The 57,671-nt window shown below is 74.0% G+C and carries 44 protein-coding genes and 2 riboswitches (2 of these 46 running past the window's edge); of the genes, 25 read left to right on the top strand and 19 right to left on the bottom strand.

Going from position 1 to position 57,671, the window contains the following annotated elements; genetic code table 11:
- The 4 genes from ABH931_RS15400 to ABH931_RS15385 all read left to right on the top strand — a co-directional run.
- A protein-coding gene (locus tag ABH931_RS15400; RefSeq protein WP_370113423.1) for a phosphatidylcholine/phosphatidylserine synthase crosses the window boundary here: on the top strand, window positions 1-860 show its 3' portion. 25 nt of this gene lie to the left of the window's left edge; the window shows 860 of its 885 coding nt (coding positions 26-885); its start codon lies beyond the left edge, outside the window; it ends in the stop codon at window positions 858-860.
- A gap of 57 nt (window positions 861-917) precedes the next feature.
- Window positions 918-1,586, top strand: coding sequence for a leucine-rich repeat domain-containing protein (locus ABH931_RS15395; RefSeq protein WP_370113421.1), 669 nt, complete (start codon window positions 918-920; stop codon window positions 1,584-1,586).
- Window positions 1,587-1,653: 67 nt separating this feature from the next.
- Window positions 1,654-2,265, top strand: coding sequence for an ArsR/SmtB family transcription factor (locus tag ABH931_RS15390; protein WP_370113419.1), 612 nt, complete (start codon window positions 1,654-1,656; stop codon window positions 2,263-2,265).
- Window positions 2,266-2,346: 81 nt separating this feature from the next.
- Complete coding sequence (locus ABH931_RS15385; RefSeq protein ID WP_370113417.1) at window positions 2,347-3,546, top strand: MFS transporter; 1,200 nt, start codon at window positions 2,347-2,349, stop codon at window positions 3,544-3,546.
- 9 nt (window positions 3,547-3,555) lie between these two features.
- Here the strand turns inward: ABH931_RS15385 and ABH931_RS15380 are convergent, their stop codons facing one another.
- The 10 genes from ABH931_RS15380 to ABH931_RS15335 all read right to left on the bottom strand — a co-directional run bounded on the left by ABH931_RS15380 (window position 3,556) and on the right by ABH931_RS15335 (window position 17,067).
- The gene (locus tag ABH931_RS15380; protein ID WP_370113415.1) at window positions 3,556-4,116 is read right to left on the bottom strand and encodes a hypothetical protein; all 561 of its coding nucleotides are present in this window, start codon (window positions 4,114-4,116) and stop codon (window positions 3,556-3,558) included.
- A 127-nt stretch (window positions 4,117-4,243) separates the two neighbouring features.
- Window positions 4,244-6,859, bottom strand: coding sequence for a bifunctional acetaldehyde-CoA/alcohol dehydrogenase (gene adhE / locus ABH931_RS15375; protein WP_370113544.1), 2,616 nt, complete (start codon window positions 6,857-6,859; stop codon window positions 4,244-4,246).
- Window positions 6,860-7,006: 147 nt separating this feature from the next.
- Window positions 7,007-7,501: a MarR family winged helix-turn-helix transcriptional regulator gene (locus ABH931_RS15370; RefSeq protein ID WP_370113413.1), complete on the bottom strand. Its 495-nt coding sequence runs from the start codon at window positions 7,499-7,501 to the stop codon at window positions 7,007-7,009.
- A 56-nt stretch (window positions 7,502-7,557) separates the two neighbouring features.
- Window positions 7,558-7,962: a tRNA (N6-threonylcarbamoyladenosine(37)-N6)-methyltransferase TrmO gene (gene tsaA, locus ABH931_RS15365; RefSeq protein ID WP_370113411.1), complete on the bottom strand. Its 405-nt coding sequence runs from the start codon at window positions 7,960-7,962 to the stop codon at window positions 7,558-7,560.
- Between the two features lie 64 nt (window positions 7,963-8,026).
- On the bottom strand, window positions 8,027-8,374 hold the full coding sequence (locus ABH931_RS15360; RefSeq protein WP_370113409.1) for a 5-carboxymethyl-2-hydroxymuconate Delta-isomerase: 348 nt from the start codon (window positions 8,372-8,374) through the stop codon (window positions 8,027-8,029).
- A 109-nt stretch (window positions 8,375-8,483) separates the two neighbouring features.
- Entirely contained in the window at window positions 8,484-11,087 is a 2,604-nt protein-coding gene (locus tag ABH931_RS15355) for a glycosyl hydrolase (protein ID WP_370113407.1), read from the bottom strand.
- A 177-nt stretch (window positions 11,088-11,264) separates the two neighbouring features.
- Window positions 11,265-12,377, bottom strand: a complete 1,113-nt coding sequence (locus ABH931_RS15350; protein ID WP_370113405.1) for an amidohydrolase family protein — start codon at window positions 12,375-12,377, stop codon at window positions 11,265-11,267.
- Window positions 12,377-13,756, bottom strand: a complete 1,380-nt coding sequence (locus ABH931_RS15345) for a glutamine synthetase (RefSeq protein WP_370113403.1) — start codon at window positions 13,754-13,756, stop codon at window positions 12,377-12,379. The genes ABH931_RS15350 and ABH931_RS15345 overlap by 1 nt, the downstream gene beginning before the upstream one ends.
- Window positions 13,757-13,790: 34 nt before the next feature.
- A complete protein-coding gene (locus ABH931_RS15340; RefSeq protein WP_370113401.1) occupies window positions 13,791-15,128 on the bottom strand; it encodes a hypothetical protein in 1,338 nt (445 codons plus the stop codon).
- 820 nt (window positions 15,129-15,948) lie between these two features.
- Window positions 15,949-17,067: an alpha/beta hydrolase family protein gene (locus ABH931_RS15335; RefSeq protein WP_370113399.1), complete on the bottom strand. Its 1,119-nt coding sequence runs from the start codon at window positions 17,065-17,067 to the stop codon at window positions 15,949-15,951.
- Window positions 17,068-17,295: 228 nt separating this feature from the next.
- On the opposite strand from ABH931_RS15335, the gene ABH931_RS15330 reads away from it, so the two are divergent.
- The 16 genes from ABH931_RS15330 to cobC all read left to right on the top strand — a co-directional run bounded on the left by ABH931_RS15330 (window position 17,296) and on the right by cobC (window position 37,378).
- Window positions 17,296-18,696 (top strand): NAD(P)/FAD-dependent oxidoreductase, encoded by a 1,401-nt coding sequence (locus tag ABH931_RS15330; RefSeq protein ID WP_370113397.1) that lies wholly within the window; start codon window positions 17,296-17,298, stop codon window positions 18,694-18,696.
- Window positions 18,697-18,828: 132 nt separating this feature from the next.
- Complete coding sequence (locus tag ABH931_RS15325; RefSeq protein ID WP_160311070.1) at window positions 18,829-18,984, top strand: hypothetical protein; 156 nt, start codon at window positions 18,829-18,831, stop codon at window positions 18,982-18,984.
- Between the two features lie 26 nt (window positions 18,985-19,010).
- Window positions 19,011-19,204, top strand: a riboswitch (cobalamin riboswitch).
- Window positions 19,205-19,252: 48 nt separating this feature from the next.
- On the top strand, window positions 19,253-20,188 hold the full coding sequence (locus ABH931_RS15320) for a cobalamin biosynthesis protein (RefSeq protein WP_370113394.1): 936 nt from the start codon (window positions 19,253-19,255) through the stop codon (window positions 20,186-20,188).
- Window positions 20,185-21,684 (top strand): cobyric acid synthase, encoded by a 1,500-nt coding sequence (locus ABH931_RS15315; protein WP_370113392.1) that lies wholly within the window; start codon window positions 20,185-20,187, stop codon window positions 21,682-21,684. Before ABH931_RS15320 ends, ABH931_RS15315 begins: the two co-directional genes overlap by 4 nt.
- A 104-nt stretch (window positions 21,685-21,788) precedes the next feature.
- On the top strand, window positions 21,789-25,445 hold the full coding sequence (gene cobN, locus ABH931_RS15310; RefSeq protein WP_370113542.1) for a cobaltochelatase subunit CobN: 3,657 nt from the start codon (window positions 21,789-21,791) through the stop codon (window positions 25,443-25,445).
- 44 nt (window positions 25,446-25,489) lie between these two features.
- Window positions 25,490-27,523, top strand: coding sequence for a putative cobaltochelatase (locus ABH931_RS15305; RefSeq protein WP_370113540.1), 2,034 nt, complete (start codon window positions 25,490-25,492; stop codon window positions 27,521-27,523).
- A gap of 2 nt (window positions 27,524-27,525) precedes the next feature.
- The gene (gene cobO / locus ABH931_RS15300; RefSeq protein WP_370113388.1) at window positions 27,526-28,122 is read left to right on the top strand and encodes a cob(I)yrinic acid a,c-diamide adenosyltransferase; all 597 of its coding nucleotides are present in this window, start codon (window positions 27,526-27,528) and stop codon (window positions 28,120-28,122) included.
- Window positions 28,119-29,507, top strand: a complete 1,389-nt coding sequence (locus ABH931_RS15295) for a cobyrinate a,c-diamide synthase (RefSeq protein ID WP_370113386.1) — start codon at window positions 28,119-28,121, stop codon at window positions 29,505-29,507. Before cobO ends, ABH931_RS15295 begins: the two co-directional genes overlap by 4 nt.
- Window positions 29,508-29,511: 4 nt before the next feature.
- Complete coding sequence (locus ABH931_RS15290; RefSeq protein WP_370113384.1) at window positions 29,512-29,901, top strand: YchJ family protein; 390 nt, start codon at window positions 29,512-29,514, stop codon at window positions 29,899-29,901.
- 72 nt (window positions 29,902-29,973) lie between these two features.
- Window positions 29,974-30,124, top strand: a riboswitch (cobalamin riboswitch).
- A gap of 29 nt (window positions 30,125-30,153) precedes the next feature.
- Window positions 30,154-30,903: a precorrin-2 C(20)-methyltransferase gene (gene cobI / locus ABH931_RS15285; RefSeq protein WP_370113383.1), complete on the top strand. Its 750-nt coding sequence runs from the start codon at window positions 30,154-30,156 to the stop codon at window positions 30,901-30,903.
- Window positions 30,900-31,739, top strand: coding sequence for a precorrin-4 C(11)-methyltransferase (gene cobM / locus ABH931_RS15280; RefSeq protein WP_370113381.1), 840 nt, complete (start codon window positions 30,900-30,902; stop codon window positions 31,737-31,739). Before cobI ends, cobM begins: the two co-directional genes overlap by 4 nt.
- On the top strand, window positions 31,736-32,992 hold the full coding sequence (gene cbiE / locus ABH931_RS15275; protein ID WP_370113380.1) for a precorrin-6y C5,15-methyltransferase (decarboxylating) subunit CbiE: 1,257 nt from the start codon (window positions 31,736-31,738) through the stop codon (window positions 32,990-32,992). Before cobM ends, cbiE begins: the two co-directional genes overlap by 4 nt.
- On the top strand, window positions 32,989-34,719 hold the full coding sequence (cobJ, locus tag ABH931_RS15270) for a precorrin-3B C(17)-methyltransferase (RefSeq protein WP_370113378.1): 1,731 nt from the start codon (window positions 32,989-32,991) through the stop codon (window positions 34,717-34,719). Before cbiE ends, cobJ begins: the two co-directional genes overlap by 4 nt.
- 88 nt (window positions 34,720-34,807) lie before the next feature.
- A complete protein-coding gene (locus tag ABH931_RS15265; protein ID WP_370113377.1) occupies window positions 34,808-35,425 on the top strand; it encodes a precorrin-8X methylmutase in 618 nt (205 codons plus the stop codon).
- On the top strand, window positions 35,422-36,354 hold the full coding sequence (locus ABH931_RS15260) for a sirohydrochlorin chelatase (RefSeq protein ID WP_370113375.1): 933 nt from the start codon (window positions 35,422-35,424) through the stop codon (window positions 36,352-36,354). Before ABH931_RS15265 ends, ABH931_RS15260 begins: the two co-directional genes overlap by 4 nt.
- On the top strand, window positions 36,344-37,378 hold the full coding sequence (gene cobC / locus ABH931_RS15255) for an Rv2231c family pyridoxal phosphate-dependent protein CobC (RefSeq protein ID WP_370113373.1): 1,035 nt from the start codon (window positions 36,344-36,346) through the stop codon (window positions 37,376-37,378). Before ABH931_RS15260 ends, cobC begins: the two co-directional genes overlap by 11 nt.
- 170 nt (window positions 37,379-37,548) lie before the next feature.
- Here the strand turns inward: cobC and ABH931_RS15250 are convergent, their stop codons facing one another.
- Window positions 37,549-38,619, bottom strand: coding sequence for an LAETG motif-containing sortase-dependent surface protein (locus ABH931_RS15250; protein ID WP_370113371.1), 1,071 nt, complete (start codon window positions 38,617-38,619; stop codon window positions 37,549-37,551).
- Window positions 38,620-38,801: 182 nt separating this feature from the next.
- Entirely contained in the window at window positions 38,802-40,067 is a 1,266-nt protein-coding gene (locus ABH931_RS15245; protein WP_370113369.1) for a PucR family transcriptional regulator, read from the bottom strand.
- A 197-nt stretch (window positions 40,068-40,264) separates the two neighbouring features.
- On the opposite strand from ABH931_RS15245, the gene ABH931_RS15240 reads away from it, so the two are divergent.
- A complete protein-coding gene (locus tag ABH931_RS15240; protein ID WP_370113367.1) occupies window positions 40,265-41,035 on the top strand; it encodes an SDR family oxidoreductase in 771 nt (256 codons plus the stop codon).
- 47 nt (window positions 41,036-41,082) lie between these two features.
- Window positions 41,083-42,879 (top strand): acyl-CoA dehydrogenase, encoded by a 1,797-nt coding sequence (locus ABH931_RS15235; protein WP_370113365.1) that lies wholly within the window; start codon window positions 41,083-41,085, stop codon window positions 42,877-42,879.
- A 221-nt stretch (window positions 42,880-43,100) separates the two neighbouring features.
- Here ABH931_RS15235 and ABH931_RS15230 read toward each other — a convergent pair whose 3' ends face one another.
- The 6 genes from ABH931_RS15230 to ABH931_RS15205 all read right to left on the bottom strand — a co-directional run bounded on the left by ABH931_RS15230 (window position 43,101) and on the right by ABH931_RS15205 (window position 53,923).
- The gene (locus tag ABH931_RS15230; protein ID WP_370113363.1) at window positions 43,101-44,204 is read right to left on the bottom strand and encodes a hypothetical protein; all 1,104 of its coding nucleotides are present in this window, start codon (window positions 44,202-44,204) and stop codon (window positions 43,101-43,103) included.
- Window positions 44,205-44,635: 431 nt separating this feature from the next.
- Window positions 44,636-45,313 carry a uracil-DNA glycosylase gene (locus ABH931_RS15225; protein ID WP_370113361.1) on the bottom strand — a complete coding sequence of 226 codons (678 nt, stop codon included), beginning with the start codon at window positions 45,311-45,313 and terminating at the stop codon, window positions 44,636-44,638.
- 70 nt (window positions 45,314-45,383) lie between these two features.
- Window positions 45,384-48,134, bottom strand: coding sequence for an AAA family ATPase (locus ABH931_RS15220; protein WP_370113359.1), 2,751 nt, complete (start codon window positions 48,132-48,134; stop codon window positions 45,384-45,386).
- Window positions 48,135-48,209: 75 nt separating this feature from the next.
- The gene (locus ABH931_RS15215) at window positions 48,210-49,295 is read right to left on the bottom strand and encodes an amidohydrolase family protein (RefSeq protein ID WP_370113357.1); all 1,086 of its coding nucleotides are present in this window, start codon (window positions 49,293-49,295) and stop codon (window positions 48,210-48,212) included.
- Complete coding sequence (gene pepN, locus ABH931_RS15210) at window positions 49,292-51,865, bottom strand: aminopeptidase N (protein ID WP_370113355.1); 2,574 nt, start codon at window positions 51,863-51,865, stop codon at window positions 49,292-49,294. The genes ABH931_RS15215 and pepN overlap by 4 nt, the downstream gene beginning before the upstream one ends.
- Window positions 51,866-52,432: 567 nt before the next feature.
- Entirely contained in the window at window positions 52,433-53,923 is a 1,491-nt protein-coding gene (locus ABH931_RS15205) for an aldehyde dehydrogenase (NADP(+)) (protein WP_370113354.1), read from the bottom strand.
- A gap of 141 nt (window positions 53,924-54,064) precedes the next feature.
- Between ABH931_RS15205 and ABH931_RS15200 the strand changes: the two genes are divergently transcribed.
- Window positions 54,065-54,760 (top strand): hypothetical protein, encoded by a 696-nt coding sequence (locus ABH931_RS15200; protein WP_370113352.1) that lies wholly within the window; start codon window positions 54,065-54,067, stop codon window positions 54,758-54,760.
- An 18-nt stretch (window positions 54,761-54,778) separates the two neighbouring features.
- Here the strand turns inward: ABH931_RS15200 and ABH931_RS15195 are convergent, their stop codons facing one another.
- Window positions 54,779-55,093, bottom strand: a complete 315-nt coding sequence (locus ABH931_RS15195; protein ID WP_370113350.1) for a hypothetical protein — start codon at window positions 55,091-55,093, stop codon at window positions 54,779-54,781.
- Window positions 55,094-55,143: 50 nt separating this feature from the next.
- Between ABH931_RS15195 and ABH931_RS15190 the strand changes: the two genes are divergently transcribed.
- Both ABH931_RS15190 and ABH931_RS15185 read left to right on the top strand, forming a co-directional pair.
- Entirely contained in the window at window positions 55,144-55,344 is a 201-nt protein-coding gene (locus ABH931_RS15190) for a hypothetical protein (RefSeq protein ID WP_370113348.1), read from the top strand.
- A 393-nt stretch (window positions 55,345-55,737) separates the two neighbouring features.
- Window positions 55,738-57,671: the 5' portion of a beta-mannosidase gene (locus ABH931_RS15185; protein ID WP_370113347.1), read on the top strand. The gene runs 925 nt beyond the window's last position; 1,934 of the gene's 2,859 nt are visible here — the first part of the coding sequence; it begins with the start codon at window positions 55,738-55,740; its stop codon lies beyond the right edge, outside the window.

The following is a 57,671-nucleotide window of genomic DNA, read 5'->3' as shown; positions in this document are numbered from 1 at the left end:
ACCGGTCCCACGGGGAGGAGGACGACGAGGAGATCGAGCGCGTCGTCCGCCGGCTGCGCTGGGCCCGCGACCGCGAGCTGCGCCGTCCGCTCTCGCCGCAGCACCTCTCCACGGCGGACCTCTTCACGCTGGGCAACGCCGTCTGCGGCTTCCTCGCGATCTACTGCACCACCACGGGCGTGCTCATCCCGCACCTGACCGGTGTGGCGACGAGCGGGGACCGCCGCAGTGCGGCGGCCGCGGTGACGCTGCTGCTGATCGGCTCCATGTGCGACCTGTTCGACGGCCTGGTGGCGCGCAAGCTCCGCTCGTCCGCGCTGGGCGCGGAGCTGGACAACCTCGCGGACCTGATCAGCTTCGGCATCGCCCCGGCGTACTTCGTCGTGGTCTGGGGCATGACCGCGGGCGGCGCGCACCAGCGCGTCAGCGCGGGCATCGCCATCGTGGTGCTGCTGGCCGTGGTGCTGCGTCTGGCCCGGTTCTCCTGCACGGCCGCCCGGCCTGGTGTGTTCCAGGGCATGCCCTCGCCGATGGGCGCGCTGACGGTGATCTCCATCGTGCTGCTGAACCCGCCGTTCGTGCTGGGCGCGCTCGGGATCGTCGCCGTGGCGGCGCTCATGGTGAGCCAGGTGGAGTACCCGAAGCCGCAGGGCAAGCTGGCCACGGCCACCCTGGTGTGGATCGTCGTCTCGATGGGCTGTCTCACCGCCTGGGCCACGGGCCTGCCGGGCGGCGCGACGCTGCTGCAGATCGGTGCCTCGCTCCAGGTCGCCCTGGCGCTGATGGCCCCGCTCATGGTCATCCGCCGCAAGGTCGGCGACGTCCGCGCCAAGCGCGCCGAGGCGCGCGGCGCGAACTGAGGCTCGCTCGCGAACGCCGGGGCCCCGGGACGGTTTCCGTCCCGGGGCCCCGGCGTTATGGCTCTACCATCGGTGTCCGTGCGCAGGACGATCAACCTCTGGCGGCAGCGACTCGACGAGGTGCCCGCGGAGGTGTGGGCGGATCCCGGGGTCGAGGTGCTGATCCTCGCCGACACCGGGATCGGCTCGCTCCCGTCCCGGATCGGCACGCTGCGCCGGCTGCGGACGCTGGACCTCGGCCACAACGCGTTGACCACCGCCCCCGGGGAGCTGGGCGACCTCGACGCCCTCGACTTCCTGTACCTGCACGACAACCGCCTCACCGCGCTGCCCGACTCCCTCGGCCGCCTCACCGCGCTGCGCTATCTCAACGTCGGCGAGAACCCGCTCCCGGCCCTGCCGGAGGCGATCGGCGGCCTGGCCGCCCTGGTCGAGCTGCGGGCCCAGGGGTGCGGTCTGACCGCCCTGCCCGCGTCACTCGGCCGACTCGCCCGCCTGCGGGAACTGCACCTGCGCGACAACGCCCTCGGCTCCGTCCCGGAGGTGGTGCGGGCACTCCCGCGGCTGCGTCACCTCGACCTGCGCGGCAACCGGATCACCGCGCTGCCCGCGTGGCTGACCGGGCTGCCCGCCCTGGAGAAGCTGGACCTGCGCTGGACGGGGGTCGACCCGGACGCTCCAGCGCTGGCCGAGCTCTCTGCCCGCGGGTGCTTCGTCCTGGCCTGAACCCTGTGGAAAGACTTCTTTCGAAAGAACTCTTTCTATTGCTGCCCCCGCCCGCTACGCTCCTCGCGTGAGCCGAAACGAGCCCGACCACCCCTCCCTCCGCTCCGTCCGCGATCCGCGGAGCCTGCGGGCACTGGCGCATCCGACGCGGATGGCGCTGCTGGAGGCGCTCGCGCTGCACGGGACGCTGACGGCGACGGAGGCCGCAGGCCTCGTCGGCGGGAACGCCTCGAACGCCTCGTACCACCTGCGGACGCTCGCCTCGCACGGGTACGTGACCCAGGCCGAGGGCGGCGCGGGCCGGGAGCGGCCGTGGCGGCTGGACGGCGTCGGGATGACGTTCGAACAGGACGACGAGGATCCGGGCGTCGCCCAGGCGGCGTCCGCGCTCCTGGAGGTGCTCAACGAACGCTGGGCCGAACGCCGGCACCGGTTCCAGCGCGCCCGGGAGCAGTACCCGGAGCCAGTGCGGCGGGCCGCCGGGGAGAGCCAGGCGGTGCTGTTCGTGACACCGGAGGAAATGGAGCAGGTCAAGGACGAGCTGCTGGCCGTCGTCATGCGCTACCACCACCGCATCGAGGACCGGAGCGCACGCCCCGAGGGCTCCGTGCCGTTCGAGGTCGTCCTGAGCGCCGTCCCGTTCACCCTCGGCGAGCCGGGGTCGACCCCGGAGAGCTGAGCCCCACCGCACCACGGCCCTGTCCAGCGACGAGGGTCGGTCTGTCATGCCTATGACTACCACCTGTACATAGGAGATCCCATGCGCACCCTGCTCGCCCAGCACCGCCTGCGCCTGTACTTCCTCGGCACCACCCTCAGCACCGTCGGCGACTACGCCCTCTGGCTCGCCTCCGGCGTCTGGGTCAAGGAGCTCACCGGCTCGACCGCGCAGGCGGGCCTGTGCATGCTCAGCCTGATACTCGGCACGCTGCTCTCCCCCGTCAGCGGCCACCTGGTCGACCGGATGCGCCGCAAGCCGCTGCTGATCGGCGCGAACGCCGTCACGGGACTGCTCATGCTGAGCCTCACGCTCGTGCACGGGGCCGGGCAGGTCTGGCTGGTCTACGCGGTGATGTTCGTCAACGGCCTCGCCCTGTCCGTCACCGGCTCCGCCACGACGGCCCTGCTCCCGGCGATGGTCGAGCCGGAACTGCTCGGCGCCGCCAACGGCCTGACGCAGGCGCTGACGCAGGGCCAGCGGCTGATCACGCCCGCCCTCGGCATCGGCCTGCTCGCCGCCTTCGGCGGCGGCGCGGTGGCCGCCGCCGACGCGGCGTCCTTCGCCGCCGGAATCCTCTGCTGGGCGTTCATCAAGGTCGACGACCCGCGCCCGGAGCCGAGCGCCGTCCACTGGCGGACGGAGACCACGGCCGGGTTCCGCTTCCTACTGCGGACCCCGTCGCTGCGCCAGCTCAGCACCGCGCTCGTCGTCGGGCTGTTCGTGGCGGGCATGTTCGAGACGCTCGCCTTTGCCGTGGTCACCGTCGGCCTGCACCGGGCGCCGACCTGGATGGGCGTGATCGTGACCGTGATGGGCGTCTCCGGCATGCTCGGTGGCCTGCTGGTCGGCGCGCTGGTCAAGCCGCTCGGCGCCGGGCGCCTCACCGCGCTGGGCCTCGCCCTGTGCTGCGGCGGCGCGCTCGCCTTCGCCGTGCCCGCCACGGCCGTCGTGCTGCTCGGCGCCCTGCTGCTGGGCTTCGCCCTGCCCTGCATCATCGTCGGCTCCATGACGGCGATCCAGCTCACCACCCCGAACGAGCTGCTCGGCCGGGTCTCCGGCGCCGACGTCTTCCTCACCACCTCGGGCCAGGCTCTCGGCATGGCCGCCGGTTCCGCGCTGATCACCACCGTCTTCTACCGCGACATCGCCTTCGCCGGCGCGGCGCTGCTCGCGGTGAGCGCCCTCTACCTGGTGACCCGTCGCGAGCAGCGCGTCCCGCAGCCCGCGCTCGCGGCGTAGCCGTCCGGGTCAGGGGCCGCAGTCGGAGTCGTTGCTCTGGACGTGGATGTCGACGCCCAGGCCGTGGTCCTGCGGATCGGTGGAGTCGGGGTACTGGTTCTCCACGATCCACAGTTCCCAGTCGCTCTTGGTGAACCGGGCCTCGCCCTGGTCGCCCGCCGGGGCGGAGGTCCAACCGTCCGCGGCGGCGGCGGCGCGGACGGCCGCGGACAGGCCGTTGTCGTCACGGGCGGCGAACAGGTAGCGGTAGCCGTCGAGGCAGCCGTCGTCGGGCGGGGTGCCGAAGCTCCCCTTGAGCTGGTCCTCACGAGGGATGCCCGCTGTCGCCATGGTGCGGGCCAGCCACGTGTCGATCCGTGCCTCCCCAGCCTTCCGCAGGGCCTGCTCCCTGTCCTGGGCGGCGTGCTCGGCCGCGGCCCCGGCGGAGGCGGAAGCCGCGGCGGCTCGAGCGGATGCGGAGGAGTGGGCGGGCGTCGGGCCCGCGTCGGCTCCGCCGCCGCAAGCCGCGACGAAGGCAAGGGCGGGCAGGGCGATCAGGGCGAACCGGACAGGGCGGGCAAGGCGGTGCATGCCGCTACCCTAAGTGACGCGCGCAGTGGCCCTGACCAGGCCCTTCGCCCGGTCGCGGACGCCGAAGTGCCCCGTCGCGCGGTCGGGTTCGCGGCGGGGCACTCGGGGTCCGGTGGGCGGGCGGCGCTCAGCTGCCGTAGTAGGCCCGGGTCATCAGGCGCTTCATGTCGTCGATCATCGGCATCCGCGGGTTCGCGGGGGCGCACTGGTCGGCGTAGGCGTTGAGGGCCTGCTGCGGGAGCGCGGCCAGGAAGGCCTGCTCGTCGACGCCCTCGGCCTGGAAGGAGCGCGGGATGCCGCAGCGGTCGCGCAGGTCCTCCACCGCCTTCGCGTAGGACTCGACGCCCTCCGCGGTGGTCGCGGCCGGCAGGCCCAGCATCCGGGCGATCTCGGCCAGGCGCTCGGGGGCGCGGTAGGTCTCCGCCTTGGGCCACGGGGTGGCCTTGTGGGTGACCGTGCCGTTGTGGCGGATCACGTGCGGCAGCAGCAGCGCGTTGGTGCGGCCGTGGGCGACGTGGAAGGTGTTGCCCAGGGTGTGCGCCATCGCGTGGACCAGGCCCAGGAAGGAGTTGGCGAAGGCCATGCCCGCGATCGTCGACGCGTTGTGCATCTTCTCCCGCGCCTCGGGGTCCTTGGCGCCGTCGGTGACGCAGCGCTCCAGGTTTTCGAAGATCAGCCGGATCGCCTGGAGGCACTGGCCGTCGGTGAAGTCGCTGGCGTAGGCGGAGACGTAGGCCTCCGTCGCGTGGGTCAGCGCGTCGAAGCCGGAGTCGGCGGTGACGGTCGGCGGCAGGTTCATCGGCAGCGTCGGGTCGACGATGGCGACGGACGGGGTCAGCGCGTAGTCGGCCAGCGGGTACTTCTGGGCCGCGGCCGGGTCGGAGATGACCGCGAACGGGGTGACCTCGGAGCCGGTGCCGGAGGTGGTCGGGATCGCGACCAGCTGCGCCTTCTCGCCCAACTGCGGGAAGGTGTAGGCGCGCTTGCGGATGTCGAAGAACTTCTCCTTGGTGTCCGCGAAGGCCACCTCGGGGTGCTCGTACATCAGCCACATGATCTTCGCGGCGTCCATCGGCGAGCCGCCGCCCAGCGCGATGATGGTGTCCGGCCGGAAGTCACGCATCATCGCGGCGCCCTGGACGACCGTCTCCAGCTCGGGGTTGGGCTCGACGTTGTCGATGACCTGGATGGCGACCGGCTCCTTGCGGGCGTTCAGGATGTCCGTCACCTTCTGCACGAAGCCGATCGCACCCATGGTCTTGTCGGTGACCAGCGAGACGCGGTGGATGCCCGCCATCTCGCCCAGGTAGCGCAGCGAGTTGCGCTCGAAGTAGATCTTCGGCGGGACCTTGTACCACTGCATGTTGGTGTTGCGCCGCCCGATCCGCTTGATGTTGAGCAGGTTGACCGCGGTGACGTTGTTGGACACCGAGTTGTGGCCGTAGGAACCGCAGCCCAGGGTCAGCGAGGGCAGGAACGCGTTGTAGACGTCACCGATGCCGCCGAAGGTGGAGGGCGCGTTGACGATGACGCGGACCGCCTTGACCGCCCTGCCGAACCGCTCGGCCAGCTCCTCGTCCTCGGTGTGGATCGCGGCGGAGTGGCCCAGACCGTCGAACTCGACCATCTGCGCGGCCAGTTCGATGCCGTGCGCGGTGTCGTCGGCGTGCAGCGCGGCCAGGATCGGCGAGAGCTTCTCACGGGTCAGCGGCTCGGCCGGACCGACCTCCGCGCACTCCGCCAGCAGGATCGCGGTGTCCTCGGGGACCTCGAAGCCGGCCTGTTCCGCGATCCACTGCGGGGACTTGCCGACCACGGCGGCGTTCAGCTTCGCGCCACCGCAGTTGGCGCCACCCGCGGTGACACCGAAGACGAACTCCTCCAGCTTGGTCTTCTCGGCGGTGTTCAGCACGTGGGCGCCCAGACGGCGGAACTCGGCGATGCCGGCCTCGTAGATCTCGGCGTCCAGGATGACGGCCTGCTCGGAGGCGCAGATCATGCCGTTGTCGAAGGCCTTGGACAGCGTGATGTCGTGGATCGCGCGAGCCAGCTTGGCGTCCCTGGCGACGTAGGCGGGGACGTTGCCGGCGCCGACGCCGAGGGCGGGCTTGCCGCAGGAGTAGGCGGCGCGGACCATCGCGTTGCCGCCGGTGGCGAGGATGGTGGAGACGCCCTCGTGGTTCATCAGCAGGCCGGTGGCCTCCATCGAGGGCTGCTCGATCCACTGCACGCACCCGGCCGGGGCCCCGGCCTCGATCGCGGCGTCGCGCACGATCCGGGCCGCCTCGGCGGAGCAGCGCTGCGCGGAGGGGTGGAAGGCGAAGACGATCGGGTTGCGGGTCTTCAGCGCGATCAGCGCCTTGAAGACGGTGGTCGAGGTGGGGTTGGTGACCGGGGTCATCGCGCAGACCACGCCGACGGGCTCGGCGATCTCGGTGACGCCGTTCAGCTCGTCACGGCTGATCACGCCGACGGTCGGCAGGTCGCGCATGGAGTTCGTGACGTGCTCGCAGGCGAAGAGGTTCTTGACCGCCTTGTCCTCGAACAGTCCGCGGCCGGTCTCCTCGACGGCCAGCTCGGCGAGGCGGCCGTGCTCGGCGAGGGCGGCCAGCGAGGCCTTCTTGACGATGTGGTCGACCTGCTCCTGGGTGAAGCCCTCGTAGGCGCGCAGGGCGCTCTGGGCCAGGGAGACGAGGGCGTCGACGGCCTCGGAGGTCTGGGTGGGCGGCGTGGTCTGCGGCATGGTGCTCGTCACCTCGGCAGTGGAAGGGAGCCGTTCGGTTCGTTACTTCCACGGTGCTCCGCCGCGCGGCGCGGCAGTACGGGCCTTGGCCGCGTCTCGCTCGGGACCAACGGCCCCTTCCGCACTCACGCCCGTCCTACCCGGCCGCTACCCCAACGGCGGGAGCGCCTCCTGGGCGTGGTGCCCGAGCCGGTCCAAACCCTCGATCGTGGCGGTGAGCTGCTCGGGGCTGAGCACGCGGAAGACGTGCTCGTCGATGCCGCGGGCATGGCGCTGCGCCGCCTCGGCAAGCTTCTCCTCGCCGAGCGCGGTGATGGTGACCACCTGAATCCGGCGGTCGGTTCGGGAGCGCTCGCGCAACACCAGGCCCGCGTCGACCATCCGGTCCACGAGCCGGGTGGCGCCGCCGCTGGTCAGCACCGCGTCGCGGGAGAGATCCCCCATGGTCGCGCCCTCCGGCGCGGCCGCGAGCCGGAGCAGGACCTCGAACATCGCGTGGGAGATCCCGCTCTCGCGCTCCATCGCCGCCCCGAGCAGCCGCTCCAGCCGCGCGGCCGCGGTCAGCAGCACGCCGAACGCCTGCACGCGTTCGTCGGCCACCGCCTCGGCGGCGGACTCGATGCTGATGCCGGCAGCGGTCATCGTGCGCTCCTTCCCCAGGGGATCGGGCCCTCACGTTACCGCCCGTGGGCCGACGGCTACCCTCCGGGGGCGAGGTGGGGCTTGACGTCCAGGATCGGCGTCCCGTCGATCGCCTCCAGGTGACGCACGTGGACCCGCGGGCCGTCCACGGCGAGGATGTGGACGTCGTGCAGGCCGATCGGGTTCGGCCGGTCGGGCGCACGGGTGGCGAAGACGCCGGTGAGCGGGCGGGCCGCGTCGCCGCGCGGGTGCACGGCGAGCGTGTCGCGGTCGGCGCGGTCGAGCCAGGTGAGCAGCAGCACGTCCAGGCCGGGCGCGAGGCCGTCCAGGGCCGGGGCGTAGACGTCGTCGAACACCAGCCAGGCGTCCGGCGCGCCCTCGTCGGGCTGCCGGGGCGCCCCGGACCGGTCGGTCAGCACCGACTCGACCCGGCCGATCGGTCGCAGGGTGTAGGCACTCACGGGTCTTCGGGCTCCTTTCGATCAGGGGTGTTCCGTCGGGGTTCTACCGTCAGGCGGTCGCGCTTCAGGCGGACGCGTGGACCGACCGGTAGGTGGCCCGGTCCAGCTCGGTGACCTCGACGGCGAGCGAGACCGGGGCGGTCACGTGCGCCTCCAGCAGCCCGAGGACGCGGGCGGAGAGCTCGGCCCGCAGTTCGGCGCTGCGGCCGGAGAGAATCTTGATCTCGACCAGGACGACCGGGCGTTCGGGCGATCCGTCGCCGACCAGGTAGTGCGTGGCGGAGCGGAAGACGGTCTTGCAGTCGGAGATCTCGGAGTCGATCACCTTGGAGACGAGCGGGTGCAACTCCCTGGCGAAGGCCGGGCGGTCGAAGGCGAGATCGGCGGAGTGGTCGACGAGGATCTGCGGCACCAGGACCTCCAGGCGTGTGGACGCGACCCCTCGACGCTAGCGGAAGGCGGGGGCCCCCGCCGCTGTTCGCGGCGGGGGCCCGGGCCGTGCGGTGGGGTGCGGGGTGCGATCAGTCGCGGCCGAGGTCGCGCAGTTCGATCGCGTAGATGCCGCGGCCGTGGGTGGCCGCGTAGACGCGTCCGTCCGGGCCGAGCACGATCTGGTCGACCGAGACCGCCGGCAGCTCGCCGATCGCGCGCCACTTGGTGCGGCCCGGGGCGCGGTAGACCGCACCGAGGTCCGTACCGACCAGGAGGCCGCCCTGCGGGGTCAGCGCCAGCGAGTCGACCGGGACGTCCGGCAGGTTCGCGGAGATGTCCGTCCAGGTCGCGCCCGAGTCGTGGGACTCGAAGACGTGGCCGATGCCCGCGCCCGGACCCTCGTTCCAGTCCCGGGAGAAGCCGCTGAACGTCATGTAGACGTGCGAGCTGTCCGACGGGTCGACGGTGAGGTCGCTGATGTAGCGGTTGGGCAGGTCGGCGGGCAGCGTCAGCTGCGACCAGCCGGTGCCGTCCGCGTTGCCGACCGCCACGCCGTGGGTGAAGCCCTGCGAGTTGCACGGACCGCACCAGGCCGCGTAGACCTTGCCGCCGGAGGCCGCGACGGCCGTCGCGACGTGGCCCGCGCCGAGGTCGAACGCGCTGGTCCACTGCGAGGACGAGCGGATGCCGAAGCCCTGGTTCTCGACCCAGACGTGCTGGCCGCCCGCGACCCAGGTGCTCGGGTTCAGCTGGTCGGCCGAGAACGGCGCGATGAACCGCGCCGCGGAGGAGGCGTTGTCCGGGGGCGGCACGTCGTAGGTGGTCGGCGCGCCAAGGCCGTTGTTGGCGGCACAGTTCTGGGTGACGTTGATCTCCAGGTAGACGTACTCCTGGGCCTCGTTGCAGCCGTTCTTCGGGTCGACCAGCGTCATGCCGCCGTCGCCGCCGAAGTTGGAGCCCATCACCGTGTCGACGGCCCTGGAGCCGTAGCCCCGCAGCACCGACTGGCCGTTGTCCTGGAGGCCGCCGGTGACGACGACGCCCTTGCCGGCCGGGTCGCTGCCGACGCCGACCGAGTAGTACTGGAGGGTGTCGATCGTGCCGTCGTTGAGCGAGACCCAGTCGGTGGCGTGACCGAGGGAGTCGGCCTGTCCGTCGACCGGGCGCTTGTACAGGCCGCCGTCGTTGGCCGCGACCACGTAGCTCTGGCCGTTCAGAGAGCCGATGGCGAGGCCGTGCTGGTCCGGGTGGGTGGTCTGCGAGCAGGTGCCGGACTGCGCGTTCGGGTCCAGGCTCCAGCAGGCGAGCGGGAAGTTCCAGTAGATGCCGGGGGTGGTCCAGGTGGCGCCGCCGTCGGTGGTCTGGAAGACCTCCTCCAGGCCCGCGTAGACGTGGTCGTGGTTGTTCGGGTCCACGATCAGCGACTCGTCGTACCAGGACTGGCCGCCGACGTTGTCCAGGGCCGAGCCGGACGCGGCGAGCTTCGCGGCGTCCGCGATCTGCGTCCACGGGCCGAACGGGGAGCCGGACTTGGAGACGTAGACGCCGCCGAAGCCGCCGCCCGCGTTCAGCGAGTTCGGGGACTCGGTGATCGCGTAGTAGCGCTGGTGGTCCGCGGAGGCCGCGAAGGTCACCGCGCCGACGTCGCCCGCGTCCGTCGGCAGGTCGCCGAGGCCGGAGGTGACCAGCTGCCAGGTGCCGCCGGTGTTGGCGTAGTAGCCGTTGTAGTTCGAGCCGTTGGGCAGCGCGCCGGAGCGCCAGCCCACCGCCGCGATCACGTGGTTCGGGTCGGCCGGGTCGAACGCGACGTCGCTGACGATGTTCTCGTAGGCGGCGTTGGGGTCGCTCGCGAGCGAGTGGCCGGGCAGGTAGTCGGGGTTCGGCGCGAACTCCAGTTTCCAGGGGCCGCGCAGGTTGGTGGTCGAGTGCGACCACAGGCCCTCGGTGGTGGCGGCCCAGATCTTGTCGCCGGATATCCGCAGCTCGTGGATGCTGGTGCTCTGCAGCTCATCGCCGCCGACGCGGTCGTGCGGGGAGAAGCGGCTGTGGGCCGGGTCGTCCAGCAGGTAGACACCACTGCCCAGGTAGGCGTCGGCGTTGGTGGTCGCCTCGCCGGTGCCGAGCCAGAGGCGGCCCCTGCCGTCCAGGGCGAGCGCGCCGGTCGCCTGCGCGGGCAGCTGGTCGCTGATGGACGTCCAGTTGCCGCCACCGCTGGTGGAACGCCACACGCCGCCGCCGGCCGCGCCCGCGTAGACGTTGCCGTGGTTGTCCGCGACGACGGCTGACGCGCGGCCGGTCACGTTACCCATACCGGCGGTGGAGTTGGAGTTGTAGTCGCGGTAGCGCGGGTCGTCCGAGTTGTAGGGCAGCTTGGTCACCTGACGCCAGTCCCCGCCGGTGCGCGGCAGGTTCTGCATCGAAGCCCAGGCCGCGCCGTACGCGCCCGGGTTCACGACGCCTGGGGACTGGCGCTCCTCGTTGCGCTGGTCGGCGCCCTCGGCTATCTCGTCCGACTCCTCGCCGCTGCCGTCGTCACCGCCCCCGTTGACCTGGGCGTGGATGCCGCCGCTGGTCATGTGGCGGTGGTGGATCGGCATACCGATCGCGGGCGTGGTGGCCACGAGCCCGCCTGCGGCGGCGATGGCGGTGGACAGCAGGATGATGCGCCTTCTGCCGCGGTGCGGTGTGGTCAACGGGTCCTCCCCGGGTGTGTGGGTGATCCACCGGTTCGTTGCTCGCTGTGCACGGCCTGGCACGTACAGGCCGCGAGCGACTTGACCACACTGGAGAGGGTGACAGCTACGGAAAGGACGGACGGTTTACGCAACCGTTACTGGTACTGATGAGTCACGAAGTCAACTCGTCTCGTCTCATGCCAGTTTGTACAGCCTGCGGGCGTTTCCTCCACCGATGAGCGCGGCCACCCGCGCGGCCTCGTCCGGTACCGGCAGGGCCTCGGCCAACCAGGCGTCCAGGGCGTCCGCGAACGCCGCCGCGCCCACGAGGTAGAGCTCGGGCAGACCGTAGGCATCGGTGGAGAACAACAGCTTGTGGAAGGGGACGAGTTCGAGCGTCTCGGCCAGCACCCGGCGTGCTCCGGTGCCGACATGAGTGAGCGTCAGACCGAGATCGCAGTACACGTGCGGGAAGGCCTGCGCGAGCCAGGCCGCCTGCCGGTGGTAGGGCCAGCCGTGCAGCAGCACCAGCGGCGTCCCGAACGGCTCCACGGCCCGGACGAACTCCGTGAGCAGGGAGGGGTCGGTACGGTGCAGGGTCAGATCCGGATCGCCGAATCCGGTGTGCAGCTGGAGCGGCAGGCCGAGGTCCACCGCCTCCCAGAGCAGGTGCCGCAGCAGCACCGGATGCTCCAGCCGACCGGCGCCCGCCGCCAGGTACTCCAGCGCCGCGTTGGCCACCTCGGCGGGCGAGGGCCGCACCGGGTCGAGGTCGAGTCCGCACCGGTACGCCACCACCGACTTGAGCCCGACCGCGTGCCGCGCGGCGCGGCGCAGGGCGGCGCAGACGGTCTCCGCCCAGGTGTGCGCGGCCACGTCGGGCGTCGTGGCCCGCTCGGCGATCCACTCGATCCGGACGATCTCGTGCACGTCGGCGTGCGCGACCCCGCCGAGCTCCTCGACGGGGAGCAGCGGCACCCCGGCCGCCTCCGTCAGCCCGGTGTCCACCAGACAGGCCGAGAGCCCCGCCGCGCGCAGCAGCCGCCGCGTCGCCTCGGCGACCCCGAGCTCGCGCCGCCGCTCCAGATACGCCTCGACGGGCGCGAACTCCGGCAGGCCCAGCACCGGCGCGCACCACCGTCGCACGGCCAGCCCGAGCGCGGAGTCCCACGGCGACGCCCCGGCGGCGGGCGGCCGGTCGGACTCGGTCAGCAGCGAGGCGAAGGCGGCTGCGCCAAGCTCGCTTCCGACGACGCTGTGGCAGTGCTGGTCGACGAGTCCGGGGCGACCGGCCGGCCCGGACGGCATCAGTAGCGCCAGCGCGTCGCGGCGACGACGGCCTGAGGCGGCAGCGCGCCGTAGGCGGCGTTCTCGGCGGCGCGGACGGCGGCGACGGCCTCGAAGAGGACGTCGCCGAGGGCGTCGCGCAGGATCGTGGAGGCGCGGAAGGCGGTGAGCGTCTGGTCCGGACTCGTCGGCAGGCGCGCGGGCCGCCGCTCCGGCGGCAGCAGCACCGGGTCGCCCTGGACCGGCTCCGGCAGCACCCACTTGGCGTCCAGCCCGGCCAGCCCCGCCGCGATCACGCCGCCCACGGCCAGATACGGGTTGGCGGCCTGGTCGAAGCACTTGACCTCGGCGTTGGCCTGCTCGTCCGTGCCCTGGATCAGCCGCAGCGCGGCCTCGCGGTTCTCCACGCCCCAGCAGTGGAAGCACCCCGCCCAGCGCGAGGGCACCAGCCGCAGGTAGCTCGCGGGGCTCGGGGCGCCCAGCGCCAGCAGCGCCGGGAGCTCGCGCAGCACGCCCGCGAGGAAGGCCTCGCCCTCGCCCGCCGGGGCCTCGCCCGCCAGCAGGTTGCGGCCCTCACGCCAGGCGCTCAGGTGCAGGTGCCCGCCGTTGCCCACACCGTCGGGCTCGAAGGCCGGGGCGAACGACGCCCGCAGTCCGTGCCGGGCCGACACCCCCCGGATCGTGGCCCGGACCAGCACCGCGTCGTCCGCCGCGCCCACCGGGTCCTTCGCCGCCACCGACACCTCGAACTGCCCCGGGGAGTACTCGGGGTGGATCTGCTGCACGGTCAGCCCCTGCGCCTCCAGGGCCAGCAGCACGTCGCGCAGGTAGTCGGAGCAGTCGGTGATCCGGTGCAGCCCGTAGGCGGGCCCGTCCGTCGGGTAGGGGTCGCCGCCGGGCGCCGGCTCCGCCCGCTGGACGATCCACTCCGTCTCGAAGGCGGCGCGGAAGCTGATGCCCCGCTCCGCCGCCTGCTCCACCATCCGCGCGGCGAACCGCCGTTGGCAGGCGGGGTGCGGCAACCCGTCCTGCCGGAACCGCTCGCCGGGCGCGAAGGCCCAGCCGGGCTGGGCCGCCAGCGGCACCGCCCGGTCCAGCACCGGAAAGACTCGCAGATCGCCGTCGGGGCCGCCGAGGTAGCGGCTGGTGGTGGTCGCGTCGTCGACCAGGAAGACGTCGAAGACGGGCGACATGCCGACGCCCTCGACCGCGGCCTCGGGCAGGCGCCGCAACGGGACACCCTTGACGCGGGCGATCCCGGCGTTGTCCACCCAGGTGACGGCGAGGGCGACGACCCCCTCGCCACTGAGCCGGGCGGCGGTCAGCCGCGCCTCCGCACGGGCCTCCTCGCGGCCGTCACGGCCCCCGCGGCCCTCACTGTCCTCGCGTGGCTGGTCCACCGTCCCCGCCCCTCCTGGGTTCGCTGCCGACCGGTCAGGCGCCGCCCTCGTGCACGCTGAAAGCGCTGCGCCGGGCGGCCCGTGCCACTCCAGGATCGGGGTGCGCGGACGCCACGGCCGCCAGGACATGCCCGGCGCGCGGGTGACCCGCCTGGCGCGCGAGAGCGAACAGGCGCCCCGGGTTTCCGTCGGCCGCCCCCTGGACGTGCCGCACCAGCATGCCGGTGTCGCCGTGCTCCAGCACCGCCGCGCCGGTGTCCACCCACAGCCAGGCGGCGTCCTGCTGGCCCAGCACGTCGGCGGGCAGAACACCCTCGTCGCTCTGCTCGGCCAGCCACAGCAGCGCGTAGGGGCGCAGCATCGGCTCGTCCAGCGCGTTCCGCACGGACGGCTCGGCGGGCTGCCCGGCGACCCGCAGCGCCTCGAAGGCCAGGCCGCGCAGCAGCGCGTCCTCGCCGCGCGCGACGTCCAGCAGGTCCGCGACGGCGCGGTCCACCTGACGGGCCGCCAGCCAGGCGCGGTACTCGGCGCGCGCGGGCCCCGGCGAGTAGCCGGCGCAGGCGGCCAGCAGCTCCAGCGCGGACTGCTCGATGTGCCCGGCGGCGGTCTGCGCGACCGTGCAGATCTCCTCCAGCTTGGCGCGCACGGCCCAGTGCCCGAGCGGCGTCAGCTCGAAGCTGTCCTCCTCGCCGGGCTGGGGTCTGTGGACCACCGCACCCACGGCGCGGAACCCGTCGAGCATCCAGCGCAACACCGCGACGATCTCACCCTGCGTCGGCGGCTGCGCCGCGTCCCCGTCCCGCGCGTCCGCGCGCACCGCCGAGACGGCGAGCGCGGCGTGCGGGACCGGCGTCACGGCGGTGGGGTGCAGGCCGGCGTGCCACTGCTCCTCCATGCCGCGGCGCAGCAGCTCCAGCAGCTCGGTCTCGGCGACCGGCCCGTCCACCAGGTGCAGGAAGGAGAGGAGTTGCGGCGCGTGGTCCACCGCCTGGCCGGCGAGCTGGGTCAGCGCGCGGTCCGGCACGGACACCAGCAGCGTCCACGCGTCGAACAGCGCGGCCCAGCCGCGGAGCACGGCCTCGTCGTCGTGGGCCCAGGCATGCAACCGCCAGCCGGGGCCGGCCCCGGCACCGCGCAGCTCGACCAGCCCCGTCAGCCGCGCCCGCTCCCAGGCCGCGCGGGCCTGGTCGACGGTGAGGCCCAACGCGGTGGCCGCGTCCGCGGCGTCGGTCGGCATCAGATCCCCGCGGCGGTCCACGGCCGCGAGCTCGCCCGCCCAGCGGGCGATCCGCACCGCGTCCGCGAGCAGCCGCCGCGCGGGCGGCGCGAGGCTGCCCGGCCCGGGCAGGTCGGCCGGCGGCGTCCGGCGCACGTGCTGCCCTTTGGGGCGGGGCAGCCGGGCCACACGGGCGGCAGGGATATCGGCATCACGGTCACGCGGATTCCGGGACGTCACGCGGTGCAGTCTTCCCCGTCATACGGCAACTTGTCACATTCCCAGGCGTGGCGGGCTCCCGCCTGCGGCGCAGGGGACACAAGTGATGGCACGGGGAGCCAGTTGCACCTCCCAGGAGCGCGGAGCTCCGCCGATTCGCGGCTCCGCCGCGTGGGCGCGACCGGGTCGGCTTCGCTCCCGCCTGTGGTTGCACTACCGCCGGGTCGCGGGGCTCCGCCAAATCGCGGCTCCGCCGCGTGGGCGCGACCGGGTCGGCTTCGCTCCCGCCTGTGGTTGCACTACCGCCGGGTCGCGGGGATCCGACAAATCGCGGCTCCGCCGCGTGGGCGCGACCGGGTCGGCTTCGCTCCTGCCTGTGGTTGCACTACCTCCGGGGCGCGGGGCTCCGCCAAATCGCGGCTCCGCCGCGTGGGCGCGACCGGGTCGGCTTCGCTCCTGCCTGTGGTTGCACTACCGCCGGGGCGCGGGGCTCCGCCAAATCGCGGCTCCGCCGCGTGGGCGCGACCGGGTCGGCTTCGCTCCCGCCTGTGGTTGCACTACCGCCGGGGCGCGGGGCTCCGCCAAATCGCGGCTCCGCCGCGTGGGCGCGACGAGCCACCGGCGAGCAGATGGTCCGGGGCGCGCAGGGCCATCCGCACGCCGGTGGTTGCTCGCGCCCACGCAGGGGGCACCTCCCGGCCGAAGGCTGGGGGAGGAGCCGCATATCGGCAGGGCCCCGCGCCCCTGGGTAGTGCGACTAAAGCAAGGGGGTGACGAACCGCTTGAGGAGGTCCTCGTAGCCGTGGGGGTCGGCGTTCCAGAGTGCCTCGTGCTCGGAGCCCGGGAACTCGCGGAAGAGGACCAGGTCGTCGCGGCGGGCGGCGAGCCGCCGCACCGGTTCGATCGGGGCGATGGTGTCGTCCGGGCTGTGCAGGACCAGGGCCGGGACGTGGAGGCCGTCGCCGGAGGCGAGGTGGGCGAAGGTCGCCGTGTCGACACCGGTGCGGCCCTCCGCGGCGAGCATGCCGAGCTCCGCGAGGGGCTGCGGGACGCCCCGGCGCAGCGCCTGGCGGCGCACCGAGGTGCGGAAGTCCAGGACCGGGGAGTCGAGGACGAGGCCCCGGACGGCTTCCCGCCAGGCGGACCGCTCCGCCGCGTGCAGGGCCATCGTCGCGCCCACGCCCCAGCCGTACAGCAGGACCCGGCTCGCGCCGGAGTCGACGGCCAGGCGGATCGCCGCCTCGACGTCCCGCCACTCCGTCTCCCCGAAGTGGCCGATCCCGTCGGGCGACGCGGGAGCGTCGGGGTCGTTGCGGTAGCTGACGCTCAGCACCGGCAGCTTGAACCGCGCGAACAGCGGCAGCAGCGGCAGGACCTGGGCGCGGTCCGCGCCGGTGCCGTGCACCGCGATCACCCACGGGTCGCGCAGGCCCGGCAGGTACCAGGCCGGCATCGCGCCGAGCTCCGTCGCGACCGCCGTCTCGGAGAAGTCCATGCCCAGCGCGGAGCGCGGATCGCCGCGCAACACCCACGGCGTCAGCACCACCGTCTCGCCGACCCCGGGCAGGCCCGCGCCCGTCGAGAGGACCGCGCGGACGACCGTCTGCGCCGTCGTGGACAGCACGTCGCCGACGACGACGTGACCGTCCGTGCCCCACTCCAGCGCCCAGACGCCGGGGCGCTCGGTCTCCGGGGCGCGGGTGAGCTCGACCCGGTCGGGGGCCACCGCGTGCACCCGCAGGCCGCCCACCGAGGCGGGCGCCGACCGGCCCGCGCGCACCGAGATCTCGGAGACCACCCGCCCTGCCACGAGCGCCACCGCGCCGGCGCCCACGGCGGAGGCCGTCACCACAGCGGCTGCCTTGCCCCAACCCATGTCGCTCTCCCGCTGCCCGCTCGCTCGGATGTTCTCTCCATCCCAGTACCCCGGGGCAGGGTCCGCCACCGGGGCGCACCCGGACGGGGTGGCCGCCCCGGAGGCGTCCAGTCGACGGTTTGTCCGAACAGGCCGCGCCGACCTTGACACCTTGTGCATTGCCGCAGCTCGCGGGCCCGGATAACGTGCCCGGACCGAACCAAAGATGCGCACGGAAGCAGGTCTGAAGTGGCCACGTCCACGACCGTCAACGGCGGTGTCTCCTTCTGGTACTCCGCCATCGGCCTCCCCGAGGCGCGTCCCGCGCTGGAGGGGTCCGTCGAGGTCGACGTCGCCGTCGTGGGCGGCGGCTACACCGGCCTGTGGACGGCCTACTACCTGAAGCAGGCGGAGCCCTCGCTGCGCGTCGCCGTGCTGGAGCAGCGCTTCTGCGGCTACGGCGCCTCCGGGCGCAACGGCGGCTGGCTGTACAACGGCTTCGCGGGGCGCTCGGTCTTCGCCAAGCGCTACGGCAAGGCGCGCGCGATCGCGATGCAGCAGGCCATGAACGGCGCCGTGGACGAGGTGCTGCACGTCTGCGCGACGGAGGACATCGAGGCCGACCAGGTCAAGGGCGGCGTCCTGGAGGTCGCCCGCACGCCCGCGCAGGTCGAGCGCCTGGACGCGTTCGTCGCCGGCGAGCACTCCTACGGCGAGAAGGACGTCCAGCGGCTGACGGCGGCGGAGGCCGCCGAGCGGATCGGCGTCGACGGCGCGCTGGGCGCGAGTTGGACCCCGCACGGCGCGCGGATCCAGCCCGCCAAGCTGGTGCTGGGCCTCGCGGCAGCGGCGGAGCGACTGGGCGTCAAGATCTACGAGCAGACCACGGTCACCGAGATCCACCCCGCGCAGGGCGCGGCCCCCGCCCGCGCGGTCACCACGCACGGCACCGTCTCGGCCACGTTCGTGCTGCGCTGCACCGAGGGCTTCACCGCCAACCTGCAGGGCGAGAAGCGCTCCTGGCTGCCGATGAACTCCTCGATGATCGTCACCGCGCCGCTGCCCGCGTCGTTCTGGGACGCGGTGGGCTGGGACGGCCGCGAGACCCTCGGCGACTTCGCGCACGCGTACATGTACGCGCAGCGCACGGCCGACGACCGGATCGCGCTCGGCGGACGTGGCGTCCCCTACCGCTTCGGCTCGCGCACGGACAACGACGGCTCGACCCAGGCGAAGACGATCGCGCAGCTCACCGAGATCCTCACGGCGTTCTTCCCGGCGGCGCGGGGCGTGGCGATCGACCAGGCCTGGTCGGGCGTGCTGGGCGTGCCGCGCGACTGGTGCTCCACGGTCGCGGTCGACCCCGCGACCGGCCTCGGCTGGGCCGGCGGCTACGTCGGCAGCGGCGTCACCACGACGAACCTCGCGGCGCGGACGCTGCGCGACCTGGTGCTCGGCCAGCACACCGAGCTGACGGCGCTGCCGTGGGTGGACCACAAGGTCCGCAAGTGGGAGCCGGAGCCGTTCCGCTGGATCGGCGTCCACGGGATGTACGCGGCGTACCACTTCGCCGACGCCCAGGAGCGCGGTGGGCGCGCTCACACCTCCCCGGTGGCGAAGGTGGCGGACGTCATCTCCGGTCGGCACTAGGCACTGTCCAGGGGCGCGAGGCTCTGGGGGTTTCCCCCCAACGTGCAGATGTGACCCTTTTGTCGGATTCTGTTGGAGGGACGGATCGGGGTCCGTCCAGGCCGCAGCAGCATTCGACACCTTGGGGTGCCCATGTCTGTCATCTTGTGCCTGCTTGTCGCCCCGCTGGGACTCTTCCTGATCCTCGGTCTCTCCTGGTTCGAGGACCACGTCCTCCGTCCGCCGGCGAGCCCCGCCGACCAGGCCCTGCAGAAGGCCGTCGAACTCCTCAACAAGCCCCGCTCCTGACCCTCTCCGGCGGGGCCGGTTGACGCTGCCTCCGGCGACATGGTGGGATCTTTACGCCAATCGGAGGCAAGGAGAGGAAGCCGGTGCGAATCCGGCGCGGTCCCGCCACTGTCACCGGGGAGCACCTGCGAACAACGGCCACGGCGGCACGACGCTGCTGGAAGGCCCGCCGGTGCGTCGATCCGGAAGCCAGGAGACTCTCGCCTCCGGATCGTCGATCCAGGGCGCGGACCCTGAGTGAGGACACGCACCGGTGCGCATCAGCACCATGCGCGCAAGCGCATTCGCGTTCGGGGCCGTGGTGGGCTACACCGCCGACGCCGTGTTCGGCGACCCTCGACGCGGTCATCCCGTAGCAGGCTTCGGGCGGTTCGCAAGCGCGCTGGAGGGCCGCCTCTACGGCGACCACCGGGGCGCGGGCGCGGCGTTCACCGCCGTCGCCGTCGGCTCCGTCGCCGCCACCGCGCTGCTCGCGCAGCGCGCCTCCCGCCGGTCGGCCGCCGCGCAGGCGGCGCTCGCCGCCGCCGCGACGTGGACCGTGCTCGGCGGCGCGTCCCTGACGCGCGAGGCGCGCGTCATCGCGGGGGCGCTGGAGCGCGGGGACGTGGAGGCGGCGCGCGAGCGCCTGCCGCACCTGTGCGGACGCGACCCGAGCGCCCTCGACGCGCAGCAGCTCGCCCGCGCCGTGGTGGAGTCCGTCGCCGAGAACACCGCCGACGCCGTCGTCAACGCACTGACCTGGGGCGCCCTCGCCGGCGCGCCCGGACTGCTCGCCTTCCGTGCCGTCAACACCCTGGACGCGATGGTCGGGCACCGCAATCCGCGCCTGATCCGCTTCGGCTGGGCGTCGGCGCGGTTGGACGACGTCGCGGGCTGGCCGGGCGCGCGGCTGACCGCGCTGCTGGCCGTCGCGGCGAGCGGCGACAAGGGCCGCACCTGGCGGGTCTGGCGGCGGGACGCCGCCGCGCATCCGAGCCCGAACGCCGGGCACGCCGAGGCGGCCTTCGCGGGCGCGTTGGGCGTCCGCCTCGGGGGCACGCTCCAGTACGGGGAGAGAACGGAGAACCGTCCGGTGCTCGGGGCCGAGCTGCGGCCGGTCGCCGTGGCGGACGTGGAGCGCGCCTGCCGCCTCTCGCGCCGGGTGGGCGCACTGGCACTGGCCGCCACCGTCGCGGTGGCGCTGCTGAGGGGGGCTGTGAAGTGAGCGGGGCGCTGCTGGTCGCCGGGACGACCTCGGACGCGGGCAAGAGCGTGGTCACGGCAGGCATCTGCCGCTGGCTGCGGCGTCAGGGCGTCAAGGTCGCGCCGTTCAAGGCGCAGAACATGTCACTGAACTCCTTCGTCACCCTCGACGGCGCCGAGATCGGCCGCGCGCAGGCGATGCAGGCGGCAGCGGCCGGAGTCGAGCCGGAGGCGGCGATGAACCCGGTCCTGCTCAAGCCCGGCGGGGACGGGCGCAGCCAGGTCGTCGTGCTGGGCAAGCCCGTCGCCGAGGTCGGCGCGCTGGACTACCGCGAGCGCAAGCCCGCGCTGCTGCGGATCGCCCTGGACTGCCTGGCCGACCTGCGCGACCGCCACGACGTGGTGATCTGCGAGGGCGCCGGCTCCCCCGCCGAGATCAACCTGCGGGACGGCGACATCGCCAACATGGGCCTCACCGTCGCCGCCGACCTGCCGGTCGTGGTGGTCGGCGACATCGACCGGGGCGGCGTGTTCGCCGCCATGTTCGGCACGCTGGCGCTGCTCTCGGCCGAGGACCAGGCGCACATCGGCGGCTGGCTGGTGAACAAGTTCCGCGGCGACGCGCGGCTGCTCCAACCTGGTCTGGACATGCTGCGGCAGGTGACGCACCGTCCGGCGCTGGGCGTGCTGCCGATGCTGTCGGGCCTGTGGCTGGACGCCGAGGACTCGCTGGACCTGGCCGGGGTGATGGCGCGCGGCACCTCGGGACCGCCGGTCGGCGCGGACGTGCTGCGGGTCTCCGTCGTGCGGCTGCCCCGGCTGTCGAACTTCACCGACATCGACGCCCTCGCTCAGGAGCCCGGTGTGCTGGTCCGCTGGGCCACGCGGCCCGAGGAGCTGGCCGACGCCGACCTGGTGATCCTGCCCGGCACCCGCGCCACCGTCGCCGACCTGGCCTGGCTGCGCGAGCAGGGCCTGGACCGGGCCGTGGCCGAGCGGGCCGAGCGCGGACTGCCGGTGCTGGGCGTCTGCGGCGGCTACCAGATGCTCGCGCGGACGATCGACGACCGCTTCGAGTCCAAGCAGGGCGAGGTCGACGGCCTCGGGCTGCTGCCCGTGCGGATCGCCTTCGCGCGGGAGAAGACCCTCGCCAGGCCCGTCGGCACCGGCTACGGCGAGACCGTGCACGGGTACGAGATCCACCACGGCGTGGCGAGCGTCGAGGGCGGCGAGAGCTGGCTGGACGGCTGCCGCGCGGGCTCGGTCTGGGGCACCACCTGGCACGGCGCGCTGGAGAACGACGGCTTCCGCCGCGCCTTCCTGCGCGACGTCGCCGCGGCGGCCGGACGCGCCTTCGTCCCCGCGCCCGACACCTGCTTCGAGGCCGCCCGCGAGGAGCGGCTGGACCGGCTCGGCGACCTGATCGCCGAGCACGCCGACACCGACGCGCTGTGGCGGCTGATCGAGGGCGGCGCCCCGCAGGGCCTGCCCTTCGTCCCGCCAGGGGCGCCGTCATGACGCATTCCGCAACCAGCAAGACCAATGAGGGAGTTGACCGGGTGACCCCAACCCAGGAAGCCGGAACCCAGCAGGCCGCGCCGGAGAGCGGGACCACGGTCCTGCTGCTCTCGACCGCCGACACCGACCTGCTCGCGGCCCGCGCCTCCGGTGCCCGCTACCTGATCGGCAATCCGACCAGGACGGACGTCGCCACCGAACTCCCGGCCCTGCTCGCGGACGCGGACCTGGTCGTGGTCCGCCTGCTCGGCGGCCGCCGAGCCTGGGAGGACGGGCTCGCGGCGATCGCCGCCTCCGGCCTGCCCACCGTGCTGCTGGGCGGCGAGGCGGTCCCGGATGCCGAGTTGATGGGCATGTCCTCCGCCCCGGCCGGAGTCGTCGCGGAGGCGCTGCGCTACCTCGTCGAGGGTGGCTCCGCCAACCTCGGCGAGCTGGCCCGCTTCCTGTCCGACACGGTCCTGCTGACCGGCGAGGGGTTCGCCCCGCCGCAGGCCATGCCGCAGTTCGGCGTCCGGGGGGGCGCCGAACCGCGGCCTGGAGCACCCACCGTGGGCGTGCTCTTCTACCGCGCCCACGAGCTGTCCGGGAACACCGCGTTCGTGGACACGCTGGCAGCGGCGATCGAGGCCAGGGGCGGCAACGCCCTGCCGATCTACTGCGGTTCGCTCCGCGGGGCCGACGCGGGGCTGTTCGAGCTGGTGGGCCGGTGCGACGCGCTGGTCACGACGGTGCTGGCGGCCGGTGGCACCGTGGCCGCCGACGCCTCGGCGGGCGGCGACGGCGAGGAGAGCTGGGACATCGGGCAGCTCGCCGAGCTGGACATCCCCGTCATCCAGGGCCTCTGCCTCACCTCCTCCCGGGCAGTCTGGGACGAGTCCGACGCGGCGCTGTCGCCGATGGACGCGGCCATGCAGGTCGCCATCCCCGAGTTCGACGGACGCCTGATCTCCGTGCCGTTCTCGTTCAAGGAGACCGGCGCCGACGGCATCCCCGTCTACGTCGCCGACGAGGAGCGCGCCGCCCGGGTGGCGGGCATCGCGCTGCGGCACGCCGCGCTGCGCCACAAGCCGAACGCCGAGAAGAAGCTGGCGATCGTCTTCACCGCCTACCCGACCAAGCACTCCCGGGTCGGCAACGCCGTCGGCCTGGACACCCCGGCCTCGGCCGTGCGGCTGCTCGACTCGCTGCGCGGCGCGGGCTACACCGTCGACGGCTATCCGGCGGGCGGTGACGAGCTGATCCACACGCTCATCGCCGCCGGTGGCCACGACGTCGAGTGGCTGACGGAGGAGCAGCTGCGGGCCGCGCCCGCGCGCGTGCCGCTCAAGGACTACCAGCAGTGGTTCGACGCGCTGGACGAGGAACTGCGCGAAGGCGTGCTGGAGCACTGGGGCGAGGCCCCCGGGCAGCTCTACGTCGACGGGGACGAGATCGTGCTCGCCTCGCTGGCCTTCGGCAACGTCGTGCTGATGATCCAGCCGCCGCGCGGCTTCGGCGAGAACCCGATCGCGATCTACCACGACCCGGACCTGCCGCCGTCGCACCACTACCTGGCCGCCTACCGCTGGCTGGAGGCTGCGACATCGTCGGGTGGCTTCGGTGCCGACGCCGTGGTCCACCTGGGCAAGCACGGCACCATGGAGTGGCTGCCCGGCAAGGGCCTCGGCCTCTCCCGCGGCTGCGCGCCGGACGCGGTGCTGGGCGAGCTGCCGCTGATCTACCCGTTCATCGTCAACGACCCCGGCGAGGGGACCCAGGCCAAGCGCCGCGGCCACGCCACCATCGTCGACCACCTGGTGCCGCCGATGGCCCGCGCCGACACCTACGGCGACCTGGCCAAGCTGGAGCAGCTGCTCGACGAGTACGCACTCGTCAGCGACCTGGACCCGGCCAAGGCCCCGGCCGTGCGCGCGCAGATCTGGACCCTCGTCAAGGCCGCCGAGCTCCACCACGACCTGCACGTGGACGAGCAGCCGGACGACGAGGAGTTCGACTCCTTCGTCATGCACATCGACGGCTACCTGTGCGAGATCAAGGACGTGCAGATCCGTGACGGCCTGCACATCCTGGGCGGCGGCCCGGTGGCCGAGGCGCGGGTCAACCTGGTGCTGGCGGTGCTGCGTTCGGCGCAGATCTGGGGCGGGCGCGCCGACGCGCTGCCCGGTCTGCGAGCCGCGCTGGCCGCCCACTTCGGGCTGGTGGAGAAGGAGTTGCTGGCCGAGCCGGGTGCAGCCGTGACCGTGCCGGACGCGCTCCGCGCGCTCGTGGACGGCCCGGCGCGGACCGGCGCGGACGCGCTGGACCTGCTGGAGCAGCTGTGCCGGCGGCTCGCCGAGGGCATGGAGGCGCGCGGGTGGGCCGTCGAGGCCGCGCCCGCCCTGGTGCTGGAGGTGCTGGGCGGGCCGCTCGACACCGCCGTCGCGGCGCTGGAGTTCGCGGCCGAGGAGGTCGTGCCCCGACTGGCGCGCACCACGGACGAGTTGGACCACATCCTGCGCGCGCTGCGCGGCGGCTACGTGCCGGCCGGCCCGTCCGGTTCGCCGACGCGCGGCCTGGTCAACGTGCTGCCGACCGGCCGGAACTTCTACTCGGTCGACCCCAAGGCCATCCCGTCCCGCCTGAGCTGGGAGGTCGGGCAGGCGCTCGCCGACTCGCTCGTCGCCCGCTACCTCCAGGACACCGGCGCCTACCCCAAGTCGGTGGGCCTCACGGTCTGGGGCACGTCCTGCATGCGCACCCAGGGCGACGACATCGCCGAGATCCTGGCGCTGCTCGGCTGCCGCCCGGTCTGGGACGACGCCTCGCGCCGCGTGACCGGCTTCGAGGTCGTGCCGCCCGACGAGCTCGGCCGTCCGCGCATCGACGTGACCGTCCGCATCTCCGGTTTCTTCCGTGACGCGTTCCCGCACGTCGTCGCGCTGCTGGACGACGCGGTGCGGGCCGTGGCCGAGCTGGACGAGCCGGCCGACGCCAACTACGTGCGCGCCCACGTCGACGAGGACACGCACGAGCACGGCGACCGCCGCCGCGCGACCGCCCGCATCTTCGGCTCCAAGCCCGGCGCCTACGGCGCGGGCCTGCTGCCGCTGATCGACGCCCGCAACTGGCGCTCCGACGCCGACCTGGCCGAGGTCTACGCCGTCTGGGGCGGCTACGCCTACGGCCGCGGCCTCGACGGGCGAGCAGCCCGCGGGGACATGGAGCAGGCGTTCCGCCGCATCTCCGTGGCCGCGAAGAACGTCGACACCCGCGAGCACGACCTCGTCGACGCGGACGACTACTTCCAGTACCACGGCGGCATGGTGGCCATGGTCCGCCACCTGACCGGCGACTCCCCCGCCGCCTACGTCGGCGACAGCGCCACGCCCAGCCAGGTCAAGACCCGCACGCTGGGCGAGGAGACGCACCGCGTCTTCCGCGCCCGCGTGGTCAACCCGCGCTGGATGGCGGCCATGCGCCGCCACGGCTACAAGGGCGCGTTCGAGATGGCCGCGACCGTCGACTACCTCTTCGGCTACGACGCCACGGCGGGCGTGGTCGACGACTGGATGTACGAGAAGCTGGCGGCCGAGTACGTCTTCGACCCCACCAACCAGGAGTTCATGCGCAAGTCCAACCCCTGGGCGCTGCGCGGCATCACCGAGCGGTTGCTGGAGGCGGCGGAGCGCAAGCTGTGGGCCGAGCCCGACCAGGAGACGCTGGACCAGCTCCGCGCGACCTACCTCGAGCTCGAGGGCGACCTGGAAGGGGACTCCGAGTGAGTGACGTGACCGAGGCCCGTTACCCCTTCACCGCTGTCGTCGGCATGGACGACCTGCGGCTCGCGCTGCTGCTGAACGCCGTCTCGCCGCAGGTCGGCGGCGTTCTGGTGCGCGGCGAGAAGGGCACCGCCAAGTCCACCATGGTCCGCGCGCTGGCCGGGCTGCTGCCCTCGATCGGCGTCGTGGCCGGATGCCGCTTCGCCTGCGACCCCGCCTCGCCCGACGCGCAGTGCCCGGACGGGCCGCACCACGTCTCCTCCGTGAGCGAGCGCCCGACCTCCCTGGTCGAGCTGCCCGTCGGCGTCAGCGAGGACCGCATCGTCGGCTCGCTGGACCTGGAGCGCGCCCTCGCCGAGGGTGTCAAGGCCTACGAGCCCGGCCTGCTCGCGGCGGCCCACCGGGGCGTGCTCTACATCGACGAGGTCAACCTGCTCCACGACCACCTCGTCGACCTGCTGCTCGACGCGGCCGCCATGGGCCGGTCCTATGTCGAGCGCGAGGGCGTGTCGGTGCGGCACGCCTCCCGCTTCCTGCTGGTCGGGACGATGAACCCCGAAGAGGGCGAGCTGCGGCCGCAGCTGCTGGACCGCTTCGGGCTCACCGTCGAGATCGCCGCGACGCGCGAGCCCGAGCAGCGGGCCGAGGTCGTCCGCCGACGCCTCGGCTACGACGCCGACCCCGACGGCTTCGCCGCCCGCTGGCTGGAGGAGGAGCGGGCGCTGGCCCAGCGCATCGTCGCGGCGCGGGAGCTGCTGCCGCAGGTGGTACTCGGTGACGCGGCACTGCGGCAGATCACGGCCGTCTGCGCGGCGTTCGAGGTGGACGGGCTGCGCGCGGACATCGTGATGGCGCGCACGGCCGTGGCACTGGCCGCCTGGTCCGGGCGCACGCAGGTGCTGGCGGAGGACGTGCGCGTCGCCGCACAGCTCGCACTGCCGCACCGGCGCCGCCGCAACCCGTTCGACGCGCCGGGATTGGACGAGGAGAAGCTGGACGAGACGCTCCAGCAGTTCGCGGGCCAGGAACCCGAGGCCGACCCCGACGGCGACCTGGACGGCGACCCGGACGGCGACGGCCCGGACGGTCCCGACAACGGCGGGGGCGGTGGAGGCGGCGGTCAGGACGCGCCCAGCGGGCCGGAGCTGGAGTCGTCCGCCCCGCAGAGCCCGGCCGAGGCCACGCCCGACAACGCGGCGGACCAGCCGCAACAGTCCGCCGCCGCAGGTGCGCCCGCGCCGCGCGAGGCGGCGCCCGTCGCGGCCGACCAGCCGTACAGGACGCGGCTGTTCAAGGTCCCGGGCACCGGTCAGGGCGTCCAGGGCCGCCGCTCCCGCGCCGAGACGGACGGCGGGCACACCATCCGCGCCGCGCGCCCGTCCGGCGCGCTCCAGCGTCTGCACCTGGCCGCCACCCTCCAGGCCGCCGCGCCGCACCAGTTGGCGCGCGGGCGCGACGGGCGGGCGCTGGTCCTGCGCCGCGACGACTTCCGCCAGCAGGTGCGCGAGGGCCGTGAGGGCAACCTCGTCCTGTTCGTCGTCGACGCCTCCGGCTCGATGGCCGCCCGGCAGCGGATGTCCGCGGTCAAGGGCGCGGTGCTGTCGCTGCTGATGGACGCCTACCAGCGGCGCGACAAGATCGGGATGATCTCCTTCCGCGGCGCCTCGGCCGAGCTGGTGCTGCCGCCCACCTCGTCCGTCGAGGCGGGCGCGGCGCGGCTGGAGCTGCTGCCGACCGGAGGGAAGACCCCACTGGCGGCCGGGCTGCTGCGCGCGCACGAGACGCTGCGCGTCGAGCGGCTGCGCGACCCGCTGCGGCGTCCGCTCGTCGTCCTGGTCACGGACGGCCGCGCGACCGGCGCCCGTTCCGCGCTGGACGACGCGCGGCGCGCCGCCGGGCTGCTGGCCGCGTCCGGCGCCGCGAGCGTCGTGGTGGACTGTGAGAGCGGCCCGGTGCGGCTCGGCCTGGCCGGCGAGCTGGCCGGGCTCCTCCAGGCCCCGGCGGTCCGGCTCGACGAGCTGCGCGCGGACAGCATGACCGCGCTCGTACAGACGATGACGATGCAGAAGAAGGCGGCCTAGCGATGCCCCAGGGACAGCCCACCAGCGTGCCCGACGACGGCCTGACCACACGTCAGCGCCGCACCCTGCCCGTGCTGGCCGTCCACACCGGGCCCGGCAAGGGCAAGTCCACCGCCGCGTTCGGCATGGCGCTGCGCGCCTGGAACCAGGGCTGGCCGATCGGGGTGTTCCAGTTCGTCAAGTCCGCCAAGTGGAAGGTGGGCGAGGAGCACGCGCTCAAGGTGCTGGGCGCGAGCGGCGAGGGCGGCACGGTCGCCTGGCACAAGATGGGCGAGGGCTGGTCCTGGGTCCAGCGGGAGATCGCCGAGTCCGAGGACGCGGCGCGCGAGGGCTGGGAGCAGGTCAAGCGCGACCTGGCGGCCGAGACCTACCGGTTCTACGTCCTGGACGAGTTCACCTACCCCCTGCACTGGGGCTGGATCGACGTGGACGAGGTGCTGGAGGTGCTGGCGAACCGTCCCGGCTCGCAGCACGTGGTGATCACCGGCCGCTACGCGCCCGAGAAGCTGGTGGCCGCGTCCGACCTGGTGACGGAGATGACCAAGGTCAAGCACCCGATGGACGCGGGCCGCAAGGGGCAGCGGGGCATCGAGTGGTGACGGCCGTGCCGCGCGTCGTCCTGGCCGCGCCCGCCTCGGGCACGGGCAAGACGACCGTGGCGACCGGCCTGATGGCCGCGCTCACGGCGCGGGGCCTGTCCGTCTCGCCGCACAAGGTGGGGCCGGACTACATCGACCCCGGCTACCACGCGCTGGCGACGGGGCGTCCGGGCCGCAACCTGGACGCCTTCCTGAGCGGCCCGGAGCGTGTCGCGCCGCTGTTCCTGCACGGGGCGGTGGGCGCGGACGTGGCGGTCGTCGAGGGCGTCATGGGGCTGTTCGACGGCGCCGGCGGGCGGGGCGAGCTGGCCTCGACGGCGCATGTCGCGAAGCTGCTGCGGGCGCCGGTGGTGCTGGTCGTGGACGGCTCCTCGCAGAGCCGGTCGGTGGCGGCGCTGGTGCACGGCTTCGCCTCGTGGGACCCGCAGGTGCGGCTCGGCGGGGTGATCCTGAACCGGGTGGCCTCGGACCGGCACGAGGCGCTGCTGCGGGAGGCGCTGGAGGAGGGCGGCGGCGTGCCGGTGCTGGGCGCGCTGCGGCGTTCCGGGGCGGTGGCGACGCCGTCGCGGCACCTGGGGCTGGTGCCGGCGGTGGAGCGGGACGCGGCGGCGCTCGACGCCGTCCGCGCGATGGGCGAGCTGGTGGCCGCCGGGGTGGACCTGGACGCGCTGCTGGCGCTGGCCCGCAGCGCGCCCGCCCTGCCGGACCTGCCGTGGGATCCGTTGGAGGAGATCGGTGCTCTCGATCCTGAGCACGCGTCACAGCCGCGTCCCGTGATCGCGTTGGCGGGCGGTGCTGCCTTCTCCTTCTCCTACGCCGAGAACGCGGAGCTGCTCACCGCCGCCGGGGCGGAGGTGGTCTCCTTCGACCCGTTGCACGACGAGAAGCTGCCCGAGCGCGCGTCCGCGCTGGTCATCGGCGGCGGCTTCCCCGAGGTCTACGCCTCCGAGCTCTCCGCCAACCAGGCGCTCCGCGACGAGATCACCGCTCTCGCGGCGTCCGGAGCACCGATCGCGGCGGAGTGCGCCGGCCTGCTCTACCTCTGCCGCACCCTCGACGGCCGCCCGATGTGCGGCGTCGTCGACGCCGAGGCGGAGATGTCGCCACGACTGACCCTCGGCTACCGCGAGGCCGTGGCCCTCTCCGACAGCCCGCTCGCCCCGGCGGGCCTGCGTCTGCCGGGCCACGAGTTCCACCGCACCCGCACCACTCCTGGTGCGGGACCGGCCCCCGCCTGGGGCTGGCGCGGCCACGACGGCACCCTCACCACCGAGGGCTTCACCTCGCCCACCCTCCACGCCTCCTACCTCCACCTGCACTGGACCGCCGCACCCTCCGTCGCCCTCCGCCTCGTGCGGCAGGCCCGTGCCCACGCGGCAGAATGACCTCATGACCCGCACCGCCCTCTGCCCCTGCGGCACCGGCCGCCCGTACGCCTTCTGCTGCGCCCCCTTCCACGCGGGCAACGCCCAGGCCCCGACCGCCGAGGCCCTGATGCGTTCCCGCTTCTCGGCCTTCGCCGAGCGGAACGTCCCCTACCTGCTGCGCACCTGGGCCCCCGAGACGCGCCCGCCGGCGATCGACCTGGAGCCCGAGCTCCGCTGGGAGCGCCTGGAGATCGTGACCACGACCGAGGGCGGCCCGTTCCACCAGCAGGGCACGGTCGAGTTCCGCGCGCACTTCCGCGAGGGCCGCGCGAGCGGCGTCCTCCACGAGAACAGCCGCTTCCGCCGCGAGGACGGCGCCTGGGTCTACGTGGACGGCGACCTCCGCGACTGAGCGTCACGGGACGTGGTTCAGCCCACAAGTGGTCCGGTTGACTGCCATACGCGCAGCATGGTGGGATTTCACGACCCAAGAAGAACGGGCGGTGCCCGTTTGATTCAACGGCGGCAATGACGAGGAAGTCCGGTGCGATTCCGGCGCGGTCCCGCCACTGTCAGCGGGAACGGCGAGGCCGTCCCGTGAGCCAGGAACTCTGGCCGCCGTCACCACGAGCCGGGGCGCGGACCCCGAGTGAGGACTGCTGCCGTGCGCGAACGCGCGTCTGGCCCACGCCTGGTCGGCGTGGGCATGGGCCCGGGTGATCCGGAACTCGTCACCGTCAAAGCCGTACGCGTGCTCCGCGAGGCGGACGCCGTGGTCGTCCCGGTCATGGACACCGGCGAGCTCGGGCGCGCCGAGGCCACCGTCCGGCACCACGCCGACTCCGCGAAGATCGTGCGGGTGGTGTTCGCCCTGAACGAGCGCGAGGACCGGGCCCGGCGCGAGGCCGCGTGGGACGCGGCCGGCGCGCGGGTCGCCGAGCTGCTGCGCGAGCGCGACGGAGGGACGGTCGCCTTCGCGACGATCGGCGACCCGAACGTGTACTCCACCTTCACCTACCTCGCGCACACGCTGCGGGAGCTGGTCGAGGACCTGACGGTCGAGACGGTCCCGGGGATCACCGCGATGCAGGACCTCGCCTCCCGAAGCGGCACGGTCCTCGCCGAGGGCACCGAGCCGCTGACCCTGGTGCCCGTCACCGCCGGCGCCGAGGTGCTGAAGGAGGCCCTGGCCGGCCCCGGCACGGTCGTCGCCTACAAGTTCGGCCGATTCGCCGAGCAGGTCGCCGCCGCGCTGCGCGACTCCGGCCGGGAGGCCGACGCCGTGTGGGGCGCCGCGCTGGGCCTGACGGACGAGCAGGTCAGCGCCGCCGGGACCCCGCTGCCCGCCGAACTGCCGTATCTGTCCACGCTGATCGCACCGGTGCGCCGCGAAGGCCGAGGGGGAAAGCTGTGAGCGACACGAGTCTCGAGAGCCGCGGCAGGGTCACCTTCGTCGGCGCCGGTCCGGGCGCCGCCGATCTGCTCACCTTCCGCGCCGCCCGCGCCATCGCCGAGGCGGACGTGGTGATCTGGGCAGCCAGCCTGGTCCAGGAGGAGGTGCTCCAGCACGCCCGCGAGGGTGCGGAGATCCTCGACTCCTCGCTGATCCCGATGGAGGCCGTGCTCGACGTCTACGGGCGGGCCGCGCAGGACGGCACGAAGGTGGCCAGGATCCACTCCGGCGACCCGTCGCTGTGGGGCGCCGTGCAGGAGCAGCTGGACCGCTGCCGCGAGCTCGGTCTGGACACCGAGATCGTTCCCGGTGTCTCCTCGTTCGCGGCCGTCGCCGCGATCGCGCAGCGGGAGCTGACGATCCCGGAGGTCGCGCAGAGCGTGATCCTGACCCGCCTGGGCGGTGGCAAGACGCCGATGCCGCCCGGCGAGGAGGTGCGCGAGTTCGCGCGCCACGGCACCACGATGGCGATCTTCCTCTCGGCGGCCCGCAGCAAGCAGCTGGTCGAGGAGCTGCTGGAGGGCGGCTACGTGCCCGAGACGCCGGTCGTGGTCGCGTACCAGGCGACCTGGCCGGAGGAGCTGCTGCTGACCTGCACCATCGCCACGCTGGAGGCGACGGTCAAGGAGCACCGGCTGTGGAAGCACACGCTCTTCCTGGTCGGCCCCGCGCTGGGCGCCCACGGCACCCGCTCGCACCTCTACCACCCGGGGCACTTCCACACCTTCCGCAAGGCGGACCGTGCGGCGCGCCGGCAGCTGCGGACGGCGGGGGCGAACGAGCCCGGCTCGCAGTGATCAGCGTCCTCAGTGCGTCGCTCACTGATGAGATCAGTGCTCTCGTCGGTGAGGCCGACCTGGTGCTCGGCGCCCGTCGCCACCTCGACGCGGCACACGTGCCCGCGGACCGGGCGCTGGCGCTCGGTCCGCTCGCGCCCGCGCTCGACGCCGTCACCGGCCTCCGGACGAAGGACCCGGAGGCCCGGGTCCTCGTCCTCGCCTCCGGTGACCCCGGGTTCTTCGGCATCGTCCGCGCCCTCGCCGAACGCTTCGGCGCCGACGCGCTCGACGTGCGCCCCGGCGTGAGCAGCATCGCCCACGCCTTCGCGCGCCTCGGCGTGCCCTGGGACGACGCCGTCGTCGTCAGCGCCCACGGCCGCGACCCGCGGCCCACGTTCAACATCTGCCGCTCGCAGCGGAAGGTCGCGGTCCTCACCGCGCCCGGTGCCGGACCCGCCGAGCTCGGCGCGGCACTCGCGGCCATGCCGGGCCTGCGTCGACGCCTCGTCGTCGCCGCCGACCTCGGCGGACCGGCCGAGAGCGTGGTCGAGCTGACTCCCGCCGAGGCCGCCGCCCGCGACTGGCCCGCCGTCAACGTCGTGCTGAGCCTCGCCGACACCGCGCCGCCCGTCGCGGCGGTCATGCGCACCGTCGCCGGGTACCAGGGCGCTCCCGAGGGCGGCTGGGCGCTGCCGGAGGAGGCCTTCGCCCACCGCGACGCGATGCTGACCAAGGCGGAGGTCCGCGCCCTCGCCCTGGCCCGGCTCGGCCCGCGCCCGGGCGAGCTGGTCTGGGACGTGGGCGCGGGCAGCGGTTCCGTCGCCGTCGAGTGCGCCCGCCTCGGCGCGGCCGTCGTCGCGGTCGAACGCGACGCGGACGGGGTGGAGCGCATCCGCGCGAACGCCGCCGCCCACGGCGTCGCCCACGCGGTCGCCGTCGTCCACGGCCGCGCACCCGGGGCGCTCGCCGAACTGCCGGACCCGGACGCCGTCTTCGTCGGCGGCGGCGGAGCGGACCTGGCCGCCGTCGTCGCCCTGGCCGCCGCCCGGGCCCGCCGCACGGTCGTCGTCACCCTGGCCGCCCTCGACCGGGTGCCGGAGGCGCGCCGCGCCCTGCGCGAGGCCGGGCTGGCCGTCGAGGGCGTCCAGTTGCAGGCCAACCGGCTGGCCCCGCTGCCGGGCGAGGTCACCCGCCTCGCCGCCACCAACCCCGTCTTCGTCCTCTGGGGCACCCGCCCCGCCACCACCGCACCGCAGGGAGTAGCGAAGTGATCGGCCTGATCGCCGCCACCGCCGCAGGCCGCCGGGCCGCCACCGAGCTGGCCGAGGCCCTCGGGCCCGACGACTGCCGCCTGTACCAGGGGCCCGTGGGCGAGTCCGTCCGCACGGCCTTCGCCGAGTGCACGCAGCTGGTCTGCTTCCTCGCCACCGGCGCGACCGTCCGCCTGCTCGCGCCGCTGCTGGCCGCCGAGAGCTCCGACAAGCACACCGACCCGGGCGTCGTCTGCGTCGACGAGTCCCGCCGCTTCGCCGTGGCCCTCCTCGGCGGCCACGAGGGCGGCGCCAACGAGCTGGCGGCGCGGGTCGCGGCGGCGCTCGACGCGCGGCCCGTGATCACCACGGCCACCGACGCGACCGCTGTCCCGGGCCTGGACACGCTCGGACTGCCCGTCAGCGGCGACCTCGCGGCGGTCAGCCGCGCCCTGCTGGACGGCGATCCGGTCCGCCTGGTCGGCGCGGAGCTCTTCCCGCTCCCGGCCCTCCCGGCGAACGTCACGCCGGACGCCCCGGCCGACGCCCCGACGATCGTCGTCGGCGACAGCCTCGTGCCCGAGGGCGACGTGCCCACGGTGCGGCTGTTCACGCCCAGCCTGGTCGTCGGGGTCGGTGCCAGCAAGGGCGCCCCGGCCGAGGAAATCCTCGGGCTGGTGCACGCCGCCCTCACCGACGCGGGCCTCGACCCGCGCTCCCTGCACAGTCTGGCGAGCGCCGACGCCAAGGCCGAGGAGCCCGGCCTGCTCGCAGCTGCCGCCGAACTCGGCGTCCCGGTGCGGTTCTTCACCGCCGACGAGCTCGCCACCGTCGCCGTGCCGAACCCCTCCGACGCGCCGCTTGCGGCCCTCGGCACGCCCAGCGTCGCCGAGGCCGCCGCGCTGCTCGCCGCCGACGCCGCCGGGACCGCCGAACTCCTGGTGCCCAAGCGGAAGTCGGCGCCGGAGGGCCGCGCCGCGATGGCCACCGTCGCCGTCGCCCGCCGGGCGGTCCGCGGCCGGCTCGCGATCGTCGGGCTCGGCCCCGGCGCCCGCGACCTGCTGACCGACCGTGCCCGCACCGAACTGCGCCGCGCCTCCGTCGTCGTGGGCCTGGACCAGTACGTGGACCAGATCCGCGACCTGCTCCGCCCCGGTGTCCGGATCGAGGCCACCGGCCTCGGCGCGGAGGAGGAGCGGGCCCGCAGCGCGGTGCGGCTGGCCCAGCAGGGCCTCGCCGTCGCGCTGATCGGCAGCGGCGACGCGGGCGTCTACGCCATGGCCTCCCCGGCACTGGCCGAGGCGGGCGCGGACATCGACGTGGTCGGCGTCCCGGGCGTGACCGCCGCGATGGCCGCGGCCTCGCTGCTGGGCGCCCCGCTCGGCCACGACCACGTCTCGATCAGCCTCTCGGACCTGCACACCCCGTGGGAGGTCATCGAGCGCCGGGTGCGCGCCGCCGCGGAGGCGGATCTCGTCGTCACCTTCTACAACCCCCGCAGCCGCGCCCGTGACTGGCAGCTGCCCAAGGCGCTCGCGATCCTCGCGGAGCACCGCGACGCGCCGGCGACGCCGGTCGGCATCGCCCGCAGCGTCTCCCGCCCGGACGAGTGGCACCGGGTGACGACGCTGGCGGCGCTGGATCCGGCCGAGGTGGACATGTTCACCGTGGTGACCGTCGGCAACACGGCCTCGCGCGAGGTCGCCGGACGGTTCGTCACCCCGCGCGGCTACCGGTGGCAGGCGTGAGCCGGGCGCGGCGCACCGCCGCCCACCTGACTGCCGGCTCGTCCCGCGCCTCCGTCGCGCCCGTCGCGTCCCCCCAGGAGCCCGTCTCATGACCCGCCGTCAGGTCCACCCCATCGAGCTGGAGTCCTACCGGCGCCTGCGCGCCCGCCACGACACCGACCGTCTGCCGCCGCTGACGCGCGCGGTGGCGGAGCGGATCGTCCACGCCAGCGCGGACCTCGAGTACTTCGACGACCTGGTCATCGCCGACGAGTCGGTGCTGCGCGCCGCCGCGGCGGCCCTCGCGGCCGGCGCGCCGATCGTCGCGGACGTCGAGATGGTCGCGGCCGGCATCACCGCGCGCGAGTCGGTCTGCCGGGTGCGGCAGGCCAAGGCCGATCCGGCCGCCGGGCTGACCCGCTCGGCCGCGGCGGTGCGGATGGCCCTGGCGGAGGTCGGCCCGGGGGCCGTCTGGGTGATCGGCTGCGCGCCCACCGCCCTGGAGGAGCTGCTCGTACTCGATGCCCGTCCGGCGCTGGTGATCGGCCTGCCGGTGGGCTTCGTCGGCGCCGCCGAGTCCAAAGCGGCGCTGCGCGCGTCGGGGCTGCCCGGCGTGAGCAACATCTCCGAGAAGGGCGGCTCGGCCGTCGCCGCCGCGGCCGTCAACGCCCTGCTCTACCCCGACCTGTACGACACGCTCGACCCGACCCCCGAGGAGAACCTGTGACCTCCCCCGCGCTGCTGCTCGTCGGCCACGGCACCCGCGACGACGACGGCGCGGAGGCCTTCCGCGCGTTCGTCGAGATCCTGAGGACCCGCCTGCCGCAGACGCCCGTCGGGGGCGGATTCATCGAGCTGTCCCCGCCGCCGCTGGCCGACGCCGTCGCCGAGCTGGTTGGCCAGGGTGCCCGGAGCTTCGCCGCCGTGCCGCTGGTCCTGGTCTCCGCCGGGCACGCCAAGGGCGACATCCCGGCCGCGCTGGTGCGCGAGCGCGAGCGCCACCCGGGCACCAGCTTCCGGTACGGTCGCCCGCTCGGCCCGCACCCGTCCCTGCTGACGGTGCTGGAGCGACGCCTGGACGAGGTGATCACCCCCGAGGAGCGCGCCGGGACCACCGTGCTGCTCGTCGGCCGCGGCTCGACCGACCCCGACGCGAACGCCGAAGTGGCCAAGGTGACACGGCTGTTCTGGGAGGGCCGCGGGCTCGCGGGCGTGGAGACGGCCTTCGTCTCGCTCGCCGCGCCGAGCGTCCCCGACGGCCTGACGCGCTGCCGGCTGCTGGGCGCCGAGCGGATCGTGGTGCTGCCGTACTTCCTGTTCACCGGCATCCTGCCGGACCGCGTCGCCGAGCAGGCGAGCGCGTGGGCCGCGGCCCACCCGGACGTGGACGTGCGGCAGGCTGGCGTGCTCGGCGCGACCGAGGAACTGGCCGAGCTGGTGCTGGAGCGGTACCGCGAGACCCAGCAGGGTGATCTGCGGATGAACTGCGACACCTGCGTCTACCGCATCGCCATGCCCGGCTTCGAGGCGAAGGTGGGCGCCCCGCAGCGCCCGCACCACCACCCCGACGACCCGTCGCACGACCACGGTCACGGCCACCACCACGGTCATGGCGACCACGGTCACCACAGCCACGACCACAGCCATGCCCACTGACGACGGCGACCTGCTCCGCCACCACGGCGACCGCGAGGTCGGCGGCGGTCTCGTCGACCTCGCGGTCAACGTGCGCACGGGCACGCCCCCGGCGTGGCTGCGCGCGGTCCTCGCCGAGAGCCTCGGCGACCTGGCCGCCTATCCCGACGGCACCGCCGCGCGCGCGGCGGTGGCCGCGCGGCACGGCCGCCCGCCCGAGGAGGTCCTGCTCACCTCGGGCGCGGCGGAGGCCTTCGTGCTGCTCGCACGCGCGCTGAGCCCTCGCCGCGCCGTGGTGGTGCACCCCCAGTTCACTGAGCCCGAGGCCGCGTTGCGCGACGCCGGGCACCCGGTGGACCGGCTGCTCCTCGCCCCGGAGGCGGGGTTCCGACTCGACCCCTCGGCGCTCCCCTCCGATGCCGATCTGGTCGTGGTCGGCAACCCCACCAACCCCACCTCCGTGGTGCACCCGGCCTCGTCGCTGGCCGGGTGCGCCCGCCCGGGCCGGGTCCTGGTCGTGGACGAGGCCTTCGCGGACACCGTCCCCGGCGAGCCTGAGAGCGTCGCCTCCCGCCGTGACCTACCGGGGCTGGTCGTGTTGCGCAGCCTCACCAAGACCTGGGGCCTGGCGGGCCTGCGCATCGGTTACGTACTCGGTCCCGCCGATCTCGTCGCCCGGCTGGAGGCGGCACAGCCGCTGTGGCCGGTCTCCTCCCCCGCGCTGGCCGCGGCGATCGCCACCTGCGCTCCGGCCGCACTGGCGGAGGCGGAGGCGGCTGCCACCGCGACGGCGGCCGACCGGGAGTACCTGCTGTCCCGCTTGGCGGCGTTCCCGCACATCCGGGTCCACGGCACCCCGGCGAGCTCGTTCGTGCTGATCGAGCTCCGTGACGCGGACAAGATCCGGCTGCGCCTGCGGGAGTCCGGCTTCGCGGTCAGGCGCGGCGACACCTTCCCGGGCCTCGGCCCGGACTGGCTCCGCATCGCGGTCCGCGACCGCGCCACGACGGACGCGTTCTGCGCGGCACTCGGACAAGCCCTGTAGGGGCGCGGGCTCTGCTGATGTGCGGCTCCGCCGCGTCGGCGCGACAATCCCCCAGCCTTCGGCCGGGAGGTGCCCCTGAGGCCCCTGAGGTGCCCCTCCCACGCGGGTGGAACACCGAACGAGCAGGGCCGTCCGCACACCGGTGGTTGCTCACGCCCACGGCGGAGCCCCTAGCGCCGCCGGCGGCGCCGGGTCAGGGCGACGGCGCCGCCGCCTGCGGCCACCAGGGCCACGGCGACCCCGCCGATCACCGGCGTGGCGCTGCTCGCGCCCGTCATCGCCAGGTGCGTGGTGCCGGAACCGCCGTCGCCGCTCGCGCTGCCGCCGGACGCCGCGGGCGGGGTGGAGACCGACGCGACCGGGCTCGCGGAGGTGCCTCCGGAGCCGCCCGTGCCGCCACCCGACGCGCCCGTGTCGCCGCTCCCCCCGCCGCTGACGCCCTGCGAGGGCCCGCCCGAGGGCACCCCGCCGCCGTCTCCACCGCCGGACCCGCCACTGGAGCCGCCGTTGGCCCCGCCACCGGAGTCCGACCCGCCGCCGGAACCCCTGGTGCAGGAGACGTCCGCCAGGACGATCTTCCCGCTCACGGCGGCGACGTTCAGCGCCAGCGGGTTCACCTCGACGTCCAGCTCCAGCGCCGTCGCCGCCGCCGAGTCGGAGGTCGTGCCGTGCTGGGAGAGCTTCAGGTCCACCTCGCCGAGCGCCGGCACCGGGACCTTCGTCACCCCGTCGACGCTCAGGTGGACGTGCACGCCCAGGACCGTCACCTCGCCCGCCAGTTCCGCGCTCGCGGTCGGCATGCCGTGGGCCGGGCAGTCGGCCTCGGCGGACACCGCGTGGACCCCGAGCAGGTCGGTCAGCGGCAGGCCGGGCAGGTGCAGGTGCGCGTCGACGAGGTTGACGGCGGCGTGGGCGCCGTGGGCGCCGACCGTGGCGTCGGTCTGACCGACCTGGGCCGTCAACAGGTTGACCGGACGCCCGGCCTCGACCCCGCTGCCGACGACGGCGGTCAGCGCGGCGCCGCTGCGTGACGCGGGGGCGGTCAGTTTGTTGAGGGACACGTCGACGGGGATGTCGACGGCGTTCAGCAGCTTCACGTCCAGGGCGACCTCGGCCGTGGTGGCGGCCGCAGTGCCCGGACCGGTCGTCGCCCGCGCGGGTTCGGCCACCCCCAGCAGCGAGACCGCGGCGAGCGCGCCGGAGACGGCGAAGGGCATGGCGAAGCGACGACGGGACAACACGGAACAACCCCCACCTGGGAACGAACGTGCCCACCGGGAACGGACGGGCGAGGCACGGTGTCGGACGCCGCTTATTCTTGCGAACCGTCCGTCACCGGGTCAGCACACGCGGTCAGTTCACTCATACGGGTGATGCATCCCCAGAATCACCACGCGTCACTGCAGCTCAGCTGCAACCACGGTCAAGCGGGCTCCAGCCAGCGCAGCAGCTCCAGCGCCAACCCGACCGAGGGAACCCGCCCGGCAAGCGGTCTCGGCAGCAGCCGCTCCGCCCGGGCCACCCGCCCCCGAACGGTGTTGCGATGGGTGTACAGGAGCTCCGCCGTGCGTCCCGCATGCGACTCCGCCTGCAGGTAGACCCGCAGCGTCTCGGCGAGTTCGGGCGCGGCCGAGGCCAGGGGGCCGAGCGTGTCGGCGACGAACTGCCGCGCCTGCTCCTCGTCCTGCAGGGCCAGCGCGACGACCTGGACCTCCTCGTACGCGGTCAGCAGCGGCGGCCGGGCGAGCCTGCCGACCAGCCGTTGCGTGGTCAGCGCCTGCTGGTGGCCGAGCCGGAACCCGCCGGCGCCCGGCGCAGGCCCGCCCACCGCGACGAACGGGCGGTGCGCCCCGTCCGGCAGCGTCTGTCGCAGCGCCTCCCGGAGCACCGGCGGATCAGGGGTCTCGGGGACCCCGATCCACGCCCACAGCACGGAGAGCCCGGACGGCACGGCCAGCGGTGGCCGGGCGCCGAGGAGCTCCGCGACGCGGTCCGCCGCCGCTTCCAGATCGCCCTGCCCGGCGCCGCCGCGCGGCTGCCAGAGCACCAGGGCGAGATGCCGCTGCCGCAGGTCGCAGCCGAGCCGGGCGCTCGCCCGGTCCTCGGGGATCGGCGCGCCCTCCAGCAGCAGCGTGACGGTCTCCAGCCGACGCGCCGGCACACCGCCGACCAACTGCCGCCGCTCCTCGTCGATCCGTCGCTGCACCGCGTTCAGGGTCCGCTCGACGAACCGGGTCATGGACCGGGCCGAGCGGTCGAGCGAGTCGGCGAGCAGCCCCGGCGGGCAGGGGACGGCCGTCAGCGCGACCGCCATCCACTCGCGCCACAGCAAGGTCTGCGCCCGCCAGTAGCCCCACACCAGGAACCGGTCGTCCACCCCGCGCCGCACCAGGTCCCTGGCCACGTCCAGGTTCTCGGGCGTGAGCTCGGTGGTCACCGGGCGGCCGGGGTGCAGCTCGTTGGCGTGGAGCCAGCGGCCGACGTTGTCGCGGGTGCTGGCGGCGATCTTCTCGGCCATGACGGGGTCGTCGAGCGACTCCGGGGTCTCCTGCGCGATCTGCCGGCCGACGGCCTCCAGGATCTCCCCGCCGTGGCGCAGCAGGTGCCCCGCCGTCGCCCGGATGTGCGCGGCGACCTCGGGATCCGGCTCCCCGCCTCCCAGCGGCTGCGATCCGACGGGCTGCGGCATGACGGAGCGGCTCCCCTCGCGGTGGCACGGTTGGGCACTTTGCACATCCCGGGCCATGATCGATGTGCAGACGCCTATGGTCGCACGCGTCCCCGGCCCCTAGCGTGGGCTCGGCGGCCCGTGTCCGCGCGGTTCCCGCGCCCGCGGGCCCAGGCGACGACGCAGGTCAGGACCCACGAGAGCTTCCGGGAGCAGTTGTGAACGATCTCTTCTCCGTCTCCGGCAGGACCGCCCTGGTCACCGGCGGCACCAGGGGCATCGGGCTGATGATCGCCCGCGGCCTGCTGCAGGCGGGCGCGAAGGTCTACGTCAGCTCACGCAAGGCGGAGGCCTGCGAGGCGGCGGTGGCCGAGCTGAAGCTCTTCGGCGAGGCCGTGGCGCTCCCGGCGGACCTGTCCGAGGAGTCCGAGATCGCCCGCGTCGCCGAGGAGCTCGCCGCCCGCGAGGAGAAGCTGGACATCCTGGTCAACAACGCGGGCGCCACCTGGGGCGCGCCGCTGGACACCTTCCCGGTCAGCGGCTGGGACAAGGTGATGGACCTCAACCTGCGCAGCCCGTTCCTGCTCACCCAGGCCCTGCTGCCGCTGCTGCGCGCCGCCGGGACGGCCGACCACCCCGCCCGGGTCATCAACGTCGGCTCGATCGACGGTCTGCACGTGAGCCCGCTGCCCACCTACTCCTACGCGGCCAGCAAGGCGGGCCTGCACCACCTGACCCGGGTGCTGGCCAAGGAGCTCGGACCGCAGCACATCACGGTCAACGCGATCGCGCCCGGCCCGTTCGAGTCGAGGATGATGGCCGCCACCCTGGAGGCGGTCGGCGACCAGATCGCGGCGGGAGCCCCGCTGCGCCGCATCGGCCGCCCCGACGACATGGCGGGCGTCGCCGTCTACCTCTCCAGCCGCGCGGGCTCCTACGTCACCGGCGCCGTGATCCCCGTCGACGGCGGCATCGGCACCACCGTCTGACGTCCCCCGCTCCCCGTCTCCCCCGACGCCTCCCTCGAACGGACGCCATGAACTCGCTCCTGCTCTCCCGGCGCGACCTCGACTTCCTGCTGCACGACTGGCTGGACGTCACCGCGCTCACCCGCCGCCCGCGCTTCGCCGAGCACGACCGGGAGACCTTCGACGCCGTCCTCGACCTGAGCGAGGCCATCGCCACCCGGCACTTCGCCCCGCACAACAAGCGCGGCGACAGCGAGGAGCCGTGGTTCGACGGCGAGAAGGTGCACATCATCCCCGAGGTCAAGGCGGCGCTGGAGGTCTTCGCCGAGTCGGGTCTGACGGGTGCGGCGATGGACCACGAGATCGGTGGCCAGCAGCTGCCGACGGTGGTCGCCAACGCGTGCATGGCCTGGTTCCAGGCGGCGAACGTCGGCACCTCGGCGTACCCGTTCCTGACCGTCGCCAACGCCAACCTGCTGCTGGCACACGGCAGCGAGGAGCAGATCGACCGCTACGTGCGGCCGATGGTGGCGGGGCGCTTCTTCGGCACCATGTGCCTGTCCGAGCCGCAGGCCGGCTCGTCCCTGGCGGACGTGCGCACCCGGGCGGAGGAGCAGCCGGACGGCGGCTACCGGCTGTTCGGCCACAAGATGTGGATCTCGGGTGGCGACCACGAGCTGAGCGAGAACATCGTGCACCTGGTGCTGGCCCGCACGCCCGGCGCCCCGGCCGGGGTCAAGGGCCTGTCGCTCTTCGTGGTGCCCAAGTTCCTGCTCGCCGAAGACGGTTCGCCCGGCGAGCGGAACGACGTGGTGCTGGCCGGGCTCAACCACAAGATGGGCTACCGCGGCACCACCAACACCCTGCTCAACTTCGGTGAGGGCGTGCACCGTCCGGGCGGTGCGCCCGGTGCCGTCGGCCATCTGGTGGGCGAGCGCCACCGCGGCCTAGCCTACATGTTCCACATGATGAACGAGGCCCGCACCGGCGTCGGCCTCGGCGCCACCGCACTCGGCTACACCGGCTACCTGCACTCGCTGGACTACGCCCGCACCCGCCCGCAGGGCCGCCCCCTCGCCGGGCGCGATCCGGGGGCCCCGCAGGTACCGATCATCGAGCACGCGGACGTCAGGCGCATGCTGCTGGCCCAGAAGTCTTACGTCGAGGGCGCGTTGGCGCTGAGCCTGTACTGCAGCCGGCTCATCGACGAGGAGCGAACCGCCCCGGAGGAGACCGCGCGCACGCGGGCCCGACTGCTGCTGGAGGTGCTGACGCCGATCGCGAAGAGCTGGCCCTCGCAGTGGTGCCTGGCCGCGAACGACCTGGCGATCCAGATCCACGGCGGCTACGGCTACACCCGCGAGTACAACGTCGAGCAGCAGTACCGCGACAACCGCCTCAACCCGATCCACGAGGGCACCCATGGCATCCAGGGGCTGGACCTGCTGGGCCGCAAGGTCGTCATGGACGGCGGCGCCGGGCTCCGGCTCCTGCTGGACACCGTCACCGCCACGGCCGACCGCGCCCGTGGCGCCGGCGGCGAGGCCGCCGACCTCGCCGAGTCCCTTACCCGCTCCACCGCGCGCGTCGCCCGCACCACGGCCCGCCTCTGGTCCACCGGCGACCCGGCCACGGCCCTGGCGAACTCCTCGGCCTACCTCGAAGCCGTCGGCCACGTCGTCCTGGCCTGGATCTGGCTGGAGCAGTACCTCGCCACCGGCACGCGCACCGACCCCTTCCACGAGGGCAAGCGCCAGGCCGCACGCTACTTCTACCGCATCGAACTGCCCAGGACCGGCCCCCAGTTCGACCTCCTCGACACCCTGGACCGTACAGCCGCGGACACCGACCCCGACTGGTTCTGAGCAGGACTTGCCACGTCGGGAGGCGGTTATCGGTACGGACAGCCGGCTGATCCTCCGGGGTGCCCCCGGCGCGCGCCGGCGTGAGGTGCCGGCAGATCACGCCCGCCGCCCGCCGCGCGCCGGGCCCGCGGACCCGTCCGCGGCGGAAGGGCTGACGCCGGATCCCGGCGCCGCGGGGGGCGGCGCCGGGATCCGGGTGAGGGGGCCGAGGGGAGCTGGGGTCAGCCGACCGTCGGGTGGGTCAGGGCGCAGGCGTTGGTGTCGTTGGACCAGCTGCCCTGGAGGGTGTAGGTGCCGTTGCCCATGGTGACGCTGCCCGCGGCGCCGGTGCCGGTCTTGAGCCAGGCGCACTCGTCGGCGTTCTCCTGGCCGTTGGAGGCGTTGGTCCAGCCGCCCGCCGGGAACTGGTCGGTCATCATCTCCGAGTACTCGTGGCCCAGGGTCATCGTCCAGCCGTCGAGGGTGCCCGCGGTCCCGGAGTTGATGAAGTTGACGCCGCAGCTGGCGCCCAGGTCCATGTTGTACGGCTGGTTCGAGAAGGCGAAGTTGCCCACGTCGGAGGTGACGGCGCCGCCGGTCAGGGTGGTGTCGCCGTTGTAGTCGTGCCAGGCGCAGAACCCGGTGGTGGTGCTCTGGTAGTTGTCCGGGTTGGTGCCGTGGGGCGACAGGATGATGTAGTACGCGCCGCGGTTGGCCGCCGACGTGGTGTTGCCGAAGTGGTGGGCCGCGGCGAGGGCCTCGGCACCGAGCTGGTGGCCGGTGGTCTGGGCCGGGGAGGCCGCGGAGTTGTCGTACCAGACGCCCGCGTAGACGCCGTTGCTCGGGTAGGGGACGTGGGCGGCGGTCGACGGGCAGGTGGTCGCGCCCTTGGCGACGCCCTCGCAGTACTGCGTGAGGGTGCCGGACCACTGCTCGCCGCCGGTGCCGATGCCCTTGAACAGGTTCTGCGCGACCGGAGCGGCGTTGTACGGGTCGTTGCTGAAGGTCAGGTTGCCGTTGGCGTCGGTGCCCTGGGTGCCCCACTGGTTACCGTAGAAGACCAGGTAGACCTTGGGCTGGACACTCATCACGCCGACGCCGGCGGTACCGCCGCCGTAGGTCAGCGTGCCGGACGCGTGACGGGCGCCCTTCTGGGCGGACTTCCAGTCGGCCAGCTCGGGCATGTAGCCGTGACCGCGGTTGGTGAAGGCGTGGGAGCCGCTGTTGTCGGCGGTGGTCGCGGCGGAGGCGGTGCCGGCCGATATCGCGGCGCTGGCGGCCACCAGAGCGGCCGCGCCCAGGATCGCCGCACCGGTGCGGTGGCGCGACAGGAGTCCGTGCGTCATGTGCTGCCTCTCGAATCGAGGGGGGTGCCACCGCTCGTGCTAGCGGTGGCACGGTCGAGGGGTCGGTGCACCGGACCGCGGCCGGGCGGGATCACCGCAGGACGCGAACCGGCTTCCGTAGTGCAGGAGTTGAGCTGACGTACGTGCGGCTCACGACCGGTCGGCCGGCCAAGATCCGCTGCCTTGCGATGCCAGAAGTTAGCAACCACTGGGAGGGGGGTCAACGGTTCGGCAACATCCCGGTGAACTCGGACTTGCACGAACCGGAACGACGGCCACCGCCCGCAGGGTCGGCATGGATCTATTCCGGGGCGCGCCGATATCCCATGTGCAGGGTGAAGCAAAGGACATGACGGAGCATCGGCTCGACGTCACGGCCGCAACATGCGGAATGGTTCAGTCCATTCCGCATGCGGATATTCGTCCCACCGTCAGGGCAGTCGCCAGTCCACGGGCCGCGCGCCCTGGCGCGCGAGCGCGTCGTTGGCGCGGCTGAACGGGCGGGAGCCGAAGAAGCCACGGTCCGCCGACTTCGGTGACGGGTGGGTGGACGTGATCGCGGGGTAGTCGCCCAGCAGCGGGCGCAGCTCCTTGGCGTCCTTGCCCCACAGGATCGACACCAGCGGCTTGCCCCGGGCGGCGAGCGCACGGATGGCCTGCTCGGTGACCGCCTCCCAGCCCTTGCCACGGTGCGAGCCCGGATTGCGCGGCTGGACCGTGAGCACCCTGTTGAGCAGCAGCACCCCCTGCCGGCTCCAGGGCTGCAGGTCCCCGTTGGCGGGCTTGGGCAGGCCGAGGTCCTGGTGGAGCTCCCAGAAGATGTTCGCAAGGCTCCCGGGCAGGTTCCGCACCTGCGGGTCGACCGCGAAGCTGAGCCCTATCGGCATCCCCGGGGAGGGGTAGGGGTCCTGCCCGACGAGCAGGACCCGCACATCCTCGAAGGGCTGCTGGAAGGCCCGGAGGATGTGCGCGCCGGCCGGAAGGTACGTCCGCCCCGCGGCAACCTCCGCGCGCAGGAACTCGCCCATCGCGGCGATCTGGCCCGCGACGGGAGCGAGGGCCTCGGCCCAGCCTGGTTCGACGATCTCATGCAAAGGACGTGCTGCCACGCCGAGAAGCTTAACCAGGCCCGCCGACACCGCGGAGCCACCCCCCGGGCGGTGCGGCCGCCCTGGAGGACTACAGGTGCTCTCTCGCCTCGCGCGCCAGCCCGTCCGCGCTGCAGGCGTCGGCGGCCGTGGCGGCCCGGCGGAAGGCGTCGGCCGTCGCCGCGGCGTCCTGCCCGGCGGCCACCCGGGCCAGGGCCAAGTCGTAGAGGCCGCGTGCGCGTTCGTACGGGGCGGGGGCCTGCTCCAGGATCTGGGCAGCCTCCTCCAGGCGCGTCACCCGCACCCGCGGATCCGGCTCCAGCTCGCCCGCCGCGCGCATCGCCGCGCCGATCGCGGAGAGCGCGCCGTAGTGCTCGGCGCGCTGGAGCTGGTCGGCGGCCGCCTCCCGCGCGCGGTCGAGGTCACCGAGGCCCGCACAGGCCGCCGCGAGGCCCCGCTGCCAGCCGCACCAGCCGGGGTTGCGCATGCCCCGCGCGTCCAGGCGGGCGCCGGCCTGGGAGAGTTCCGCCTCGGCGTCGACGAACTCGCCGAGCCCCAGCAGCAGTCCGCCGCGGACGGTCTGCGAGTCGGGGAAGACGACGGCATTGGAGTACGGCGCGGCGAACTCGTAGCGGTCGGCCAGCCCCCGCGCCTCCTGGGTCGCTCCGCGCGCCGTCAGCACCGCGATCAAGGTGCCCACCGCGTACCAGTGGACGGGCGTGCCGACGCCCACACGGTTGGCCAGCTCCAGCCCGTACCGGGCCTCCTTCTCGGCCTCCGCCAGATCCCCGGTGCGGTAGTGGACGTAGCCCAGGATGGTGTGCCCGAACGAGAGGTGCGCCCCGCGCCAGCCGGCCTCCTCGTACTCCTTGATGCCCTTGACGAAGAGGTCGAGCGCGCGCTGCGGGCGGTCCCCGTACATGTGGACGAGGGCGGTCAGCACCGGCACCTCGAAGCCCCACTCCGGGTGCGCCCAGCGCAGTTCGCCCTCCAGGGCGCGGTCGCTGTAGTAGAGGGCCACGTCGACGGGCTCGCCGCGCACGGTCGCGTCCCAGGCGCGCAGACCCAGCACGTAGCGGGCGGCGATGGACCGGTCGCCGTCGGCGTCGAGGCGCTCGGCCAGCTCCGCCAGCCGCTTGGAGCGCTCCTCCGATCCCTCCTCCCAGGCGTCGAAGGCGCCCCACATGAACTGCCACACCTGCATCTTGAGCCGCACCGCCGGGTCCTCGGCGCGTTGCGCCTCCTCGGCCATGATGCCGGCCGCCTCGGCGAGGCTGTTGCTGTGGGCGAGCGACTGGGCGAGCCGGACGCTGACCTCCTCGCGCAGCGGCGTCGGAATCACGGGCTGGTCGAGCGCCATGCGCAGCTGGTCGGCCGTGGCCGCGGGGTCGTAGAGCAGGGTGGAGCAGCCGAGTTCAAAGAGCACGTGCGCCCGCTCGGCCACCGGCGGCGGCTCCTCCACGGCCCGCGCGAGGCAGCGCTGGGCCGTCTCGGGCGCTCCGGACTGCATGAACAGCTGTGCCGCCTCCCGTAGTTGGCCCACCACCTGAGCGTCGCCGCGCGGCGGCACCTCCAGCCAGTGCCGGGCCGCGACCATGGGGCTGCGTCCGGCGTCCAGCACGCGCCGCGCGGCCCGGTCGTGGAGGTCGGTGCGCTCCTCCTCCGGAATGCTGCGGTACACCGAGGTGGCGATCAACGGGTGGACGAACTCCAGGATCTGCCGTCCCGTCAGGACACGCTCGTGCCGCAGTCGCTCGGCCGCGGAGTCCGCCTCGGCCGGGCCGAGACAGGCGACGTCGGCGGCCTGCTCGACCGGGGTGGCGATCCCCAGGACCGCGACGGCGCGGGCGAGCCGCACCGGTCCCGAACCGAGCCGCCGCAGCCGGGAGATCAGGCCGCTGCCGGTGTTCTCCGCGGCCAGCTCCCGCAGGCGGATCCAGGAACCGTCGCTCGGGACGATGCCGCGCACCCGGGCCTTGGCCACCAACTCGACCGTCTCGAAGGGATTGCCCCCGGTGAGCGCCCAGACGTCGCGGGCGAACGCGCCGACGAGGTCGGCGTCGTCCGGGCCGAGGTCCGGGTCAAAGTCGCGCTCCGCGTCGATGCCGCCGATGCCGTCGATGTCCGTTGCCGTTGCCGCGGGTTCGGCCGCGGGCTCCCCGAACTCGCCGGCGCCGTCGTCGTCATCGGCGTAGATCCGGCGCACCAGGGCGTCCACCGCCTCCGGTGTGAGCGCGGAGAGTCCGAGGGGCGTGACGCCGTTGTCCCCCGCCATGCCGCGGAACGCGTCCGCCCAGTCCGGCAGTTCGTCCGGCCGGTACGCCACGATCAGCAGCACCGGCAGGTTCGCCACGCGGCCGGCGAAACCGGCCAGCCAGGACAGGGATTCGGCGTCCGCCCAGTGCGCGTCGTCGACGACCAGCACCAACGGCCCGCGCTGGTAGGCGAGGTTGGTGACGACCCAGTCCAGCCCGTCCCGCACACCCTGCGGGTCCGGCGCGGCGCCACGGCTGGGCGCCACGCCCAGCGCCGCACCGACGATGGCGTTCCAGCCGCCCAGCAGCGCGTCCCGCTCGTCGTCGCCGACACTCTCCAGCAGCGGCCGCAGCAGGCCGCGGACGACGGTGAAGGCCGAGCCCTGCTCCTGCTCGCCGCCTCGGGAGGCGAGCACGAGCAGCCCCTGGGCACGCGCGGACTCCCGGACGGAGGCGAGCACACTGGTCTTGCCCAGCCCCGCCGCACCCGTCACCACGACCAGCGCGCCCGAACGCTCGTCCCGCAGGGCCGTGACGGCGGCACGGACAGCGTCGAGTTCGTGTTCGCGTTCGAGCAGACCGTCCACGCCGACCTCCTGGTTTTCGTGTTCGAGCGTAGCCCTGTCACGTGCGCCGCGACCCGCACTTGCCCGATCCAGGGGCTACGCCCGCAGGGCGCGGCCGTTCAGCACGATCTGCGCGGGGGCCGCCAGGACCCGGACGTCGGCGCGCGGATCCTCGTCGTACACGACGAAGTCGGCCCGCTCGCCCTCCGCAAGACCCGGCCGGCCCAGCCAGGCACGCGCGCCCCAGGTTGTCGCGGAGAGCGCGGCCAGCGGCGGAAGGCCCGCCCGGACGAGCTCCTCGACCTCCTGGGCGATCAACCCGTGCGGGAGCGAGCCGCCCGCGTCCGTGCCGGTGTAGATGGGGACACCCGCGTCGTACGCCGCCGCGACGGTCTCGTAGCGGCGCGCGTGCAGCGCGCGCATGTGGCGCGCGTACGCGGGGTACTTCGCCTCGCCCGCAGCCGCGTGCTCGGGGAAGCCGGCGATGTTGACCAGCGTCGGGACGATCGCCACCCCGCGCTCCGCGAACAGCGGGATGGTGTCCTCGGTCAGGCCGGTGGCGTGTTCGACGCAGTCGATGCCCGCCTCGACGAGGTCGCGCAGCGAGTCCTCGCCGAAGACGTGCGCGGTGACCCGCGCGCCCTCCTCGTGGGCGGCCGCCATCGCGGCGGCCAGGACCTCGCGCGGCCAGCAGGCGCCGAGGTCGCCGAGGTCGCGGTCGATCCAGTCGCCGACGAGCTTGACCCAGCCGTCGCCGCGCCGCGCCTCCTCGCGCACGTACCCGGCGAGCTGGTCCGGCTCGATCTCGTGGGCGTAGTTGCGGATGTAGCGGCGGGTGCGCGCGATGTGGCGACCCGCCCGGACGATCCGCGGCAGGTCCTCTCGCTCGTCGGCCCAGCGGGTGTCCGCCGGGGAGCCGGCGTCACGGAGCAGCAGCGCGCCCGCGTCACGGTCGGCCAGCGCCTGCTTCTCGCTGGTCGCCCGGTCGACGGCGCCGTGCCCGTCCAGGCCGACGTGGCAGTGGGCGTCGGTGAGACCAGGCAGCACCCAGCCCCGGACCGTCCGCACCTCGCCACCGGCGGGCGCGGTGAAGCTGATCCGGCCGTCGACCACCCACAGCTCGTCCCGGACGTCCTCCGGGCCCACCAGGACCCGACCGGTCACGTGCAGCACCGCGCTCATCGCTCCCCCTCCTCCGCGTCCAAGTCCGCGTCCAAGTCCGCGTCCGAGTCCGACCCGACCAGGGTCCGGCCGCGCACCGCGCGGCGCAGGTCGTCCAGACGGTCCGTCAGGCCGCGTCGCAGCGCGACGCTCAGGCCGTCCCGGCCGAGCTCCCGCTCCCCCGCCGCCAGCACCTCGGGCGTCGCCGCGTACGACGGGAAGCCGCCCGCCGTGGTCAGCAACCGCGCCACCGCCGCGCCACGCCGCTCCGCGACGGCGGCCGCGTCGGTGAAGTAGCGCTTCGGCAGTTCCAGTTCGTCGAGCAGCTGGTGCTGCTCGGGCTGCCAGACACCGTCGATCGTCGCGGCCAGCAGGTAGTTGGAGAGCTCTCCGGTGAACACCGCCTGCCAGGCGCTGAGCTTGGCGTCCCGGTCGGGCCGCGCCGCACGGCAGCGGGCGGCGCCCTCGGCACTGGTCGCGCTCGGGTCACGCTCCGCCTCGGCGGCGATCTCGGCCTCACCGGCCGCGCCCAGCACGCACAGGCGCAGCAGCAGCTGCCAGCGCAGCGCCGGGTCGAGCTCCGGTCCGCCCGGCACGGCCCCCTCCGCCAGCCACTCCCGCAGCTCGGCCTGCTCGACCGGGGTAGCGGCGGCGTCGATCAGGCCGCGGACCGCCACCAGCCGCAGGCCGGCCGCCGAGGCGTCGCCCTCGGTGCGGCGCAGCAGCGCCCGGCAGACCCCGCCGAGGCGGGCCAGCGCCCCGGGGCGCTGCTCCGGCGGCAGGTACTGGTCGGTGGCGACCTGGCGTGCGAAGGCCAGCACGTCCTGCACCAGGTGGACGGAGGTCTCCCCGCGCAGGTGGTCGGCGACCAGCTCCAGGTAGGCCGCGGCGGGCAGTTCACCGTCACGCACCTGGTCCCGGGCGCTGTTCCAGAGCACCACCCGGGCCAGCGCCTCCGGCACCCGGCCCAGCGATTCCCTGACGACGCTCCAGGACCGCTCGTCCAGGCGGATCTTGGCGAAGGCGAGGTCGGTGTCGTCCGGCAGCAGCAGCTCGCCGCGCGGCTCGGGCAGCGGCACCTCCTTGCCGTCGGCCAGCTCGACCCCGACGCGCTGGCGCAGGACCAGCGTGCCGTCGGGGAGGCCGTCGTAGCTGCCGAGCGTGATCCGGTGCGGGCGCAGCACGCCGTCCGCCGAGGTCTGGCGCAGCGCGTCACCGGTCACCTGCAGGGTGTCCGGGCCGGTGGTGCGCAGCCACAGCTCCGCCCAGCCGTGCACGTCGCGCTCGCTGGCCGCGGCCAGGGCCTGCAGCAGGTCGTCCAGGGTGGCGTTGCCGTAAGCGTGGGCGTCGAAGTGGCGGTTGACCCCGTCGAAGAACGCCTCGTCACCGAGCCACGCGACGAGTTGCCGCAGCGCGGCGGCGCCCTTCGCGTAGGAGATGCCGTCGAAGTTCTGCAGCGCGGCGGCGGTGTCGGTGACGGCCTCCGGCGCGACGGGGTGGGTGGACGGCCGCTGGTCGGCGTCGCGCCCCCACGCCTTGGTGGACGCGAAGCCCGTCCAGGCGCCGGAGAACCGGGTCGCCCCGGCGATCACCCGGAAACCCAGGTACTCGGCGAAGGACTCGTTCAGCCACAGGTCGTCCCACCAGCGCATGGTGACCAGGTCGCCGAACCACATGTGCGCCATCTCGTGCGCGACGACCATCGCCCGGTGCTCGCGCTCGGTGTCCGGCACGGCGGAACGGAACAGGAAGGTGTCGCGCAGCGTGACGCAGCCGGGGTTCTCCATCGCGCCGACGTTGAACTCCGGCACGAAGCACTGGTCGTAGCCGGCGAACGGGTACCGCTGACGGAACAGCGCGTGGTAGGCGTCGAAGCACTGCCGGGTGACGGTGAGCAGCTCCTCCGCGTCCGCGTCCAGGTAGGGCGCGAGGGAGCGGCGGCAGTGCAGGCCGAGCGGGATGCCGTCGTGCTCGGAGCGCACCGAGTGCAGCGGCCCCGCCACCACGCAGACGAGGTAGCTGCTGATCGGCGCGGTCGGCGCGAACCGGGTCCGGACGGCGTCCCGGCGCCCCTCCCGCTCCTGCGCCGCCTCCCGCTCGCCCACGGCGTCCGCGTTCGCGACGACGGTCCACTCGGCGGGCGCGGTGACGGCGACCTCGTAGGGCGCCTTCAGATCGGGCTGGTCGAAGGCCGCGAAGATGCGCGGGCCCTCGTCGAGGAAGGCCTGGGTGTAGACGTAGACCTCGCCGTCGGCGGGGTCCACGTAGCGGTGCATGCCCTCGCCGGTGCGGGAGTAGGCCATGTCGGCCTCGACCAGCAGCGTGTTGTCGCTGGCGAGGGCCTCCAGCGGGAACCGCCCGTCGGCGAGCGCGCCCGGGTCCAGCTCCCGCCCGTTCAGCACCACGCGATGCAGCCGGTCGGGCTTGACGTCGAGGAACGTCCCCGCCCCGGGCGTCCGGCACCCGAACGAGATCACCGTGACCGAGCGGAACACCTCGGCTCCGACGGTCAGATCGAGGTCCACGGACACGCAGCGGACGTCGAGCAGTCGTCGACGCCCCTCCGCTTCGGCGCGAGTGAGGGCTGGCATGGGGATCATGCTATTCCCGGCGGGCCCGCACGGGGACTCCCGGCACGGGCCCCGCCCGAGCCACCCGCGCCGGCACAGCGGCCCCGGCGGGCCGGCCGGGCGCGACGCGGCGCGGCGGAACGGCGCGGCGGAACGGCGCGGCCTGGCACGTCGTGGCGCGGGCATCGCCTGGCGCGGGCGGAGCCCGGCAAGCCGGCGGGCCGGCCGGGCGCGACGCGGCGGAACGGCGCGGCCTGGCACGTCGTGGCGCGGCGGAACCCGGCGCGGGCGTCGCCTGGCGCGGGCGGAACCCGGCGCGGGCGTCGCCTGGCGCGGGCGGAGCCCGGCGCGGGCGTCGCCTGGCGCGGGCGGAACCCGGCGCGGGCGTCGCCTGGCGCGGGCGGAGCCCGGCGAGCGACAGGCCGGCGAAGCCCGGCGCAGAGCGGGCCCAGCCCGAGTCACCCGCGCCGGGCGAAGCGGCGTCGGTCGGGCGAGCGCGACGCGGGCCCAGCTGTTCCACGCCCCGCTCGACGCACGTCCCGCCCGGCCCGGCGCGGCCCGGCGCGGCGGGGCCTCCGACGCTCGGCGTCAGCGCGGCAGCAGGGCCTCCGGGACGGTCTGGAAGGAGACCGGGCGGAGCCAGCGGTCGACCGCGGTGGCGCCGACGGAGGTGGCGGTGGAGGTGGAAGCCGGGTACGGGCCGCCGTGGTGCATGGCGTCCGCGACGGCGACACCCGTGGGCCAGCCGCCGAAGAGAACGCGCCCGGCGAAGCGGGCCAGGGCCGCGAGATGGGCCGGGGCGTCGGGGTCGGTGGCGGGGGTGTGCAGGGTCGCCGTCAGGCAGCCGTCGAGGCGGGAGAGGATCGCGTCCGCCTCGACGGGGTCGGCGTAGCGGACGAGGACCGTGGCCGGGCCGAAGCACTCCTCCAGCAGCGCCTCGTGCGAGCCGCGCAGCGCGCTCGCCGCGGGCACGCTCAGGACGCCGGGGCGGACGGCGAGCGGCGCCTCGGGGCCGGGCGCCGGTCCAGCAGGAGCAAGGGTCCGCACCTCGGCGAGACCGGCACGGACGGCGAAGCCGTCCAGGAAGGCCTCGCGCATGCGCGGGTCCAGCAGGACCCCGGCCGGCACCTGCGCGGCCGCGTCGGCGAGGGCCTTCTCGAAGGCGTCCCCCGCCTCGCCCGCGGGCAGCAGCACCAGGCCCGGCTTGGTGCAGAACTGACCCATGCCCAGGGTGAACGACCCGGCCAGCGCGCCCGCCAGCTGCTCCGCCGAGCCGGGCCCGGCCAGCGCGGCCGCGGTGACCAGGACGGGGTTGACGCTCCCCAGCTCGCCGTGGAACGGGATCGGACGCGGGCGCGCCGCCGCCACGTCGAACAGCGCCCGGCCACCGCGCGGGGAGCCGGTGAAGCCGACGCCGGTCAGCAGCGGATGCCGGACCAGCTCCGGCCCGGCCTCGAACCCGTGGAGCAGACCGATCGTCCCCGCCGGGAGTCCGACCTCGACGGCGGCCGCCCGCAGGGCTGTGGCCACCCGCTCGGAGGTCTCCGGGTGGTCCGGGTGCGCCTTGACGACCACGGGGCATCCGGCGGCGAGGGCGCTCGCCGTGTCGCCCCCGGGCACGCTGAACGCGAACGGGAAGTTGCTGGCGGCGAAGACGCCGACGACGCCCAGCGGCACCTTGACCCGGTACAGCTCGGGCCGGGGCGGGGTCAACGTCGGGTCCGCGCCGTCGCGACGGACGTCGAGGAAGCCGCCGGGCTCGGCGGCGGCGTCGACCAGGTCGGCGAAGTAGCGCAGCTGGAAGGTGGTCCGGGCGAGCTCGCCGGTGAGCCGGGCCGTGCCGAGCGCGGTCTCGGCGTCTGCGGCGGCGATCAGCGCGGGGCCCTCGGCGTGCAGGCGCTCGGCAGCGGCGCGAAGGAGCGCAGCCCGGCGCGCGCGATCCGCGAGCGCCGGCAGCGCCGCGTGGGCGGCCCGGACCGCCGCGTCCACCGCGGCCGCCCCGGACGCCACGGCGACCGCGCCGTCCCCACGCCGCTCACCCGTTCGCGGGTCCACGCTCCACACCGACTCAGCGCCCACCGTCGTGCCTCCTTGCCACTCCTCGTGCAATGTCACATAACTCTATCGGCCGGAGCGCGCGCTGTCAGTGGGGCCCGCTAGACCGGATCGCACAGGCCCCGCGCGGGCCCGTACCCGCACCCGCACCACCCGGGAGTCGCCATGAACGCACACCCGCTGCCCGCCGCCGACACCGCAGCCGCCGCCGACACCGACACCGACACCGACACCACGGTCGCGCCCCGGGCGAGGCACCTTTCCCTGGCCGGCCTCCGGCACCGGGGCTGGACGCCGAGCATGGTCGCCAAACTGCTCGGGCCGCCCGATCTGACCGTGCGCAACCCGCACTTCCGCGGCGCGGCGCCGTCCCGCCTGTACGCCGTGGCGCGCGTCGAGGCAGCGGAGACCACCGACGCCTTCACGGCCCTGGCCGGCGCCGCGTCCCGCCGGGCGGCCTGCTCCCGCGCCGCGTCGGAGCGGCGGCGGCGTCTGGTCCTCACCGAGATCGGGGGCGTGCAGATCCACGTCCCGCGCCTGACCCCCGAGTGCCTGAGCCGCCGCGCGCTCGCCCACCGCAACCAGCGCGACGCCCAGCGCGCCTGCCGCCGCGAGGACCACCACGCCCTCCCGGCCCGCATCGACGCCGCCGAGCCCGGCGCGCTGCGCCGCTGGCAGGTCAACTACCTGCGCCACGCGCTCACCGACTACGACGCGCTGCTCGACGGCCTGCACGGCGCAACCGGCCGCGCGGAGGCGGAACGTCTGCTGCGCCGCCGCGTCTACGAGGCGATCGGCGCGGCCTATCCACAGCTGGCGGCGGAGTGCCGACGCCAGCTGAGCGAACGCCAGCGCACCTGAAGGCGCCCGCCCCGCCCGTCAGCCCCCGAGGTGCGTCCACAGCTCCGGGCGCAGCCCGAGGTCGCACAGCCAGCCGTGCACCCGTGGCGTGATCTCCTCGCTGCGCCGCAGCAGCTCCGGCAGCAGCTCCCCCTCACCGGCCACCCCGAGCGCGGCCACCAGGGCGGGCACCTGCCCGGCAGGCAGCGTCACGACGTACTCGTACTCGGGCATCCCCGGCCGCAGCAGCTGCCCCTCGACCACGAGCGCGCCGTCCGCGCGCAGGGCGGCGTGCACGTGGACACCCTCGGCCGCCCGCAGCGAAACGTGCCGCTCGTCACTTCCACCGCCCATGCGCCAATTCTCGCAGGCGCGTTGTCAGTCCCACCCGATAGGTTTCCCTCATGCTGAACGCGCACGTCATCACGCCGCTCTCACGCTCGGAGCTGGCCAACTCCCGCATCCGCGCCCTGGTCTCGGGCGCCCGCGGTCGCGCGCTCACGCCCTCCGAGCGCGAGCGCTACGCGCTGCTGCTGGACGAGTACCACACCGCCCGCCGGATCGAGGGTCGAGCGCGCGTCCGGGAGATAGCCGTCGCCGCCTGACCGGTGACGCTTCCTCAGTCCTGTTGCGGACGCCACCGGGCGGCGCCGCCGGAGCCGTCGATCAGCTCCCCGCTCTCATCCCGACGATTGTTCAGATCGCCCACGTCGTCGGCCCGGCCGAACTTCCCACGGCCCTGCACGCCGCGTCCGCCAGGACGGCCATCTCCGGTGCGTCGCTGATCAGTTGAACCTGGAAGGGCGCCTGCTGCGCAGCCGTGCGCAGGTCGGACGAACAGCGGCGGATAGCGACCTCGCCTCCAGCCGCTCCTGCCGCAGGCGTTGGGTCCGAGCGCCCGACTCGGCAGTCACAAGCCACCAGGCAATCACGACGTCTTGCCCTCTCAGCGGCTTCAAATTAAGTTACTTAACTTAACAAGAGAGGAGCACAGCATCATGGCCTTAGCCCGTGCCCCACGCACAGGAGTTCTTGTCGCCGCGGTCTGCCTCGCCGCCGTCTCCCTCACCACCCCCACCACCACAGCCACCCCCGTACCGGCAGCCGCGGCAGCCCCGGCCGCCTTCGCCGACCCCGCCACCGGATCCACCGCCGTCAGCAACCTCGGTGCCACCGGCGGATGGAAAGTGCTGACCTCCGCCACCGCCACCCAGGGCGGGGCCGCCATCTCCACACCCGGCTTCAGCACCTCTGGCTGGCTCTCCGTCACGAACGACGGTGGCGGCGCCCCCGGGACGGAGGTGGGTGCCCTGCTGCAGAACGGCAGCTGCCCGAGCGTCTTCGTCTCCACGAACATGAAGACCTGCTTCGGCCAGATGACCAAGGTCGGCGCGGAGAGCATCGCCCAGTTCTCCGCGCCCTGGTGGTACCGCACCGACTTCCCCGCACCACCGGCCGGACAGGACGCCAAGCTGATCCTGAACGGCGTGGTCGGCCAGGCGGATGTCTGGGTCGACGGCACCGAGGTCGCCACCTCCGCCACCATCAGCGGCGACTACGCCCGCAACGCCCTCGATGTGACGAGCCTGCTCCGCGCCGGCACCAACTCCGTCGCCATCGAGGTCTATCCGAACAACCCGACCACCATGCTCACCCTCGACAACGTCGACTGGACCCAGATCCCCCCGGACAACAACACCGGCATCCAGTTCCCGGTCCAGCTCCAGAGCGCCGGAGCCCTCGTCGTCGGTGACGCGCACGTCGACCAGAACACCGCCGCCGACCTGTCCAGCTCCGCCCTCACCGTCAAGGCCGCCGTCACCAACACCACCACCGCCGCGCAGACGGGCACGGTGACGGCCACGGTCACCCCGCCCGGCACCGGCACGCCCGTCACCGTCAGCCAGAGCGTCACCGTCCCCGCGGGCACCACGCAGACCGTCAGCTTCGCGCCCGCCGCCTACCCCACGCTGACCCTCGCCTCCCCGCAGATCTGGTGGCCGTACCAGCTCGGCGCGCAGCCGCTCTACACGCTCGCGACCTCCGTCGCACAGAGCGGCACCACGCTGAACTCGACCAGCGAGACCTTCGGCATCCGCACCGTCACCTCCTACCTCACCGGCGCCGGGAGCATGGCGCCCAGCGGTGTCCGCGCGTTCAGAGTCAACAACGTGCCACTGGTGATCCGCGGCGGCGGTTGGGATCCGGATCTCTTCCTGCGCTACGACCCGGCCGACACGGCGAAGCAGATCGGCCTGTTCAAGGCGATGGGCGTCAACACCATCCGCCTGGAGGGCCACCTGATGCCCGCCGACTGGTACCAGCAGATGGACGCGGCCGGCATCCTCGTCAACGCCGGCTACCAGTGCTGCGACTTCTGGGAGAACACCAGCTACACCTCCGCCCAGCAGGCCGACTACCAGCTCACCGCGCAGTCGGTGGGCCAGGTGCTGCGCAACCACCCCTCCGTCTTCAGCTTCCAGTGGAGCGACAACGCGCCCACCGCGACGCAGGAGACCCTCGCCCTGAACGGCTTCGCCGCCGCCGACTACCCGGGGCCGTTCATCTCCTCCGCCGAGTACAACTCCAGTCCGCAGCTCGGTGCATCCGGCGAGAAGGAGGGCCCGTACGACTGGGTTCCGCCCAGCTACTGGTACGACACCACGCACTACCCGAGCAGTGACTCCACCCTCACCAACGCGGGCGGCAGTTGGGGCTACGACAGCGAGCAGAGCGCGGGCGACACCATCCCCACCCTCGACTCGATCAACCGCTTCCTGTCCGCGTCCGACCAGACCGCACTGTGGCAGAGCCCGAGCGCCAACCAGTACCACGACAACTACGAGGGCACCAAGCACACCGGCTACCACTTCGGCACCAACGACAACCTCGACACCGCCATCACCGACCGCTACGGCGCACCCACCAGCCT

The organism is Streptacidiphilus sp. MAP12-33, from assembly GCF_041261265.1.
Classification (GTDB): Bacteria; Actinomycetota; Actinomycetes; order Streptomycetales; family Streptomycetaceae; genus Streptacidiphilus.
Note: the sequence above shows the minus strand (reverse complement) of the source record. Positions and strands in the feature narration are given on the sequence as shown.

Bases quoted from the DNA above. Each gene is read 5' to 3' on its own strand.
- ABH931_RS15305 (WP_370113540.1), top strand. From the start codon at position 25,490: ATGGACGACCTGCGGCTCGCGCTGCTGCTGAACGCCGTCTCGCCGCAG.
- ABH931_RS15335 (WP_370113399.1), bottom strand. From the start codon at position 17,067: ATGGGTTGGGGCAAGGCAGCCGCTGTGGTGACGGCCTCCGCCGTGGGC.
- ABH931_RS15290 (WP_370113384.1), top strand. From the start codon at position 29,512: ATGACCCGCACCGCCCTCTGCCCCTGCGGCACCGGCCGCCCGTACGCC.
- cobO (WP_370113388.1), top strand. From the start codon at position 27,526: ATGCCCCAGGGACAGCCCACCAGCGTGCCCGACGACGGCCTGACCACA.
- ABH931_RS15195 (WP_370113350.1), bottom strand. From the start codon at position 55,093: ATGGGCGGTGGAAGTGACGAGCGGCACGTTTCGCTGCGGGCGGCCGAG.
- pepN (WP_370113355.1), bottom strand. From the start codon at position 51,865: ATGCCAGCCCTCACTCGCGCCGAAGCGGAGGGGCGTCGACGACTGCTC.
- adhE (WP_370113544.1), bottom strand. From the start codon at position 6,859: ATGCCGCAGACCACGCCGCCCACCCAGACCTCCGAGGCCGTCGACGCC.
- ABH931_RS15245 (WP_370113369.1), bottom strand. From the start codon at position 40,067: ATGCCGCAGCCCGTCGGATCGCAGCCGCTGGGAGGCGGGGAGCCGGAT.
- ABH931_RS15235 (WP_370113365.1), top strand. From the start codon at position 41,083: ATGAACTCGCTCCTGCTCTCCCGGCGCGACCTCGACTTCCTGCTGCAC.
- ABH931_RS15380 (WP_370113415.1), bottom strand. From the start codon at position 4,116: ATGCACCGCCTTGCCCGCCCTGTCCGGTTCGCCCTGATCGCCCTGCCC.
- ABH931_RS15350 (WP_370113405.1), bottom strand. From the start codon at position 12,377: ATGCCGTCCGGGCCGGCCGGTCGCCCCGGACTCGTCGACCAGCACTGC.
- ABH931_RS15385 (WP_370113417.1), top strand. From the start codon at position 2,347: ATGCGCACCCTGCTCGCCCAGCACCGCCTGCGCCTGTACTTCCTCGGC.
- ABH931_RS15320 (WP_370113394.1), top strand. From the start codon at position 19,253: ATGCGCGCAAGCGCATTCGCGTTCGGGGCCGTGGTGGGCTACACCGCC.
- ABH931_RS15325 (WP_160311070.1), top strand. From the start codon at position 18,829: ATGTCTGTCATCTTGTGCCTGCTTGTCGCCCCGCTGGGACTCTTCCTG.
- ABH931_RS15215 (WP_370113357.1), bottom strand. From the start codon at position 49,295: ATGAGCGCGGTGCTGCACGTGACCGGTCGGGTCCTGGTGGGCCCGGAG.
- ABH931_RS15265 (WP_370113377.1), top strand. From the start codon at position 34,808: ATGACCCGCCGTCAGGTCCACCCCATCGAGCTGGAGTCCTACCGGCGC.
- cobC (WP_370113373.1), top strand. From the start codon at position 36,344: ATGCCCACTGACGACGGCGACCTGCTCCGCCACCACGGCGACCGCGAG.
- ABH931_RS15230 (WP_370113363.1), bottom strand. From the start codon at position 44,204: ATGACGCACGGACTCCTGTCGCGCCACCGCACCGGTGCGGCGATCCTG.
- ABH931_RS15395 (WP_370113421.1), top strand. From the start codon at position 918: ATGGCTCTACCATCGGTGTCCGTGCGCAGGACGATCAACCTCTGGCGG.
- ABH931_RS15190 (WP_370113348.1), top strand. From the start codon at position 55,144: ATGCTGAACGCGCACGTCATCACGCCGCTCTCACGCTCGGAGCTGGCC.
- ABH931_RS15370 (WP_370113413.1), bottom strand. From the start codon at position 7,501: ATGACCGCTGCCGGCATCAGCATCGAGTCCGCCGCCGAGGCGGTGGCC.
- ABH931_RS15200 (WP_370113352.1), top strand. From the start codon at position 54,065: ATGAACGCACACCCGCTGCCCGCCGCCGACACCGCAGCCGCCGCCGAC.